Below are 50,582 nucleotides of genomic sequence, written 5' to 3'. Positions count from 1 at the left end.
GAGGTGGACTCGCTGGACGAGGCCGTCACGATGGCGACCGAGTTCGTACAGCTGCATGTCGACCGCTGGCCCGGCTGGGAGGGCGCGTCGGAGATCCGGCAGATCGGGTAGCCCGCTGCTTGCGCCGACGCGGGGGCGCTGCTGAGATCGACCGGTGAGCAGCGCGAACGAGGCCGTCGTGGCGACCTGGCGGGAGCAGTCCGCACGACTCGTCGGTGGGCTGCTCCGCCTGACCCGCGACCTCGACCTGGCGCAGGACCTCGCCCATGACGCCATGGTCGCGGCTCTGGAGCAGTGGCCGGCCACCGGCGTCCCGGACAACCCCGGCGCCTGGCTGATGACCGTCGCCAAACGCCGGGCCGTCGACCATTTCCGCCGCGCGGAGCGCCAGACCCGGATCGACCAGGAGCTGCATACCGTACGAGGGGAGGAGCAGCACATGCCCGACGTGGCGGCCCAGATCGACGTGGTCGAGGACGACACCCTGCGCTTGATGCTGCTGACCTGCCATCCGGCGCTGACCGTCGAGTCCCAGGTCGCCCTCACCCTGCGGCTGGTCGGCGGTCTCACCTCCCGCGAGATCGCCCGGGCGTTCCTCGTCCCCGAGGACACCGTCGTCCGGCGCATCACCCGGGCCAAGTCCACGTTGGCGCAGGTCGCACGCACCGCCACCGGTGACGGGTCGCCGTTCGACGTGCCCGGTCCGGCCGAGCGCCGGCAGCGGCTGCCCGCCGTGCTCAGCGTCGTCTACCTCGTCTTCACCGAGGGATACGCCGCGACCACCGGCGCCGACTGGATGCGCCCGGCGCTGTGCGACGAAGGCGTCCGCCTCGGCCACCTCGTGACGACCGCTTTCCCGGACCAACCGGAGGCGTACGGGCTGCTGGCCCTCATGTGGCTGCAGGCCTCCCGGATGGACGCGCGCACCGACGACACCGGCGCCGCCCTGCTGCTGGAACACCAGGACCGGGGGCGGTACGACCGGTTCGCCATGCGCCGGGGCACCGAGGCGCTCGGGCGCGCCCTGTCCACCGGACCGCCCGGCCCCTACACGCTGCAAGCCGCCATCGCGGCCTGTCACGCCCGGGCGGCCGGCGTGCACGACACCGACTGGGCCACGATCGTCGACCTGTACGACGCTCTCGCCCACCTGAACGCCTCACCCATCGTGCTGCTCAACCGGGCCGTCGCCCACGCCATGCACTCCGGGCCGCAAGCCGGGCTGCACCTCGTGGACGAGCTCGCCACGGCACCGGGCCTGCGCGACCACCACCTGCTGCCCAGTGTGCGCGCCGAGCTGCTGACCCGCCTCGACCGGCACGCCGAGGCCCGCCAGGAGTTCCGGCATGCCGCCGAACTCGCCACCAACACCCGGGAACGGGATCTGTTGCGCAGCCGCGCCGAGGCCCTCGTCCACGTGATCAAGAACGGTCCCACGATCAGCGCCAAGCACGTCGGCACCACCGGCACCCACCGCGACGACAGCGACACCCTGTACCTCACCGGCAAGGCGAACCGCAGCCAGGAAATCACACCGGGTCAGAGCGAACCGCGGCCTGACCCGGTACCGCCCGGGAGGACAGCGGTTCGTCCTCGTCGACGGTTCTCACGGGGCCTCTGAGCTGGAGGTCCTGTAGTAGTGTCGCTGGTCGGACGCCTGCCCCGGTGCGGGTGCCCGAACGGGGGAGGAATCGATGGCTGACGTTACGAAAGTGGATCTGCCCGGCGTGACCAAGGTCGGCACGGCGGTGGACGACGCGGCGAAGGTGCTCGACACCGCGTACACCGACTACACGCCGAAGCTCGCCGGAGCCTCGGCGCTGACCGGGTGGGCGACCGGACCGCAGCTGACCAGCGGCGCGCAGACCTGGACCACCTACCTCGCCGACCTGCGCGGGGACGTGCGTGGTTACGGCGAGGACCTGGTCCAGTCGGCCAAGGACTACCAGGCCACCGACGAGGCCGCGGCCGCCGCGGTGCAGCAGCCGATGTACGGGCCGTGGGTCCCGCGATGAGCGGCATCACCCTGAAACTGCTGATGGACACCGACGTGTCCGGCGTCGAGCAGGCCGCGCAGGCGTGGCTCGGCCTGGCCGAGCAGATCGACGACACCGCCGAGGGCCTGATCCGGGGCACCCGCCCGCTGGAGGACGCCTGGCCGGACGGGACCGCCGGGGCCGCCGCGGTGGACCGGGCCGCGAAACTGCGGGCCGAGGTCTCGAACGCCGAGCCGCCGTGCCGCCGGATCGGCAAGCAGCTGCAGCAGTTCGCCGACGGCATACAGGACCTGCAGGAGCTGTACCTGGTGGTGCAGGGCAGCGCCGCGCAGCAGGGCATCACGATCGACCTCGCCACCGGCACGGTCACCGCGTCGCCGGGCACGGTCGCGTCCGCCGGCCGGCCGGACATGGTCACCTCGCTGGTCAACGACTACGTCACCCAGCTGCAGGACATCCTCGGCCGGGCCGCCGAGCTCGACGCGAGCACGGCCAACCTGATCAGCGTCAACCTGCCGGACACCAGCACCGGGTTCGGCACCGGCAGCATGTCGCCGGTCAGCGAGCAGACGCTGCGTGACCAGGCCGGGCGCACCCCGGCCGAGGTCGCCGCGTGGTGGTCGGCGCTGACCCCGCAGCAGCAGGAAGACGCCATCCAGGACTACCCGGAACTCGTCGGGTGGCTCAACGGCGTGCCCGCCACGGACCGCGACACCGCCAACCGGTTGCGACTGGACAACGATCAGGAAGCTCTGACCGTACGGAAAAATGCGGTTGATGCCCGGATCCTGGAGTTGGCCATGGGTGGTGCGACGAACGGGGTCGCGCCCAGCGCCGACACCCAGGAGCTCGCTGACCTGCTGAAGCGGAGCGAAGAGCTCGAGACGCAGCTCAGCGGCCTGCAGAAGGTGGAGGACAAGCTCGGTTCGCTTGCCGCCGACGGTGACAAGGCGTTCCTGCTCGGCATCGACCCCACCGGTGACGGCAAGGCCATCGTCGCGATCGGCAACCCGGACACCGCCCGGCACACCGCGGTGTGGGTGCCCGGCCTGAACACCGAGCTGACGGATTCCCCCAGCAACATCAACCGGGTCCGGGCCCTGCAGAACGTCGCCGACAGCCGCACGCTCGCCGAGGACGACGTCGCCGGGATCTTCTGGCTCGGGTACGACACCCCGGAGTTGAGCTCCGACACCGAGTACAACACGTCGGTGGCCAACGGTGACCGCTCGAAGCAGGGCGCCGTCGCGCTGGACAGTTTCGTCGACAGCCTGCACGCCACCCACGACGCCGGCCCGTCACACGTCACCGTCGAGGGCCACAGCTACGGCTCGACGGTGGTCGGCGAGGCCGCGCAGACCGGCGACGGGCTCGCCGCGGACGACATCATGACCGCCGGCAGCCCCGGCATGCGCACCGACCGCGCCGAGAACCTCAACATCGACCCGCGCCACGTGTGGGCCGGCGAGGCCAAGGGTGACTGGGTGTCCGGCGGCCCGGCCAGCTGGCTCGGGCACGGCAACGAGCCCGGCGACGAGGACTTCGGCGCCAACCGCTACGTCGTCGACACCGAGGGACACAGCGCCTACTGGAGCTATAACGCGGACGACACGCCCACGACCAGTTTGCTGAACCAGGCCAAAATCATCATCGGCGAGTACGACTCGGTCTCGCTCGAGCACGGACGGGCACCGGCCTCATGATTTTTCCGCGGATCCTTGTCACCGCCGCCCTCGCGTCGACCGTCATGCTCGCCGGGTGTTCCGGCGAAGGAGAGAAGAAACCGATGCAGTCACTCCCGAAGACCGAGGCCATCGCCCAGGTCAACGCGCTGGCCGAGACGGTGCGCCAGGCCGCCACGACCGACGCGTTCAAGACGTCGAAGGCGGCCACCGACGCCTGCGAGAACGCGGCCGGCGAACTGCTGGACGAGGCCGAGGCGTACCGCATCGTCGGCACCTTCCAGCTCCTGGTGCCGGTCGCCGAGCAGCCGCAGGCCCTGGCGAAGGTCCGGGAGCGCCTGGAGGCCGACGGCCTCACCATCACCGACACCCGGACCTACCCCAAGGGCGGCGGCCTGCTCAGCGCCAGCCGGGGCGACGGCTACGGCCTGACCTTCGACAGCGCCGAACCCCCGGCGATGGCCCTGCTCGTCGTGTCACCCTGCTACCGCCCGTCCTGATCCGGTCGTGATCGCCGAATTCCTGCGCTGAGGGCCCGCCGGGGGATTTCCTGGATCGGTGGACAAGCGAACCCTGATGGGTATCCCGCTCCGAGCGCACCTCGTGGTGACGGTCGCGCTCGTGGCGATGGGCATGACGGTGCCGGGCTTCCGCGCGCTCGACCGGCTGCTGACGAGCGTCCACGCGGTCACGGACGAGCAGCGCGATGGCGACCTCCACCTCGACGCCATGCGGACACCTGCGGCGCGGGAAGGCGGTCAGCTAGCTTCGCGTACGGGCGCCGTTATCGTGCCTCCATGGTGGAGACACGGGAGCGGTTCGTGGCATCCGGGCCACTGCGGATCTGGACCGAGCGGGCCGGGGATCCTGGGCTTCCCGCGGTGCTGCTGATCGCGGGGTCCGCTGCTCAGGGCGTGAGCTGGCCGGATGCGCTGGTCGGCCGGCTGGTCGGGCGCGGGGTGCAGGTGATCCGGTTCGATCATCGCGACACCGGGCGGTCCAGCGTCGTCGACTTCGACGCTCATCCGTACACGATCGGGGACATGGCTCGCGACTGCCTGGCCGTACTCGACGGGTATGGGCTGGATTCCGCTCACGTGGCGGGCGCCTCCCTGGGCGGCATGCTCGCGCAGTGGCTGGCGGTGCACGCGCCGGACCGGGTCCGGTCCCTGACCGTCATGTCCAGCTCGCCGATGGGCCATGATCCAGGTCCGGTGTGGGCCCGGGCGCGGGCCGGGGAACCGGCCGACCCGGACGACCTGCCACCACCGTCACCGGCGTTCCTCGCGCATCTGGCCGCCGGGCTGCCGCCGTCGGTGGAGTCCGACGTCGCCCTGTTCCGGGTCTTCAACGGTCCGGTCCGGCCGTTCGACGAACCGGCCGCCCGGGCGATGCTGGAGCTGGCACTATCGCGGGCCACCGACCCGGCCGCCGCGGCCAACCACAGCCGGGCCGTGTGGCTGCCCGACCCCGGCCTGCACGCCCCGCTGTCGTCGATCACCGCACCGGCCTCGATCGTGCACGGCGACCAGGACCCGATCTATCCCCTCGGCCACGGCGCGGCCCTGGCCGCCGCTGTCCCGGGCGCTGACCTGCGGGTCGTGCCCGGGATGGGCCACGTCATGACCTCACCCGGGCTGCCCGAGGAGGTCGCGGACCTGATCCGGTGCTGATGCCCGGGGTTGTGCCGACCTGCTAAAAAGGGCGGTAAATACCAGCGGGAGTGGGTTCATGGAGCGCAATAGTTCGGCCGCCGCGGCGGGCACAACCGGCCGGATCCCGCTGGTTTATCGGGCGGTCATGGCGGCGGCCGGGCCCGTGGTCCGCTGGTGGGGCCGCCTGGAAGTGGTCGGCCTGGACACCCTCCCGACCCAGGGCGCGACGATCGTCCCGGCCAACCATGACAGCGCGTGGGACCCGGTGGTCATCGCGTTCGCCGCGCGCCGGCACCGGCAGATCCAGGCGCTCGCCAAAGCGTCGCTCTGGAAGAATCCGCTGCTGGGGCGCGTGCTCGACGGGATGGGACAGATTCCCGTACGCCGCGGCCAGGCCGACCGGGACGCACTGGATGCCGCGGTGCGATGTCTGTCCGACGGCGGGTGCCTCGGGATCTTCCCGGAAGGCAGCCGTTCGCAGGGGCGGCAGTTGCGGGCCAAGAGCGGTGCCGGGCGCCTCGCGCAGGCCGTGCCGCAGGCCCGGATCGTCTGCGCGGCGGTCTCCGGAACGGTGGACATCGCCCGTTTCCCGCGCCGCCCCCGGCTCAAGGTGACGTTCTTCGAACCGACCCCGGCGCCGCCGTCGGAATCCGCGCAGAACCTGGCCCTGCGGCTGACCGCCGAACTCCGTGCCGTCGCGCCGGTGGCCCCGGCGGGCCAACAGCAGTAGCCGCCCGTCACCCGGTCGCGACCGGGCGGTGGTGGCGCGTATGGTCGGGCGGTGAATCCGGCTGACCTGCAGGGCCTTCGTTCGGGGAACCTCGAGACCCGCGAAGCACATGTGCATCGCCTGATCGAGCGGGCCGGGACGCACGGTGACGAATCGGCCATCGCGGCGCTGCATGCGCTGGTCCGCGACTACCCGGATTATCACCGGTCGCTGTATTCGCGGGCGATGAACCACGCGGCTGTCTTCGCCGACCCCGCGCTGGCGGAGCCACTGCTCGCCGCGCTCGCGGACACCCGTTACAACTGCCAGGCGTGGGCCGCGATGGGCTGCGCCGCGATGGACATCCGGGCCGCGGTGCCGCAGCTCATGACGCTTGTCGATCACCCACAATGGATCGTACGGGGGGAGACGGTCACCGCGCTGGGAGTGCTCGGCGACGCGGCGGCCGTACCCGCGCTGGCGCCTTTGCTCGGTGACCAGGCCGACTGGTTGCGGCAGCGGACGGCGGATGCCCTGGCCCGGATCGGCGGTGCGGCGGCGCTGGAGGCGCTGTGGCACGAGTTCGAACACCGGCGCTTCGCCCGGATCGGCTATCTGGCCAGCACGCTGGCTTTGTTCACGCCGGAGGTGGTGCCGCGGCTGCTGACCGCGGCCGAGAGCACCGATCCGGACCAGCGGTACTGGGCTGCCGTCGCGCTCGGGTCGACCGGCGACGACCGGGCGGTGCCGGCCCTGGAACGGCTGATGGCCGGCGACCGGGGCGTGACCGTGTTCGACGGCGAGGTGCGCACCGCGGCGAAGAAGGCCCTGCGCACGCTGCGCCGCATCCAGGCCGCCATCGCCGAACGGGAGAAAGTAAAAGCTGATATTGAAGTAGACTGATGCGATGCGTCGTCCGGTCCCCGATCCTGGCTCCTCGGCCGCCGCCGAGGCGATGAACCAGCAGGGGCTGGAGGCTGCCGCCCGGGGTGCCCTGGCCGAGGCTGAGCAGCTGTTCCGCAACGCCCAGCGACTGGGCTCCGAGTGGGCCCCGGTCAACCTCGGCACGGTCTACCTGGAGCAACGACGCTGGGCCGAGGCCGAGGCGCTGCTCCGGCCGGCGGCCGACCGGCACATGGCGTACGCCGTCTTCCAGCTGGCCGTGCTCCACCACGCCACCGGCCGGGACGTGGAGGCACTGTTCACGCGCTTCACCGCCGCCGCCGATGTGGCCGCGGTGAAAGAACTCGCCCGGTTCTGCCTCGACACCGGGAACATGGCACTGGCAGAACGCTTTTACCGACTCGCCGCCGACCACGACGATGTCGACGCGATGGTCTCGCTGGCGTCCGTGCTGCACGCCAAGGGGCACGACACCCAGTCGGAGCACTGGTATCAGAAGGCCGTCGACCGCGGACATCCCATCGCGATGAACAACTACGGCAACCTGTTGAGACAACGCGGCCGGGTGGCCGACGCGGTGGCGATGTACCGTCGCGCGGTCGCCGCCGGCAACGACGGTGCCCTGTTCAACCTGGGCGTCGCACTGGAGGACCAGGGCGACCCGGCGGGCGCCGAACAGGCCTACCGCCGCGCGCTGGACACCGGTGACCTGGACGTGCTCACCAACCTCGGCCGGCTGCTGCGCCACCGCGGCGAGGTCCGCGAGGCGGAACGGCTCTACCGCCGGGCCATCGACGCCGGTTACCCCAACGCCCTGCACAACCTGGCGATCCTGCTCGAAGCCGAGGGGCGCCCGGCGGAGGCCCGAGCCCTGCGCCGCCAGGCCGCCGAGGCCGGCACCCTCGACCCGGGCCGCCTGGCCGCCACCCAGCCCGGCTGGCCCCACACCCAGGACGTGACAGCCGACCAGCAGACCGTCGACCCGGAGACCTTCCGCCCCCGCTAGCCGCACCGGGACCGAAAAAACTTCTGGCCGGGTGTCGATCGGGGCCACCGCTCGTTCGACGCGTGGGTGATTCGGCACCCTGAGGTGAGGAGACAGCGATGCGGTTCATGGTGATCACCAAGGCCAGCGCGGACAGTGAGGCCGGTGTGCTGCCCGCCACCGAGGATTTCGACACGATGGGGAAGTTCATCGAGGAACTGGTCGACGACGGCGTGCTGCTGGCCGCCGACGGGCTGCAGCCCAGTGTCAAGGGGGCGCGGATCTACTTCGACGGGGAGACGAAGACCGTGGTGGACGGGCCGTTCACCGAGACCAAGGAGCTCATCGCCGGGTACTGGCTGGTCGAGATGAAGTCGCTCGAGGAGTGCGTGGAGCGGTTCAAGCGCTGCCCGGTGCAGCGTCCCGGGTCGGGGGAGCGGACCAACCTGGAGATCCGGCAGGTGTTCCAGGCCGAGGACTTCGGCGAGGCCTTCACCGCCGAGCAGCAGGAGGCCGTGGAGCAGCGCCGCGCGAAAGCCGCCGGGAACGGGTGACCGGTGTTGCGGATGATCGTGCGGTGGGGTAAACGGAGGTCATGGCCACGGACACCCACCGCGCGATCGAGGCGGTCTGGCGGATCGAGGCGGCGCGGCTCATCGCCGGGTTGACCCGGCTCGTCCTCGACGTCGGCGTGGCCGAGGAACTGGCACAGGACGCGCTGGTCGCCGCGCTGGAGCAGTGGCCGGCCGAGGGTGTGCCGCACAATCCGGGCGCGTGGCTGATGACCACCGCCAAGCGTCGCGGCATCGACCGGATCCGGCGCAACGAGACCTACCGGCGCAAGGTCGAGGAGGTCGGCCGGGGGCTCGAGGAGTCGTCCCCGGACATCGCCACCCTGGTCGCCGACGACGACGGGATCGGCGACGACCTGCTGCGGCTGATGTTCGTGGCCTGCCATCCGGTGCTGTCCGCGGAGGCCCGCGCCGCGCTGACGTTGCGGTTGCTCGGTGGGCTGAGCACCGAGGAGATCGCCCGGGCCTTCCTCGTGCCGGAACCGACCGTGGCCCAACGCATCGTGCGGGCCAAGAAGACACTGGCCAAAGCCCGGGTACCGTTCGAGGTGCCGCAGGGCGACGAGCTGGCCGCCCGGCTCGGCCCGGTGCTCGAGGTCCTCTACCTGATCTTCAACGAGGGCTACGCGGCCACCGCCGGCGACGACTGGATGCGGCCGGCACTGTGCGAGGAAGCGCTGCGGCTCGGCCGCGTGCTGGTCCGGCTCACCCCACGCGAACCCGAGGCGTACGGCCTGGTCGCGCTGATGGAGATGCAGAGTTCGCGGGCCGGCGCCCGTACCGGAGCCGGTGGGGTGCCGATCTTGCTGGCCGACCAGAACCGCGCCCGATGGGACCAGCTGTTGATCCGCCGGGGTCTGGCCGCGCTGGAGCGGGCCGAGGCCCTGGCCGCCGGCGAACCGGGCCCCTACGTGCTGCAGGCGGCCATCGCGGCCTGCCACGCCCGGGCCCGTCATTTCCAGGACACCGACTGGAAGAGCATCGCCCAGCTGTACGAAGACCTGGCCCGGGCGCAGCCGTCCCCGGTGGTCGAACTGAACCGGGCGGTGGCGCTGTCCATGGCGTACGGGCCGGAGACCGGGCTGGCGCTGCTGGACCAGCTGCTGGCCTTCCCCGCCCTGCGCACCTACCACCTGCTGCCCAGCGTGCGCGGCGACCTGCTGGTCAAACTGGGCCGGCGGTCCGAGGCAAAAATGGAGTTCGAGCGGGCGGCGGCGCTGACCCGCAACGAACGGGAACGAACCCTGCTGCTGGACCGCGCCGCCGCCTGCGCCTGATCAGCGTGCCGGGCGTGGGGAATACAGCGCTTCCTGCTCCGCGTCGGCCATGAGCACCCGGACCTCCTGCGCACAGCGGCACCCGGCAGCGAGCTTGGCGGCCCATGCCAGCGCCTCCTCACGGGTGTCCACCTCGATGACCGCGAACCCGCCGATGACTTCTTTGGTCTCCGGGTACGGCCCATCGGTGACCGCCCCATCGGTGTCCACGACGCTCGCCCGCTGGCGTTCCAGCCCGGCCCCGTACACCCAGACGCCGGCGTCCACCGCCTCCCGGAAAACCGCCTGCGAGGACGTGGCCACGTCATCCCAGTCCCCGTCGGCAATATGGTCCATCGCGCCGTCATTGAACGAGATCAGGTACCGGCTCATCCCACAACTCCCTCGTCGCGGCGGCCCGACCCGGCCGCCTCTCACCAGTGCTACGAACGACACGCCCCGGATCCGACGCTACGCCGGAGGAAATTCCCCGGCGCGATCTTCAGGCTGGGTTGCTGCTATCAGCGACGGGTCCTTCGCACTGGGATCGCTCTCAATGCGAGGTCTTCGGCCAGCTGCCCCATGGCGGGCGCAGAGCCGTCATCCCCGCAGCATGGGGGCTTGGTTCGCTTTTCTGATGAGTCCGGCTCGAAGCCCACGATCCGGTACAGCTCGTAGTAGACGTTGAAGTCCACATCGTTGTCGTCATGATCCGCGAGCAAGATGAGCCAGGCCTTGGTCGCTGACTCGAATGTTCGAACGATCTCGGTGGGCATACGACTAGTCGGCGATCCCTAGTTCCCGCTCCAGCTCATCCACGTCAGTCGGGATCCCTTGACCGCTACGCATCTGCCCCAGGCTTTCCTGCAGGTCGTCGCGATCGAGAAGTGCTTGGTCCGAAAGCCGGTGCCAGACCTTGTTCAAAAGGTCCCTGTCGTGCCCGGCCGCGCGCAAGTCCCGCACCAAGGTCGAAACTTCGTGCAGCCGCAGGGCGTCAAGCCCGTTGGCGTGCCCCGTGGCAGTCGTGAGCAGGCCTCGGCGGGTCCAAGCCCTGACGGTTGGCTCACTGATCGTCAGGAGGGCCGCCGCCGTCGAGACGGAGACCGGTCCGATATCGCCGAGGAAGGCGCGCCCTTCCTGCAGTAGTTCGGCGCGGTTCTGGTCGCTCTTGTCGAGACGCCCGGCGATCCGCTCGATGGCACCCACGTGAGCGAGGATGCGCTCGACCTCCGCGCGTTTGAAGCGACGGCTGTTTTTGCGCTGCAGGCGGAGCTTGGCTTTGTTCGCTGAGAAGCTCAACGACCCACCTCTTCCCTCCGGGGACTCTCTCGTGGTTTCGAGTATGCGGCACTTTTTCGAAAGTCGGTAGCCATCATGGCTGGTCCGGATGGGTCTCGCGTTCGGCGGCGGCGACGGCTTCGTTGAGGCGGTCGAAGAAGGCCAGGATGGTGGCTCGGTCGGGGGCTGGGAGGGCGGCGCAGACCTCGTCGATCCGGTGGATCACCGGGGCCCAGGCCTGGACCGAGGCCTGGCGGGCGGCGTCGGTCTCGGTGACCGTCACCCGGCGGCGGTCGACGGTGTCGCGCTTGCGTTCGACGTGGCCGGTGCGTTCCAGGCGGTCGATCATCTGGGTGGCCGAGGCGGTCCGGATGCCGAGGTGGTCGGCCAGCTCGGTGGCGCCCATCGGGCCGTTTTGCACGAGCGCACCGATGGCGGACATGTCGGTGGGGTTCATTTTCATGCGGGCGGCCATCCGGCCCACTAGTTCCCGGGAGTCGCCGATCATGTCGCGGACGGCCAGGGTGACGGGGTCGAGGTCGGCGTACGGCTGGGCCGGATCTTCCTGCATGACTGTATTTCATCACACCTTGCGACTAGGCGATCTAATGACTAGTTTCCCTAGTTAGTTGTCGCTGCGGGAGGGGGTCACGGTGATGGCCGGTGAGGTGGTGCAACAGCATGTCCGGCTGCTGCTGAAGGCGCCGTTCCTCGCCGAGGAGGCCCGGCGCAGGCGCGCCGAGCAGATCGCCCGGACCGGCCGGCGGGTCGTCGTCGCCACCGGCCGGGAGCTGCGCGACTGGTTGACCGGTGCGGTGATCGCCCACCACGACCCGGTCCGGCACTATCCCGCCGACAACCTGTTCACCGACGTCCCGGAACCCGACACCCTCACCCCGGGAATCCCGCCGTCACTGCATCGGGCGATCGAGGAGTGGGTGTTCGATTCGTCCACCCCGGACCGGGAGATCGCCGACTTCGTGGGCTGGCCGGTGGCAAAGGTCCGCGAACACCGCTGAGCCGGATGTCGAATCGGTGGTTGTTCGTTCGACGTGGGGGTGTGCGGGTCGGCTGGCGGCCTTGCCGGAGGAGGGATCGTGATGGCGAAGTACATGCTGATCATGCGGGGGACCGATGCGTCGAACGCGGCCATGATGGCTGACATCGATGCGGTGATGGTGTCGACGCAGCGGTTCATCGGGGAGATGGTCCGGGCCGGGGTGCTGGTGTCGGCGGAGGGGCTGGACGATCCGGGGCTGGGCGCCGTGGTCGACTTCAGCGGGGCGGAGCCGGTGGTCAGCTCTGGGCCGTACGGGAAGACCGAGGACCTGTTCGGGGGTTTCTTCCTGCTCGATGTCGCCTCCCAGGAGGAGGCGGTCGGGTGGGCGAAGCGGGTCCCGGCGGCGCGTGGGGCGAAGATCGAGGTTCGGCGGGTGCCCGGCGGCGAGGAGGTCCCGCAGCAGGTCAGCTCGGCCGGGTGACGACCGCCTGCATGGCCGTGGTCGTCTCGAGGATGATGTCGGCGAGCGGGCGCTCGGTGTCCTCGTCGAGCCACCGGCCGACCGCGACGTCGATGACGGTGGCCGCGAGCTGGGCGGCCAGGGTCGCTTCGAGGTCGTTCAGGCCGCGGTCGCGGAAGCCGGCGGCCCCGGCCTCGGCGATGAGGGAGCGTTTGCGCAGTTCGCGTTCGCGCAGGCCCTCGTCGGAGCGGATCACGCCGCGTAGCAGGCGCAGGTAGTCGCGCAGGCCGTCGAAGCGGGGGGCGACGACGTCGCGCAGGCTGGTGGCGATCACTTCCATCGGGGTCAGGTCCGGTGCCGCCGAGGCGAAGACCTGAGCCATCACGGTGGGTAGCACGCTCTCACCGGTGAACAGCACCTCGCGTTTGTCGGTGAAGTGCCGGAAGAACGTGCGGGTGGTCAGGCCGGCGCGGGCGGTGATCTGCGGGACCGTGATGGCCGCGAAGCCGTGTTCGAGGGCCAGCTCCAGTGCGGCGGTGTGCAGTCTTTCGGCGGCTCCCGGTTCCCAGCGACTCATCCGGCCACTCTAGTTGACGGCACGTCGTGTCATCATGCACAGTGATGACACGACGTGCCGTCATGGGTCGTCGCCGATGGCAGGAGCGCGAGATGCAGCAGGACGATCGACCCGTACTGGTCATGGGTGGCACCGGATTCCTCGGTCGGCGACTCGTGGCCGCTCTGCTCGCGGATGGTCACCGGGTCCGCTGCCTGGTCCGTGACCCCGGCAAGGCCGACGACCGGGTCGAGGTCGTCGTGGGCGACATGCTGGACCCGGCCGCCGTGGCCACGGCCGTCGACTCCGTCCGCGCGGTCTACTTCTGCGTGCACACGCTGTCGAAGCAGGCCGGCCCGCACCGGGGCAGCGACTTCATGGACGTCGAACAGGCCGGGCTCAGCAACGTGATCACCGCCGCCCACGACCATGGCGTACGCCGGGTGGTGTACGTGACCGCGATCGGCACCCATCCGGACGCGGTGAGCAGCTGGTCCCGCGGCCGCGCCCGGGCCGAGGCGATGCTGCTCGGCAGCGGCCTCGACGCCACGGTGCTGCGGCCGGGCATGATCGTCGGGCACGGTGGCGACGGTTTTGGCATGGTCGAACGTGGTGCCCGCAGCTCCGTCGCCGTGCTGCCGGCCAGCCGGACCCAGCGGTTCCGGACCATCGGGGTCGACGACCTCGCGGACATCCTGGTGGCGGTGATGGACGACCCGCGCTCGTTCGGCCGGCACTACGACGTCGGCTCCGACGACGTGCTCACCATCGGCGAGATGATGGACGCGGCCGCGAGTCACCTCGGCCGCCGCCCGCCCATCAAGATCCACCTGCCCCGCCGGGCGATCGCCGCCGTGGCCCCGCTGATCGAACGCCTCGCCGGCATGCCCCGCGGCGCGGTCGGTGGCTTCGTCGGCCCCGGCGCGGACGCCGACCTGATCGGCGACACCAACCCCATCAACCTCCTTCTCGTACGCCCTCCGCGCACCTTCCACGAGACCATGACCGCGGCCCTGGCCGTATGACCGTGGGGTCATGCCCATCGCCTTGCCGAGCGCCGCGGTGGTCACCGCGTTGGTCCCGCCGCGCGGTCGCCTACGTCCTACCGGGGCTGGCGGCCTGACCCGCCGGGACCCGGTTTCAGTGGCCGATCTTGTCGAGGTCGGCCAGGTCGCCGGGGGTGAGGGCCAGGGCCGCGCCGGTGATGTTCTCGCGCAGGTGGGCGACCTTCGATGTGCCGGGGATCAGCAGGATGTTCGGGGAGCGCCGCAGCAGCCAGGCCAGCGCGACCGCCATCGGGGTCGAGTCCAGGCGGGCGGCCACGGCGGAGAGGGCGGTGGACTGCAGCGGGCTGAAACCGCCGAGCGGGAAGAACGGGACGTACGCGATGCCGTCCGCGGCGAGCTTGTCGATCAGCTCGTCGTCCTGGCGGTAGGCGAGGTTGTACATGTTCTGGACGCACACGATCGGAGCTATCGCGCGGGCCTCGGTGATCTGGTCCGGGGTCGCGTTGCTGACGCCGAGGTGGCGGATCAGGCCCTGCCGCTGGAGGTCGGCGAGCGTGCCGAACGCCTCGGCCGCTGATTCCGGCACCGGACCCTCGGCGTTGCCGAGGCGCAGGTTGACTACGTCGAGTGTGTCGAGGCCGAGGTTGTCCAAGTTCTGGTGGACCTGACGGCGCAGGCTCTCCGGGTCGCGGGCGGTGGGCCAGCCGCCCTGCTCGTCACGGTTGGCGCCGACCTTCGTGACGACATGCAGGCCTTCCGGGTACGGGTGCAGCGCTTCACGGATCAGCTGGTTCGTGACGTGTGGTCCGTACGCGTCGCTGGTGTCGATGTGGGTGATGCCCTGGTCGACGGCCTCGCGCAGGACGGCGACGGCGCCCTGGTGGTCGGCGGGCGGTCCGACGACCCAGGGGCCGGCGAGTTGCATGGCCCCGTAGCCGAAGCGGGTGACGGTCAGATCGCCGAGTGTCCAGGTGCCGCCGGGTAGAGAAGTCGAAGTCATGTGCTCCACTATTGGCAGGTAACTTCCTGACGGGAAGTGGGCACTTCCAGGTTCGTAGCGCACCCGCGGGTGAAGGAGACGGTCGATGGCGACGATGACGGCGGCTCAGCAGCGGGCGCAGGCCAAGGCGAAATATGACGCTTTCCTGGCCGGATGTCCCAGTCGTCAGCTGCTCGACCGGATCTCCGACAAGTGGGTGACGCTGGTCCTGGCCGCGCTGCGCAGCGACGGCTCACACCAGTTCGGTGCCGACTGCGCCGGCGAACCCCGGCCGATGCGGTACTCGGAGCTGTCCCGCATGCTCGCCGGCGTCAGCCAGAAGATGCTCACCCAGACGCTGCGCTCACTGGAACGCGACGGCCTGATCACCCGCACGGCCACGCCGACCGTGCCGGTCACGGTGACCTACGAGCTGACCGAGCTCGGCATGTCCCTGCAGCAGCTCGTGCGCGGCCTCAAGATGTGGGCCCAGACGAACATGGACGACGTGCTCGCCAACCGCGCCGCCCACGACGCCGGCATCGGGCGCCCCGTGGGCTCAGGCGATGGTGGCCGGGCGTAGCTCGCATCGGTCGACCGCCATGAGGAACGTCGAGCATCCCGTGTCGCCGCTGACGGCTGATCCCAGCAGTGTCATGACTGCTCCATAGTGATTGCCACCGTTTCGATGTCGGGGTGCAACGCCAGGACCGCTTCCGCCTCGGCCTCGCCGCCGATCTTGAGGCCGTCCAGGTGCAGCGGGTCGAAGAAGACCGCCCCGACATTGAAGTGGAACAGCGCGCCCCGGACCAGACCTTTCTCCAGTTCGGACTCGTCGTTGAGGAACAGCGTGACCGCGCTGCAGCGTACGTCGAAATAGGTGTCCAGGAAGTTGCCGGCCAGGCTCACGAACAGGGAACGGATGTCCTCGGAGCCGTGATCCTCGTACAGCGAAGGCTGGTCCACGCCGCTGAACCGCAGCGACCCGTCGCCCTTCGTGAGGCGCATCATGAGGCAGCCGTCATCCGAGGTGAGGAAGGCGTCCTTCTGGAACAGCACGACGCGCCCGGGATCCTCTTCATGGACGTAGGCCGACACCAGGAGGTCCTGGACGGTCGCGTGCCGGCGGAACAGGGCGACCAGCCACTCCGGCGGTGTCGGGCTCATCCGGGTGATCTTATGCGGGGAGGCAACCACTCGAGGGCATGAGCACGCTGGTCGTCGACGGCGGTCTCACCGTCCGGGGTTCGTTCCCATGAGCGCCCGGGCCCGGGCACGCGGCGATCTTCTCCAGGCCGGGCAGCGCGGCCTCCTGGGCCTCGTCCGCGGCGTCGTGGTCGGCCCGGAAAGCCTTACGGTTCGTAGGCCGTGGCGCTTTTACGTGACAACATGTCGTAATCTTGTCGACAGGTTGTCGTATAAAGGAGCGCTCGTCATGGACCAGAAACTGATCGTCGTCACCGGGGCCTCCACCGGCCTGGGTGCCGCCGCCGCCCGCGAGCTCGCCCGCCGGGGCTTCCACGTCCTGGCCGGGGTGCGCCGCGACGCCGACGCCGACGCCGTCCGGGCCGCCGGGGTCGAGCCCGTCATCCTCGACATCACCGAGCCCGGGCACGTGGCCGCGCTCGCCGCCCGGATCGCCGCCGGCCCGGGCCCGCTGCACGCGCTCGTCAACAATGCCGGCATCCAGGTGAACGGGCCGGTCGAGACGCTGCCGATGGACCGGTGGCGGCAGGTGTTCGAGGTCAACCTGTTCGGTCACGTCGCCGTCACCCAGGCCCTGTTGCCGGCCCTGCTGCGCGGCCGGGGTCGCGTGATCAACATTAGCTCCATCGGCGGCCGGGTCGCCATGCCCACGTACGGCGCGTACGCCGGTGCGAAGTTCGCCCTGGAAGCGGTCAGCGACTCGCTGCGCCGGGAAGTGGAACCGCTGGGCGTACGGGTCGTGGTGGTCGAACCCGGCGGCGTGCGCACCGAGATGGCCGGCCGCGGGGTCGCGACGGCGACCGAACTGGCCGCCGGCATGACCCCGGAGCAGCACGAACGCTACGGCGGCCTGGTCCACGCGATCAACACCCTGATGACCACCGGCACCGCGTCCGGGCTGACCGCCGACGCCGCCGCCCGGGTCGTCGCGAAGGCCGTGACGGCCCGCCGCCCGCGCACCCGGTACACCGCCGGGCGCGACGCCGCCATGCTCATCGGCCTGGCCCGGTTCCTGCCCGACCGGGTCCTCGACCGGGTCAGCGCCGCCAACCTGCGCCGCCACTACCCGCCGGCCGCCGCCGCGTGACCGGTGGGAGAGGATGATCCGATGCCGCGGATCCGGGGAGCCAGCATCGGGGAACACCACGACATGGTGTGGGCCGACCTCGCCGGCGCGATGCGCGAGCTGCTGCTCGAACGCGACTACGACACGATCAACATGGGCCACATCGCGACCCGGGCCGGGCTCGCGCGCAACACCCTCTACAACTACGCCGGCGACAAGAAAGCGCTGGTCATGGCGCTGACCCAGCGGGTGGGCCGGCCCACGGTCGACCGGGTCACCGCGATCGCCGCTCGGGCCGGCGACCCGGCGCCGGCCCGGATCAGCGAGATGATCGAGGCGGTCCTGGAAGCCTTCCAGGACCCGGTGCTGCAGCTGATCTTCCGTACGGGACCAGGTGTGCCCGGCCCGGGAGGCCCGTTCCACGAGGTCGTGGTGGAGGTGCGCACCGTCGTCCGGGCCGGCGTCGCCCGCGCCGAGTTCCACGCCGTCGCCGACGTGGACCTCACGGTGGAACTGCTGTCCGGCGTCATGCGCGCCGGCGCCGAACGCATCGGCCGCGACCCGTCCGCGTTCCCGGCCACCGTCCGGACCGCCCAGCAGATCCTCATCGCGTCCCTCGCCGCCTGAGTCCCGCGACCTCAGCCGGTGCTGACCACCAGTTCGGTGTGCCGATCATGGGCGAGCCGGGCGGGGCCGGCGGCCACCAGGGTGGCCCGGGCCCAGGGTTGTTCGCGGAGCAGGAACGACAGTTCCTCCCGCATCCAGTTCGCCACCTGTTCGCGCTGCTCGGGGGAGTCCCCGTCGCGGGCCGTCAGGAGGCGTTCCTGGTCGTCGAGGTCGCCCTGCAGCCAGATCGAGGCATCCAGCCAGGGGGCGAGTTCGGTGCGGATGACGCCGGTGCCCTCGACCCAGAGGATGTCGGTGCCGGCCGGCACGACGATCGATCCGGGCCGGCCGTGGGTGATCCAGGCGTCCGGGCGGACGTCCACCGCCTCACCCCGGTGCACCGGGCGCATGATCGTTGATCATGGCCCGTTCGGGTAAAAGACCCGACTGTGCCGACGACCCGGCAAGGGTGGCCGGTCATTGCTCCCGCGTTTAGCTGCTGCCATGGTGTGCGAAGTCGCCGCATACGCCCGTTCGGACCTATTGGCGACTCATTCGAACACCATTATCTGTACGGGGACAATTATGCGAAAAATCAAGGCAGCGCTCGCCGCCGCGGTGGTGCTGACCGCCGCCGGGATCGCCGGGTGGGGGCCTCTTTCCCAAGCTCAGGCCGCTGAGACCAGGCAACCGGTCACCATCGCGGTGGTCGGCGACTCCTATGCCGCCGGAAACGGTGCGGGGGCTTACGAAGGGGTTCGGGGCTGTTATCGCAGCAGTCAGAACTGGGCCCGGCGTTACGCTCGTACGCTCAGTGAAAAAGGATTTGCGCCGACCGTGGTGAACCGGGCCTGTTCCGGTAGCGGGATCGCGTCCTTCTCGACCCCGCGGGCTCTCGACCCGTTCCTGGCGCCCGGTGCGGATTGCCCCAAGGCGTTGCCCGGCGAGGTCGTCAAGCGGCTCGACGCGACCCGGTGCCAGAGCACACTGGACGCCCAGGTCGACGCGCTCGGCCCGGACACCGACCTGGTCCTGCTGACGCTCGGTGGCAACGATCTCGGCTTCCCGGCGATCGTCGCGCAGTGTTTCGTGCGCGGGCTGCGGAACCCGGCCGGCTGCCGGGCCACGGTCGGGGCCGCGAGTGCGGGGCTGCCCGCGCTCGGTGCCGGGATCGCCGACACGTTCGCGCGGATGCGGGCGAAGCTGCGCCCGGACGCCAAGGTGGTGCTGGTGGGCTATCCGCAGCTCATCGGCGCCAGTCCGTACGCGCTGGTGAAGGGCTCGGACCGGTTCGACGCCGCTGCGGCCGTACGCAAACTCGGTGTTGACGGCAGCGCGGCCCAGCAGGCCGCCGTCGCCGCCGCGAACGCCGCGGCCGGAGCGCCCTTCATCTCCTACGCCGGGACCGTCATCCCGGCGTTCGCGGGCCACGAGCCGGACGTCGCAGGCGGGTCGAACGCCGGGTCGTGGCTGGTCCCGGCGCTGACCACGCCGCTGATCCCGGAGTGGTACCACCCGAACAGCGCGGGGCAGGCCGCGCTCGCCGGGCTGCTGGCGGGTGACGCCTACGGTGCCGGGCACGCGGTGGATCCGTCGCAGACCGCGCCGTACGCGTGGATCGGGGAGAGCTACCTCGCCGCGGTGGGATATCCGGTCACCTTCGAGGCCACCGGGTCGTTCGATCCGGCCGGCGGCACGCTGAGCTACGGCTGGGACGTCGACAACGACGGCACCATCGACCGGACCACCACGGAACCGTCACTGACCTGGACGTACGCGGCCGCGTACGACGGTCTCGTCAAGCTCACCGTGACCAGTTCCACCTCCGGGCTCGCCGGCTCCGCGACCGCCGCGACCATCGTGGACGAGGACGGCGACAGCGTCCCGGCCGCCGCCGACAACTGCCCCACGCTGCCCAATCCCGACCAGGGAGACCTCGACCACGACGGTACGGGCGACGCGTGCGACCCGGCGTCGGGGCTGCCGGCCACCGAGGCCGAGGGCGTCACGATCGACACGACCGCGGTGAACGCCGTCCCGGTCTCGGCCGACGACGAGTTCACCACCCCGAGGTCGAAGCGGCTCGTGGCCGGCGCCCCCGGTGTGCTCGGCGGCGACACCGACGCGGATCCCGCCGACACCCTGACGGCCGCGCTGAAGACCGGCCCGAGGCACGGCGCGCTGAGGTTGAAGGCGGACGGCTCGTTCACGTACACCCCGCTGGCGTCCTTCGTCGGTGCCGACACCTTCCGGTACGTGGCCGTCGACGAGTCCGGCGCCCGGTCCGCCCCGGCGACCGTCACCATCCGGGTGACGCCGCTGCCGGCCGAGCAGAAACGCCTGGTCTTCAGCGCCTCGGGCACCAGCGGCCTCGCGGTGTCCGGTCCGATCGTCGCCGGCGCTTACAAGATCACCGTCGGCAGGAAGGGCAAGATCACGATTGCGGGTACGGCCACCGTGCGCGACCAGCGCGGCAAACTGACCAAGGTCACCATCGCCGCCCTGGGCACCACCACGTCCGCCACATCCACGGTCACGGTGGTGGTGGGCGGCAAGCGCCGCACGTTCACCGGCGCGGGCTCCCTGGAGAAGACGTCCACCGGGGTCACCGGCACGTTCAAGCGCTTCAGCTTCGAGCTCCTGGACGCCGCCGAGTAGCGCATCCGCCCGGCGGGCAGACTGGAATCATGGCTCAGGTTCACGTCGTCTTCGCGCACCCGGGTGGGCCGAGCTTCACCCCGCCGCGGACGTGTGGGCGTTCGTCTACCCGGTGTGGTGGGCGGACTGCCCGGCGATCCTCAAGGGCTGGTTCGATCGGGTGTGGACGGTGGGGTTCGCGTACAAGCCGCGCCGGGTTCGTCCGGCCCGCCGTGCGCTTGTGCTGTGCACGGCCGGGTACACCGTCGCCGAGCTGGAAGCCTCGGGCGTGTATCCGGCGATGCGGACCACCATGCTGACCGACCGCATCGGTGACCGGGCCGGATCGAGTGAGTTCCTCGTGCTCGGCGGACCCGGCGGAAGGGCACGGCAGCTGCACGAGGTCACCGAGCTCGCGCGGTCGGTCTGACGTGACACCCCGGTTGTCGTACGACTATAGTCATGGAGCATGACAAAGATCGACCTGATGGACTCGATGGAGTTCCGCCGGCGGCTCGGCGGGATCAGCCGGCAGCGGGCGTACCAGATCACCACGCAGGCGAATTTCCCCGCACCGGCCGCCGTGCTGAGCCTGGGCCGGGTGTGGCACACCGCGGAGGTGGAGAAGTGGATCGCCGAGTGGCGACCCGCGGCCGCTCTCGCATCCCTCACATCCCCCGGATCCCTTACATCCGGAAGCCGGCCGGCCCGCGTACCGTTGCGGCAGCCAGCTCCCTGACCCGGGCGGCCGGGACAGGCACGCCGGGCGCAGCCTGCACCCAGGCCACGAAGTCCGGGACGCTGAGGCCGGCCGGCGGCTCACCCACGTACGGCAGCGCGTACAACGGGGTGTTCGGTTCGCTGCGCCAGCTGTCCGCGAGCGTGCCCAGGTCCACGGCGTCGAAGCCGAGCACGTCCAGCAGCTCGGTCACTTCCCGCTTGGCGGCCGCGTCGTCGCCCGAGATCGGCAGCGCGGTGCGGTCCGCGGCGCCGGCCGGGCGGAACAGGTCCAGCAGGTGCTTCGGGCCGATGCTGTGGAACGCCTTCACCACCCGGGCGCCGGTGAGGTGGCGCTGGGCGAATTCGCTTGAGGTCAGCTCGTTGCGGTCGAGCTCCGGAACGTTCGACCCCGGATACACCACGTAGTTCATCGGGTCGATCACGGTCTTGCCGGTGAGTTCCGCGCGGGGCAGCCGATCGAGTGCGGTCAACGGCACGGCCACGACGACCAGATCAGCCACCCGGGCCGTCTCAGCCGGCGTGGCCGCCCGCACCCGTTCTGCCACGCCGGCCCGTTCTGCCGCGCCGGCTCTGGTGTCGAGTTCGGTTACCAGGGCGGCCAGGGATTCTGGGCCGCGGGAGTTGCTCAGGACGACGGTCAGGCCGGCGTCGACGGCGCGGCGGGCGATGCCGGTGCCGACCATGCCGGTGCCGATGATGCCGAGGATCGGTGTGCTCATGGATTCATCACAGTCGGTGTGACCTGCGCGAACAATGACCAGAAACGTTCGGCGGCGATCACATTTTGTGATAGATCAGGGAGGGTGGAACTCAGGGCGCTGCAATATTTTGTGACCGTCGCCGAGGAACTGCACTTCGGCCGCGCGGCGGAACGGCTGCGCATCGTGCAACCCGCGGTGAGTCAGCAGATCAGCCGGCTCGAACGCGACCTCGGCGTCCGCCTGCTCGACCGGACCTCCCGCCGGGTGCGCGTCACCCCGGCCGGGGAACGCGTGCTCGCCGCGGCCCGAGAGACGCTCGCCGCCGCGGCCCGGGTGCGGGTGGTCGCCGGCGAACCGGCCGCGGTCCTGCGCATCGGGGTGGCGTCCTGCGTCACCCACCGCCTCGACCGCGCGCTGGCCCGGATGCGCGACGGCGCACGCCCCGCCGCACCCACGCTGGTCGACCTGCCGGTGACCGCCCGGATCGACGCGGTCCGCGACGGCGACCTGGATCTGGCGCTGGTCCGCGGCGCGGTCACCTCCACGACGACAACCGTGGTGCGCGCCTGGACCGAACCTCTGCACGCGGTGGTGTCCCGCGACCACCGCGCGGCCGGCAAGCCGGTGGTCAGCCTGCACGACCTCGACCCGGCCGGCCTGCGCCTCGCCGCCCGCGACAATGATCCGCCGCTGCACGACGCGATCCTCGCCGTCCTGCCCACGGCACCGGTGCGCCCGCCGGCCGGCGACATGCTCAACGTGCTGTTCGAGGTGAGCCGGGACCCCGAGGGCTGGACCCTGCTGCCGTCCGAGCAGCTCGCGCAGTCCTCCTCCGACCGGATGCGGCAGATCCCGCTCGACCCGCCGGCCACCATCGACGGTCACGTCGTCACGTCGCTCGCCACCCCGGGGACGTGCGTCGCGTCGTACGTGGCCGCTTTCGGCGAGTGACATCCTTGCCGGACCGGCGGAGAATGGGCCCATGACCGATGAGCATGCGCACGAGGTCGACGAAGCTCAGCGCCGCGCCGACCGGTTCGGCAAACTGCCCGCCCGGGTGCATCCCGACGACGCGGTGGCCATGACCGAGACTGATCCGCCCCAGGACCGGACCACCCCCGCCGGCGGCGAGGACCAATGGATGCTCCGAGTGGCGGCCGGCTGAGCAGGGCGGCCTGAGCAGGGCGGCCTGAGCAGGGCGGCCTGAGCAGGGCTGCGGTTCAGGTCAGGTGGTGGCCAGGAGCACCGCGGACTGCATCTCCTGCACCGCCTGGTAGGTCGCCTCGCTCGCCCACGTGCTCGTGCGGAGTTCCTTCAGCCTGTCCCGCACCGGCCCCTTCGGCAGGTCGGCGAAGACCTGCTTGCGCCAGCTCAGCGCGCCGACCAGCGCGATCAGTGCGGCCGTACGCGGCTCGATCGTCAGGCTCGACGTGACCGCGGTCCGCAGCCTGTCCCGCATGGCCGTCTCCACCGGCGGCTCGCCCCCGCCCGGAGCGGGATAGCGGGTGTACGGGATGAGCAGGAACCGGTCCTTCCTGCGTTCCAGCACGCCGGCCGAGACGAGCGCGTCGAGCACGCCCGGTCGCGCCTTGCGGCCCAGTTTGTAGACCCAGTCCTTCGGCTTGCGCGCCTTGTCGCCGGCGATCCGGTCGAGTGCCGCGTCGGCCACCGGGTCGCCGGTCGGGCTCGGATCGGTCACGACGACCTTCTTGCCGGGCGCGTCGATCCGCCCGGCCAGGGCCAGCTCCTGCAGGATCGCCCCGCCGACCCCGTAGTCGAGCACCCCGGTGCCCTGGGCCCGGCCGTCATCGCGGTAGGCGATCAGCACGATCTCTTCAGCGAGTGAGGTGGTCACGGTCCCACGATAGACATTACGGTCACCGGATGGCTGATCACGAGGACCGGGCGGCGATCGCGGAGCTGGTCCGGACGTTCTTCGCCGCCTTCGTCTCCGGTACGGACTCCGCGTCGCGCCTCGACGCCCTGCGCGCGATCCTGCACCCGCGGGCGGTGATCGTCCGGACCTGTGGCGGGGAGCCGGCGGTGTACGCGGTCGACGACTTCATCGCCCCGCGCCGGGAGCTGTTGTCGAGTGGCCGGCTGACCGGCTTCAGCGAGTGGGAGCTGTCCGGGCGCACCGAGGTGTACGGCGACATCGCCCAGCATTTCTGCGGCTACGCCAAATCCGGGGTCCAGGACGGGGTGCCGTTCACCGGGCAGGGCATGAAGACGTTCCAGTTCGTCCGTACCGTGGCAGGCTGGCGCATCATCGCCGCGGCCTGGGACGACGCACCGGAGGACCGCGGGTAGGAAAGGCTCAGGTGCCCGGCGCCCGGAGGATCTGGGCCTTGTGCTGAAAGAGCTCGATCTGGGTCTCGAAGCCGAGCTTGCGCAGCGCCTCGTCCTTGAGCGCCGCGACATCCTTGAGGCTGCAGGAGAACTTGCTCGCGATGTCGACCGCGGACACCCCCTCGAGGATGCAGCGCAGCGTTTCGTGCTCGGAGTTCGTCAGGGTGGAAAGGGGAAGGTTCCGTTGTCCAGCACTGTCAGACATGACAAGCAGCTCCTCGATCCACGCAGAAGTCGGTGACTCAATTTTAGCCGATTTGTCCCAGCTGCTGAGGCGATTCCGGGTTGATCAATGGGTGCCGCGCGGCGCGTACATGATCACGACGACCCCGGCCAGGCAGAGCGCGGCGCCGGCGAGGTCCCACCGGTCGGGGCGGAACTTGTCGACGACCACGCCCCAGGCGAGCGAGCCGGCCACGAACACCCCGCCGTACGCGGCCAGGATCCGGCCGAAATTCGCGTCCGGCTGCAGGGTGGCGACAAAACCGTAGGCGCCCAGCGCGACCACACCGGCGGCGATCCACCACAGGCCCCGGTTCTCCCGCCACCCCTGCCAGACCAGCCACGCGCCACCGATCTCGGCGAACGCGGCCAGCACGAACAACAGCAGGGAACGTATGACGGTCATGGCGCGCAACCTACCCGCCGGCCGTGCCGGGCCGGCGTACTAGCGGGTGATCCGGTCCAGCCAGTCGCCCAGCAGCGCCCGCTCGCTGGGGGTGAGCTCGGTGATCTCGGGCAGTGCGGCCCGCAGCGTGACGGCCGCCGTGGCCGGTGCGGTGGGTTCCGTGCGGGCCGGCTCGGTCAGGATGGCGCCGCAGACCGCGTCCCAGGTGAGGTCCGCCAGGGAGTCGTCCGCGGCGCCGTCGACGAGGGTGAACACGACGCCGGTGCCGGCCGCGTGGATGAGCTGGACGGCGCGCTGCTCGGGCACCCGCAACCGGCCGGCCCGGGCGACGCGGTGCACCCGGCGGCTCAGCACCTCGATGCCGGCGTCGACGGTGGCCTGGCCCTCCGGGGTGCGGGGGGCGGTGTGCATGAGCCGGAACAGCGCGGGGTTGGCCAGGCCGAAACCGATGTGCAGCTCCCAGCCGGCCCGCAGGTCGGCGACCGGGTCGTCACCGGCGTCGGCCGGGGGCTTCTGCGCGAGGTAGGTCGCGAAGCCCTGCTCGGCCACGGCGTCCAACAGCCCGTTCTTGTCGCCGAACAGGCGGTAGATCGTCGGTGCTTGGACGCCGGCGGCGAGCGCGACCGAACGGGTGGTCACCGCGTCGGGGCCCGCGGTGGCGAGCAGGTGCGCGGCCACGTCGACCAGCCGCGAGCGTACGGCCGATCGGGAGGTGTTGTCGTTCACGTTTCCGATGTTATCCGATTCTTGCTATCGCTGAGTTTCCGTTGCTAACGTGTTGAGCAGAACACTGATAACGCCTGAGGAGCTGGACATGATCGTCATCACCGGAGCCACCGGCGCGCTGAACGGCGCGACCGTCGAGCACCTGCTCACCGCGGGTGCGGAGGTCGCCGTCGTCACCCGCGACGTGGCCAAGGCCACGAAGTTCGCCGACCGCGGCGTCGAGGTCCGCCACGGTGACTACGCCGACCCGGCCTCACTGCCCGCCGCGTTCGAGGGCGCCGACCAGCTGCTGCTCGTCTCCTCGAACGACCCGGCCGGCGACGCCGTGCGCCTGCACCGCACCGCGATCGACGCCGCCGTCGCCGCGAAGGCCGGCCGCATCCTCTACACGAGCCACCAGGGTGCCGCACCGGACAGCCCGTTCGTGCCCGCCCGGCACCACGCCGCGACCGAGCGGATGCTCGCCGACTCCGGCGTCGCCTGGACCTCGCTGCGCAACGGCTTCTACGCGCACAGCCTCGCCTGGCTGGCCGGCCCGTGGCGGGAGACCGGCGTCATCTCGGTGCCCGGCGACGGCCCGGTGTCCTGGACCGCCCGCGAGGACGCCGCCGAGGCCGCCGCCGTCATCCTCACCTCCCCGGACGTCCACGACGGGCCCATCACGATCACCGCGAACGCCGCCCCGACGTTCGAGGAGATCGCCGCGATCGCGTCGGAGCTCACCGGCCGCACCATCGGGTACGAGATCGTCGGCGCCGACGAGTGGATCGCGGCCCAGGTCGCCCGGGGCACCCAGGAGCTCATGGCCCGCTTCGTCCTGGGCTTCCACCAGGCCGCCCAGCAGGGCTTCTTCGCCGGCGTCGACCCGCTGCTGGGCACCCTGCTCGGCCGCGAGCCGCAGACCGTCAGAGAGCTGCTGGCCGCCGGCGCGCGATGACGATCGCGCCGGGCACGTCGGCGTCCGGGTCGATCAACAGCTGCGCCTCGACCGTGAAACCGGCGTCCCGCAGCCACGCCGCGACCTGCCCGGGCTGCCGCCGATGCGAGTGCACGCGCATCGGGTGCCCGCCGTACCCCTGGGTCTTCAGCACCGAGGTGTCCCCGACGTGGAACCCGATCAGCACCGGACCGCCGGGCCGCACGACCCGATCGAAGTGCCCGAGCACCGTACGGATCTCCGCGTCCGGCACGTGGATCAACGACCAGAACGCGAGCAGCCCGGCCACGGAGGCGTCCGCCAGCCGCAGGTCCGTCATGGAGCCGACCTCGAACCGCAGCTCCGGATGCTCCCGCCGGGCCACCTCGATCATCGCGGGCGACAGGTCCACCCCGAACGCGTCCACCCCGTGCCCGTGCAGCTCGGCGGTGACGTGCCCGGGCCCGCAGCCCATATCCGCCACCGGCCCACCGCCCGAGGCCCGGACGAGATCGGCGAACAGGGCCAGGGCCGATCGCAGGTACGGCGCCCCGGCCAGCGCTTTCCGGGAGAAGTCCGAATAGCTCGCGGCCACCGTGTCGTACGAGATCCGGGTGTCCGTCAGCCAGTCATCACGGTCGATCACCCCGGCAGGGTAGTCGGCACCGGCCGATTCCACCGCCCGTGGGGGTTGCCGCCCCGGTTGACCGCTTGCGATAGTCGATTGACCCTCGTGCCGCCGGCGTGTGGGGCAACTGAGCAGGGACAGGTGAGCGGGGATGCTATGCCTGGCGATGAGATCGGAAGACTGAGCCGGCTGTTCGACGACAACGCCGTCTTCCAGCGGCAGGCCGGTGCCGCGGCGGCCGCCGCCTCCGAGGCGCGGGGTACGGACGCCACCGGATCGGTGACGGTGACCGTGAGTGCCGAGGGCCGGGTCGCCGCCGTGCGGATCGATGCCGGATGGCGGGCCGCGCTGGAGCCCGGGACGCTCGGGGACGCGGTGCGAGCGGCGGCACAGGAGGCCGCCCTCGCCCGGATCGCGCTGTGGGGGGCGGCTTTCGGGGCGGATACCCGTACCCATGACGTCGCTCTTCTCGATCCTGAGCAGGTGCGGGCGCTGTCGTCCGGGCGGATGTCCGGCGCGGACAGCCGGGCGGCGCTGCTGGAGTTGCTCGCGATGGCCGAGGACCTCGAGCGGGGCATCGACGAGGTCTCGGCCGGGCTGGCGGCGGCGCGGGCCGCGATCCACACGGGACGCAGCGCGGACCAGCGCGTCACGGTCACCGTGACCGGGGCCGGTGAGGTCGGCGAGATCCGGTACGACCGGAGGTGGCTGCGCGACGCGCACGAGTTCGGCATCGGGCGGCAGACGATGGCGGCGTTCACGGCGGCGTATTCGGCGGCGGCCCGCGACGGTGCCGACGCGGTGATCGCCGCCAGCAGGCTGGGTGAGCTGCAGCGGGTCACCCGCGACCCGGCGGAACTGGCCCGCCGGTTGCGCCTCGACGGGGGAGCGGTCCGGTGAGAGCGGCCCTGGACGCACTGCACCACGACGCCGCCTCCTGGGATGAGGTGGCGGACGTGACGAGACGGGCCGCTCGGGACGCGTCCGACCAGGATCTGACCGATCGTGAGCTGTCGTGGGCGGCGGGGCAGACCGCGCTGCTCGGCACCTATCAGGAGATCCAGGCCAAGACCGTACGGCTGCTCACCGAGGCCGCCACGGTCTGTGCCGGGCTGAGCACCGCGCTGGATCAGGTCGCGGTCGCCTACGAGACGAGCGACGGGCGGGCCGCCGCCGCGCTGCGCGGGGTGTGGGACGTCCATGAGTGAGGTGACCGAGGCCGACCTGGTGGCCCGGATCCTGTCCGCGGTGGACCGGATCAACGCCAAGGCCGCCGAGCTGCAGGAGGCTGTCACCGCCCGGACCCACCTGCTGCCCACGGCCCTGCGGGACGCGGTCGTCGCCGGCTGGAACGACTTCTGCGCGCGGCTCACGGCGATCGGCGACGTCTGGTACGACCTGGTGACCCACCTGGGTTCGCCCACCGCGCTGATCGCCACCGCCGACCGGTGGAGCGACCTGGTCGGCGCCCCGGTCAGCGGCAAGGTGCAGGCCGCCGACGCCGGGCTGCTCGACGTCGACGACCACTGGGACGGTGCCGCCGCGGACGCCTACCGCCAGACGCTGCCGGTCCAGCGGTCCGCGCTGGAGAACGTCACGAAGGTCCTGGTCGACGGCATCACCATGGCGCTGGCCGACGTCGCCAAGGGCATCTACCTGTTCTGGGGCATCCTGGTCGGGGCGCTGCTCACGTTCGTCGTCGGCCTGATCACCGCGCTGGCGTCGGCGTCGACCGTGTTCGGCCTGCCCGCCGCCCCGTTCATCGCGGCCGGAGCGGCCGGCCTGGCCTCCGGCATGGTCGTCGGCGCCGGCCTCAACCTCGAGGCGACCTGCGCCGCGGCCTCGACCGCCCTGCGCCGGAGCCTCGCCGACAACACCGGCTTCAGCGACGGTCACTGGCCGCCCGCCGTCCGCGCCTGAGGGGACTTGTATCAACTGGTTGACACAATTGCTCTCCATGATCCATCCTCTTGTGTCAGTTGCTTGATACAAGCGGGGAGTTCGGATGCCGGTACTGCGCTGGGTGGGTCTGATCGCCGGGGCGGTCGTCGCCGTCATCACCGTGCAATGGGGTGGCCTGGGCGAGGGCCTGATGCTGGCCGCGCCGCTGTTCGGGCTGTGCGTCTGCCTCGGTGTCCTGGCCGCGGAGCTCACGGTCCGAGCGCCGAAAGGCCCGACCCGCAGCGCCACCTTGCAGGTCCGGCGCATCCGCGACTACCTGCCCGGCCGTCTCGGCTGGGCCGTCGCCGGCACCGGCGGGCTGCTCCTGGTCGTGGCCACCGCCACCACGTCGGCCGGCAGCGCCGATGACATGGGGCGTCCCGGGCGCTCGCTCACCCGGCAGTGCACGGCCGACCTGTCGCAGAGCCACGGTCCCTGGCCGGGCTGGTACTACACCGGGCGGCTGGCGGTGGTCGTGCTGGTGGGGCTGCTGCTCGCGTACCTGGCCCTGCGCACCATCGTCCAGCGCCCGCGCACCGGCGACGCGACCGCCGACAACGCACTGCGCGGTCACGCCGCCCGCGCGGTCACCGGTGCGGCCGGCATCCTCGTCGCCATCCCGCTCGGTGGCGTCAGCCTCGTCGCGTCCGGCGCGCTGCGCGGCATCGACTGCGCGCCGGCCTGGTGGACGGTCGCATCGTGGGGGCTGAATGTGGTGGTCCTCGGATCGCTGGCCATAGTGACGTGGTGCGTAGCCGCGATCCTGCCCCAGCCTCGATGACGGACCGCCCGGGTCTGACCGTGGTCACCGACGACCCCACCCCGCCGTACGAACAGTTGCGCCGCCAGCTGACCGACCTCATCCGGTACGGCGTGCTGGGCCCCGGCGACCGCCTGCCACCGCTGCGCCAAATCGCCTCCGATCTGGGCCTGGCGGTCGGCACGGTCGCCCGGGCCTACCGCGAGCTTGAGGCGACCGGCCTGGTCGTGTCCCGCCGCGGGGGCGGCACCCGGGTCGCTGCGGTGCCCCCCATCGGCCCCGATCCGGCCGAGGTGCTGCGTTCGCGGGCCGCTGAGTTCGTACGCGAAGCCCGTCTTCTGGGTGTGGACGACGACCGGATCAGGTCCCTGGTCGAGCAGGCCCTGACCCGGACCGATGCTTGAGGATCGCCGGCGCAGGGTAGGCGATGGCCGTGGTCTTCATTGTGGTCGGCGTGCTTCTCGTCCTGGCCGGCCTGGCCGTGATCGTGGTCCGGACCGTCGGCGCCGGTAGCCCGCTGCGCGGGCAGGGCCGGGAGACCAACCGGGCGGTCCGCCGGGCGATCCGGGCGGGTGGCACCGACGACCCGGAGATCGACCGGCTGGCCCGCGAGGTGATCCGCCTGACGCCCCGGCTGCGCTGGGGAAAGTATTTCTACGCCGGCATGCTGGTGCTGTCGCTGGGGTTGCTGGTGATCGACCATGACTCGACCGGCGACATCGTCCGGCACGCGGGGACGTCCGTGCTCTGGGTGGGGCTCATCGTGCTGACCGTGGTGCACGAGCGCCGGCTCGACAATTACGGCACCCGCTAAGAGGCCAGTCGCTCCGGGGCGTGGTGGGCCGTGCTGGGCTCGGGGCGGTTGATCTCGGCCCAGACCGCGTCGAGGGAGAGGCCGAGGACGTCGGCGATCGCGGCGATGGTCGGGAACGCGGGGGTCGCCACCCGGCCCGACTCGATCTTGCGGAGGGTTTCCGGGGAGACGCGGGCCTCGAGTGCGGTCATGAGCATCGAGCGATCGCCCCGGGCGAGACGCAACAGCGAACCGAGGCGCTGCCCGCGTTCGACCTCCGCGGGGGTGAGCGGCATCCTGACCATCCCCCGATTCTAGTACCGGGATAATATGGCCGGGATAGTTATTGGTGGCGTGAGGAAGGCACCGCATGATCGAGATCCTGGAACCCAGCCAGCTGCCCCGGGCCAGGGAGGTGGGCGCCCTGGTCGCGGAGATCCTGCAGTCGCTCAAGAGCCGCAGCGCGGTGGGCGTCAACCTGCTGGACATCGACCGCTGGGCCGAGTCCATGATCAAGGAAGCCGGCGCGCTGTCCTGCTACGTCGACTATGCGCCCTCGTTCGGGCGCGGGCCGTTCGGTCACTACATCTGCACGTCGGTCAACGACGCGGTGCTGCACGGGCTGCCGTTCGACTACGCGATCGCCGACGGGGACCTGGTCTCGCTCGACCTCGCCGTCTCGCTGGGCGGGGTCGTCGCCGACTCCGCGATCAGCTTCGTCGTGGGTGACACGCAGCCCGCCGAGAGCCTGGCGCTGATCACTGCGACCGAGCGCGCGCTGGCCGCCGGGATCGCGGTGGCCGGCCCCGGGGTCCGCATCGGCGACATCTCGCACGCCATCGGCACGACGCTGGCCGAGGCCGGATACACGGTCAACACCGAGTTCGGCGGGCACGGCGTCGGCTCGACGATGCACCAGGACCCGCACATCTCGAACACCGGCCGGCCCGGCCGCGGCTACAAGCTGCGCCCCGGCCTGCTGCTGGCGCTCGAGCCCTGGATCATGGCCGACACCGACAAACTCGTCACCGACGCCGACGGGTGGACGCTGCGCAGCGCGACCGGCAGCCGGACCGCCCACAGCGAGCACACCATCGCCGTGACCAGCGACGGCGTGGAGATCATGACCCTGCCGGAGGTGTGACCGCGTCCCAGGCCCGGCCGTGCTCGTCGATCTCGGACATGTTCTCCTCGGCCCAGTCGCGCAGTGCGGCCAGCGGGCCGTCGAGCGAGTGGCCCAGGGCGGTGACCCGGTAATAGACGCTCGGCGGCACGGTGTCCTCGACCCGCCGGGCGACCAGGCCGTCGCGGGTCAGCCCGCGCAACGTCACCGACAGCATCTTCTGAGAGATCCCCGGCATCCGGCGGCGGAGCTCGGCGAACCGGACCTCGCCGGGAAACGCCTCGGCGAGCACCTTCACCGCCATCGACGTCCACTTGTCGCCGACCCGGTCGAGCAGGTTCCGGGTCGGGCAGGCCGGGCTGAACAGGTCGCCACGTGGTTTCACCGACCTCACCACCTTCCGGGAAAGTGCCTCCTTGGCAACCCACGGGTCCTGCGGTGAGCTGGTAACCAATGGTAACCAACGGCATTCACCTCGACATCCGCACCGCGGGCCACGGCGATCCGGTCGTGCTGCTGCACGGCTGGCCGCACACCCACCGGGTCTGGGACCCGATCGTCGCGGCCCTCGCCGCGGACCACCTCGTCATCACGCCGGACCTGCGCGGCCTCGGCGCGAGCGAGCGCCCGGCGGACGGCTACGACCTGGACACCCTGGCCGGTGACGTCATGGGCGTGCTCGACGGCCTCGGACTGCCGACGGCGAAGATCGTCGGCATCGACCTCGGGGGCCCGATCGCGTTCATGACCGCGCTGCGCGAGCCGCACCGGATCTCCCGGCTGGTGGTCATGGAAGCCCTGATCGGCACGCTGCCCGGCGCCGGGAAGATCTCACCCTGGTGGTTCGGCTTCCACGCCGTGCCCGGCCTCCCCGCCACCGTCCTGGCCGGTCACGAGCGCGAATATCTGGACTTCTTCTACCGCTCGGGAACCCTGGGCCGGGGCATCCCGCCGGAGATCCGCGACGCCTTCGTCGAGGCGTACACCGGGGTCGACGTCTTCCACCACTACCGGGCCATGCCCGGCAACGCGGCCCTGATCAGCGACGCCGTCCAGCGGCACCGGCTCACCGTCCCCACCGCGACGATCGGCGGTGCGACCGTCGGCGACAGCACGTTCCGGCAGCTGGAGCCGATCACCGACACGCTCGAAAGCCACCTCATCCCGGACGGCGGTCACATCCTGCCCCTCGACCGCCCGGACGAGCTCCTGAACATCCTCGTCCCGTTCCTCGGTCACCCCTGAACGGCGGCTCGCCGGCGAGCTGGGCGCTTGCCGGCGAGTTGTGGTCCGTACGGTGGGTCAGGGTGCGAAGCCTTGGATCGTGTTGTCCGTGATCTGGAGCAGCCAGCCGCCGGCCAGGACGGGATAGGTGCTGTCGCCGGTGGACTTCCAGGTGGCGGCCGGTTTTCCGGTGGCGGCGGTGAGGATGGTGCTGCCGGTGTACAGCAGCCCGCCGGCCCGGACCGGCTGGTCGAAGGCGGTCCTGAGGCGGGTGATCCAGAGGCGTGCCCCGGTGCGCGCGTTCAGTGCCTCGACGTTGCTGGAGAAGCTGCGGTACACGCGGGTGCCGTCCGAGGCGATCTCGCCGCCGGTGCCGTTCTTCCACCAGAGTTTCGCCCCGTCGGTCGAGCGGACGCAGAGCACGCCACCGTCACCGTCGGCCAGGTAGTAAGCGTCGCCGGCCGGGCTGGCCGCCAATCCTTCGTACGGCAGCGCCCGGCTCCACAGCTTTGTGCCGGTGGTGATCGACAGGGCCGCGGAGTTCTGGGCCGGTCCACCGGTGACCAGCAGCCGGCCGCCGGCCGAGATGCCGGGGGACCAGTATTCGCCGATGGACCAGAGCTCGCGGCCGTCGCTGACCCGGTAGCCGGACACCTGCGGTTCCGACGACATCGAGGAACCGGCGACCACGACCACTCCCCGGTCGGTCACGAGCGACTCGACGGGTCCGCTGGGGCCACCACTCCATTTTTCCCGGCCGGTGGCGACGTTCAGGGCGACGATGCCGCCGTTCGGGTCGCTCCGGGACTGGCACTCGGTGTAGCCGGCGAGCAGCAGCCCGCCGGAGAGCGCCAGGTGCGGGGTGTTGGTGTCGCCCGGGTCGGACCAGGTGTAGTGCCACAGCCGCCGGCCGGTCGTCTGCTGGTAGGCGCCGATGCCGGTCTGGTCGGTGACGAACACCCGGCCACCGGAGACCAGCGGCTCCGACGGTCCGGTGCACGTCTCCGCCCCGGTGGTCGCCAGCTGTGACGTCCACTTGAGCCGGACCTTGCCGATGCTGGAACCGTTGATGACCGATTCGCGGGGGTTGTAGAAGGAGTTGCCGGGGCCGTAGCCGGGGGCAGTCCACCCCGGATCGACGGCGGCCCGCGCGGGGGTCGCGACGCTGAGCAGTCCGGTGGTCAGAAGGATCGCGGCGAGAAGCCGGGAAGGTGCCATCCGCGACACGCTACGGCGCTTTGACCTGCCCAAATGTGCCATCGGCCGGTTCGTCGCACCAAAGGGTGAAGCTCCGGAGGGAGATGTCGGCGACCTGCTGGAGCTCGTCGCGGGCGGCCCCGCCGGCGGCCTGGACGGCGATGCCGTTGGCCACCGTCATGAGGTACCGGGCGAGCAGCGCCGGGTCGGTCGTCGCGGGCAGGTCGCCCTCGTCGACGGCGCGCCGGAACCGGTCCTGGAGGCGGGCGCGGGCGTCGTCGCGCCACGCGCTGAGCGTGTCCCGGGCGGCGCGCCCGGGTTCGCCGGCGGCCAGTGAGCCCTGCACGCCGAGACAGCCGGTGGGGCAGCCGGGCTGGGTGGTGGCGCGGACCGAGCCGGTGAGGAACGCGGTGGCCACCGCGAGGGCGGTCGGTTCGGCCAGTGCCCGCTCGGCGTACGACGCCGGCCCCTCGGTGTAGCGATCGAGCGCCTTGCGGAACAGGTCCTCCTTGTTGCCGTAGGCGGCGTACAGGCTCGTCTTCGTGATGCCCATGGCGCTGGTCAGGTCGCTGAGGCTGGCGCCCTCGTAGCCCTGCTCCCAGAAGACGACCATGGCCCGTTCGAGTGCCTCGCCGGCGTCGAAGCCCCGCGGCCGGCCGATCGGTGTCGTCATGACGGCGATCCTACCCCTTCGGTACCGATCGGTCTTGAAGTGCTACGGTCGCATTCGGTACCGATCGGTGCCGAAGTCTGGGGAGGTTGTCATGGGCTCGTTGGAAGGCAAGACCGCGGTCGTCACCGGGGGCAGCAGCGGCATCGGCCTGGCCGCCGCGATCCGGCTGGCCGCCGAGGGCGCACACGTGTTCGTCACCGGCCGCCACCGGGACGCGCTGGACGCGGCGGTCGACAAGATCGGCGCGGCGACCGCGGTGCCGGGCGACGTCGCGGACCCCGCCGACCTCGACCGGCTCTACGACGCGGTACGGGCGCGCGGCCGGGGCCTGGACGTGCTGTTCGCCAACGCCGGCGTGGGCGCGTTCGCCACGCTGGAGCAGACCACCGCGGAGCACCTCGACCTGATCCTGGGGCTCAACGTGCGCGGCACGCTGTTCACCGTCCAGAAGGCGTTGCCGCTGCTCAACGACGGTGCCTCGGTGATCCTGAACTCCTCGGTGCGCGCCGACGACGGCCGCGAGGCGTTCGGTGCCTACTCGGCGTCGAAGGCCGCGATCCGGTCCTTCGCCCGGACCTGGGCCAATGAGCTCAAGGGCCGGGGCATCCGGGTCAACGCGATCTCCCCGGGCACGATCGACACCCCGGCCATCGCGGGCATCGTCGGCGAGGAGCGGGCGGCCGCCGTCATGGCCGACTTCGCCACCGCGATCCCGCTCGGCCGGGTGGGCCGCTCGGACGAGGTCGCCGACGCGGTGCTGTTCCTCGCCACCGCGCGGAGCAGCTTCATGCTCGGCGCGAACCTGTACGTCGACGGCGGCGAGAACCAGCTCTAACTCGCGCGCTCTTCGAGGAAGCGGGTCAGGGTGTCGTGCGTGCCGGACAGATGGGCGACGCGCTGGGCGATGTCGTCGCGGATGGTCGTGACGCGCTCGACCACGCCCTGGCAGACGGCCTGGTCGACGTTCGTCCCGTCGGTGCAGGGCAGCACGGTGCGCACGAGGTCGCTCGGGAAACCGAGGTCGTACAGCGAGCGGATGGTGAGGACCGTCACCACCGCGTCGTCGTCGTAGTCGCGGTAGCCGTTGGGCCGGCGGACCGCCGTGATCAGGCCCTGCTGCTCGTAGTAGCGCAGTGAGCGGGCGCTGACACCGGTCTTCGCGCTGAGATCACTGATCTTCACCGGTCACCTCCGACCTCCCCCGGAATCCGAGGCTTGACCTTGACACGATGTCAAAGTTTAACGTCGTCTCCTGGCCACGACGAACGGGAGAATCATGCGCGACAGTGTTGAGGTGGCCGGCCGGACACGGACCTACACCGTGGTGGGGCCGGCCGGCGCGCGGGATCTGGTGCTGGTCTTCCACGGCTCCGGGCAGACCGGGGACAAGCACCGGGAGTTCACCGGCCGGGCCTACGACGCCCTGGCCGAGGACGGTACGGCGGTCGTCGCGTACCTGGACGGCTACAAGAAGAACTGGAACGACGCGCGCAAGGAGAGCTCCTTCCCGGCCCGGAAAGCCGGCATCGACGACGTGGGCTTCAGCCGGGCGGTGATCCGGAAGCTCGCCGGCACCCACGGGATCGATCCGGCGCGGGTCTTCGCCGTCGGCTACTCCAACGGCGGGCAGATGGTGATGCGGCTGATGCACGAGGCACCGGAGTTGATCGCCGGCGGGGCGGTGCTCGCGGCGCTCATGCCCGTACCGGAGAACTTCCTCGTGCCCGCGTCGGAGCCGGCGCCGATGCCGGTGTTGTTGATCCATGGCACGAAGGACCCGATCATCAAGTACGCCGGCGGCGAGATGAGCTGGTGGGTGCGTACGGCGTTCAAGGTCGGCGGCCGCACCCGGTCGATGCCGGACACCGCGCGCTACTTCGCCGAGCGCAACGGCATCACCGCCGCGCCGGTCAGCACCACGCTGCCCCATGCCGGGCCGACCTCGCTGGAACGCACCGAATACCGGCAGGAGGGCCGGCCGCCGGTCGTGCTGTACACCGTGCACGGCGGCGGTCACACCATCCCGGGCCCGCAGAAGGCCCCGGCCCCGATCGGCCGGACCAACCAGGACGTCAGCACCGCCGAGCTGGTCAGGGATCTCTTCGGACTGTCGGCGTAGCGGCCGGGAACTCCTCGACGCCGAGCACCAGCAGCAGCGCCAGCCGCTCGCGGGACTCGGCGTCGGCCGGGGTGAGCACCACCATCTGCTGGCCGAGGTCCGGCGTCACCAGCGTCTCGCAGTCCATCAGCATCGGGCCGACCCGCGGGTGCACGACCGTCTTCTGGTCCGCCCGGCGCACCTTCACCTCGTGGTCGGCCCAGATCCGCCGGAACTCGTCGCTGCCGGCCTGCAGGCGCTCGATCAGCCGGATGACCTCCCGGTCGCCGGCCCGCCGCCCGACGACCGCGCGCAGGTCGGCCACGAGCTGCCGGGACCGGTAGTCGTGCTCCTCGTCGTCAGGGTGGACCGTGCGGTTCTGCGGTTCGGTGAACCAGCGGTAGACGACATAGCGCCGGTCGCCGGTGAAACCGCCCTGGTCGCCGGTCACCAGGATCGAGGCCCGGTTCTGGGCGAGCACCTCGCCGAGGTCGGACAGCACCATGGCCGGGGTGTCGCCGAGCAGGTCGAGCATCCGGATCAGCCCGGCCCGGGCCAGCCGGGCGACCCCGTCGGCGGGCGGCGGCTGATGCCCGGCCAGCCGGAACAGGTGATCGCGTTCGTCGTCGGAGAAGCGCAGCGCCCGGGCCAGCGCGCCGAGCAACTGCGTCGAGGGCTGGCTGCTGCGGCCCTGCTCGAGCCGTACGACGTAGTCGACCGACATCCCGGCCAGCGCGGCGACCTCCTCGCGGCGCAACCCGGCGGTGCGCCGGCGCGGACCGTCGGCGATGCCCACCTCGGCCGGGCGGATCGCCTCGCGGCGGCGGCGCAGGAAGTCGGCGAGCTCGGCACGCTGCATGAGGCCATGCTCCCTCGCGGCCGGCGGGCTCATCCAGGGAGCCGCTCTCCCAGGATGAACGCTCCGCTCCCGCCCGGCCGCGAACCGGCGCACGGTGAGGACATGACCACACGAACTCTGGGCCTCGGTGCCATGGGAATGTCGGACGCCTACGGGCCGAGCGACCGGGCGGAGAGCATCGCCACGGTGCACGCCGCGCTGGACGCCGGTGTCACGCTGATCGACACCGGCGACTTCTACGCCATGGGGCACAACGAGCTGCTGCTCGCCGAGGCATTGAAAGGCCGGGACCGGGACAGTTACCAGCTGAGCGTGAAGTTCGGCGCCCTGCGGGGCCCGGGCCGCGAATTCGGCGGTACGGACGGCCGCCCCGAGGCCGTGAAGAACTTCCTCGCCTACTCGCTCAACCGGCTCGGCACCGACCACATCGACGTGTACCGGCCGGCCCGGCTCGACCCGGCCGTCCCGATCGAGGACACCGTCGGTGCGATCAAGGAGATGATCGACGCCGGATTCGTCCGCCACGTGGGCCTGTCCGAGGTCGACGCCGCGACCGTCCGCCGCGCGCACGCCGTGCACCCGGTCCACGACCTGCAGATCGAGTACTCGCTGATCTCCCGCGCGGTCGAGGACGAGGTGCTGCCCACGCTGCGGGAGCTGGGGATCGGCATGACCGCGTACGGCGTCCTGAGCCGCGGCCTCATCTCCGGTCACTGGAGAGCCGGTGCCGCCGCCCCCGGGGACGCCCGCGCGTTCAGCCCCCGGTTCGCGGCCGGCAACGTGGAACACAACCTCACCCTGGTCGAGGCGCTGCGCCGGGTCGCCGACGCCAAGGGCTGCACGGTCGCCCAGCTCGCCATCGCCTGGGTGGCCGCCCAGGGTGCCGACATCGTGCCGTTGGTGGGCGCGCGGACGCGGACCCGGCTGGCCGAGGCGCTGCCCGCGATGCGGCTGGACCTCACCGCGGACGACCTCGCCGAGATCGAGAAGGCGGTCCCGCCCGGCACCGCCCGGGGCGACCGTTACCCGGCCGCCTTCATGGCGAGCCTCGGCGTCGGCAACTGACGCCTCACCACCCGGCTGGTCGCGGGCACGCCCAGCCGCGCCGGTCAGGCGCCGGCGCCGCCGTCGACCGGGACGATCGCGCCGGTCACCATCGAGGCCCGGTCGCTGAGCAGCCACGCGGCCACCTCGGCGACCTCGCGGGGCTGGGCCATCCGGCCGATCGGGGTGCTCGCGGTGATGGCCGCGACGATGCCCGGGGTCGCCGCCTCCCACGCGTCGATCATCTCGGTCGCGGTGCCGCCGGGGGTGATGGCGTTGACCCGGATCCCCTGCGGCGCCCAGGTCACCGCCGCGGACTCGGTGATGCTGTTCAGCGCCCGCTTCATCGCCCCGTACGCGGGGAGCGCCGGGTTGGCCCGCCGGCTGCCGATGCTCGACGTGTTCACGATCGCCCCGCCGGTGCCTTTGCGCATGAGCGCGGCCTCGGCGTTCATAGCGGTGTAGTGCGCCCGGAAGTTCACCTCGAACTGCTCGTCGAGATCTTCGTCGCTGGTCGTGTCGAGCGGCCCGGGCCGTTGCTGCCCGGCGCCGGCGTTGTTGAACGCGCCGTCGAGGCGTCCGTGCAGCCGCTCGACGCGGTCGACGGCCGCCCGGATGCTCGCCCGGTCGGCGAGGTCCACCGGCACGGCGTCCGCGACCCCGCCGCCGGCGCGGATCTCGGCGACGATCCGGTCCAGGGCGTCGGTGCCGCGGGCGGCCAGCACGACGGCGGCACCCTCCTGGGCGAAGAGCCGGGCGGCGGCCGCCCCGATGCCGCGGCTGGCGCCGGTGATGAGTACGACCTTGCCGGTGAGCAGGCCGATGGGTGCGTTGTCCTCGGTGTTCGTCATGCCGCCAGTCTTCGGCGGATCCGCGAGCGGATGCAGGCACAACTGGTACCAGGCTCCACCGCCGCGCGCCGGGCAGACTGGGGCTATGGACAAGCAGGAACTCGCCGCGTTCCTCCGTACCCGCCGTGAGCGGCTCCGGCCGGAGGACGCCGGCCTGCCCTCGGGGCCCCGCCGGCGCACCCCGGGCCTGCGCCGCGAGGAGGTGGCGGTGCTGGCGCACATCTCCACGGAGTATTACGTCCGCCTGGAACAGGGCCGGGCCCCCCGGCCGTCGGGTGAGGTCCTCGCCGGGATCGCCGGCGCCCTGCGGCTCACCGACGCCGAGTCCGACCACCTGCACGTGCTCGCCGGCACCGCCCCGATCCGTGGCGGCCTGCACCGGCGCGACGTCCGGCCGAGCATCCACGCGCTGCTCGAACGCCTGCCGCAGACCGCCGGTTTTGTCATGTCGGCCGCGTTCGAGGTCCTCGCGTGGAACGACCTCGCGGCCGCGCTCATGACGGATTTCGGCGAGCTCGGCCCACGGGAGCGCAATCTCGCGCGCAAGGCTTTCCTCGCACCGCCGCAGACCGACCCGCCGTTGTTCGGGGTCTCCGACGCGACGGAGTTCCGGCATCATGTCGTCATGGCGCTCCGGCTCACCCTCGCCCGTTATCCGTCCGACCCGGAGGTGACCGGGCTGGTCGACGATCTGCGCACCGGCAGCCCCGAGTTCGCCCGGCTCTGGGAACGCCACGACGTGCAGGCCGCGCCGGTGCTCACGAAGACGTTCCAGCACCCGCTGGTGGGCACGATCGTGGTCGACTGCGACTCGCTCGCGCTCACCGACAGCGACCAGCACCTCGTGCTGTACACCGCCCCGGTGGGGTCGCCCAGCGCCGAGGCCCTGGCCCTGTTGAACGTGCTGGGCCCCGGCGCCCGCACCGCGCCGGCCGCCCGATGACGCTGCTGCCCGACGCCGTCTCCGGTTCGTCGACCGCCGGCGAGCGGGTCGTGACCGCGCAGGGCCCGACTGAGGATTTCCGGATCGCGTCGCTGACCAAGATGTTCACCTCCGCCGCGCTGGTGCTGACGCTGCGCGAACTGGGGATCCCGTTGCACACCCCGGTCGCCGACCTGCTGCCCGGATCCCCCGCCACCCCGGCCCTCACCGTCGAGCGGACCCTCGCCCAGGTCTCCGGGCTGCGCGAATCCGTCGGCGCGGCCGCGGTGGCGCGGCTGGAGCTCGCCGACGCGGCCCGGCTCGTGCTGGAGGCCGGGCACGACCGCGAGCCCGGCACCCGCTGGTCCTACTACAACGGCAACTACTTCCTGGCCGGCGCGATCCTGGCCACCCTCACCGGCCTGCCCTACGAGGAGGCCCTGCGGCGCAGGGTGCTCGACCCCTGGGGCCTGACCCGGACGGGCTGGGACGGTCCGGCGCCGAGCGCCTACCCGCGGGCCCGCCGCCCCAGCGGTGGCCTGTGGTCCTGCGTCCCGGATCTGCTGACCTTCGCCGAGCACCTGCTCGCCGACAAAGCACTGCTGGACGAGACCCGGACCCCCAGAACAAGACCGGACGACCCCATGACGTACGCGCTGGGCTGGGCGATCGGCCCGTCCGGTCAGATGTACCTCAACGGCCGCCTGCCCGGTTACCGGGCGGTGATGCTGCTGGTCCCCGACCGCGACTACGCGAGCGTCGTCCTCACGAACCGGCAGGACGCGCTCCCCGAGGTGGCCCGGACCCTCAGCGACATGCAGTTCCCGCTGACCGGCGACGACCTCACCGCCGCGATCGACGGTTTCGCGGCCTGACCTGAACGGACTTCTACCGCGCGACTTTCACTGACCAGTTGGTGATCTCCTGGACCGAGACGTCCTCGCCGGTGCCGCCGGTGAAGCCGACCAGGGCTTTGCGGTGGCCCAGAGCCGCGGCCAGGTCGACCTTGGTGTCGAGGATCTTGGTCTCGGTGGCGGCGCCCACCGCCCGGACCCTGACCTTGAGGGTCGTGGTCGCGGCGAGGTAGGTGATCCGGACGTGGACCGGCTGGCCGAACATCTGGATCGGCGACGAGGCCACGATCGGCTGGGCCGCGTCCGACGCCCCGCCCCGCACCACCGCGACGTGGTTGTTGTCGACGTCCGCGGGGTTCTTGAACGTGTCGAGCTCCACCGCGACGCTGTGCGTCATGCCGCCGTATCCGAGGCTGCCGCCGTACCCTCCGATGCCCTTGCGTCCGTCGTTCTGCAGCACGAACGCGATGCCGTCGGCGTGCCCGGCGGCGCCGGTCATGGACAGGTCGAACGCGGTTTCGAAGCCCTTGTCCGGGTTGACCTTCACGTGTGCCCAGGCGGCGCCGGCCTGGCGCTTGGTGTCGCTGGTCAGCCGCAGGGCCTTGTCCTGGACGCCGGCGCTGCCGTTCAGGTAGAGGCCCGGGCCCTTGCTGAAGTCGCCGTAACTGATGATCTTTTTGTACCCGGAAGGTGTCGCCTGTGCCGGGGTGGCCATTGTCGTGCCCGCCAGGACGGCGGTCAGGGCGATGGCCGCCGATGGTGTCAAGCGTTTCCGCATTCCGTGTTCCCCTCGTACCGATCGGATGGTTCAAACCACCTTGAACCGGATCAAAGGGTCATGGGAGCGGAATGCGATAACTCGTACTTTCAGTCGTCGACCCGCGCTCGGGCCACGCGGTCCGGTCCGAGCTGGTACGTCGGCATGCTGAGCAGCCCGTCCGGCAGGTGGTGCCGGCCGGTGTCGGCGGGGTCCTCGATCGCGGGCACCGCGCGGGCCTCGTCCATCCAGCGCCGGTGCGGTGTCGGGCGTCCCCACAGCCGCCAGAGCACGAACAGCGTGGCCGCGAAGACGGACCAGAGAGTGACCACGATCGCGGCCAGGGTGAAGTCCATGTATCGACGGTAGGTCGCCGGGGGCGTTGCGGCACCGGGGTGATACCCGCTGCGGGGTAACCATGTCGGTCAGGATTTCGCAGCCGTTTTCTAGGATTCATGGGATCTATCCGGACAGATGGTTACAGATCGGTTTCTCCGGCGCGCGAGGGCGATGATGCGGCAACAATAGGGCTGGTACAAAGCAGTCAATGGGGGCGGAGCAGGCAAATGCTACATCCTCTGATCGAGACCAGCACGGTGCCGGAAACGGACAAAGAACTCAGAAGGGTGGAGCTGGAACTGATTTTCCCGGTGCTCAATGCGGAGGACGGCGTACGCGCATTGCTGGAGGAAGCCGCCGAGGGTCTGAGCACGCTCGACCGTCCCGGCGCCCTGGCCGTCGTCGACCGGGGATCCAGCGACCGCACCATCGAGGTGGTCGACGACTTCGCGGGGGAGTCGCCGATCCCGGTGCGGGTGCTCGGCTGCTCGGCCCCGGGCTGGGGCGCCGGCGCCCTGCGCGGTGTGCGGACCAGCCCGGCCGGCTGGGTCGGCGTCGGCGAACCCGGCGCGTTCACCACCGGCCTCGCCCACGCCGTCCGCCTACTCGCCGGCGGCCAGCACATCGTCTGTCTCGGCGCCGAGGGTAGCCGGGTCACCCTGCTGCACCGCTCGGTCGCCGAGCTGGTGTTCGGCGACGAACCGCCGCCGGACGCCGGTTTCACGCCCCGGCTGCGCGACACCGCCGGGCACTCCGGGATCCGGATGACCGCCCACGGCAGCTCCCGGGTCGTGGCGTGAGGCGCAGATTCCGGGGTACGCCCGGCGAGCACGTGGTCTGGCTCAACTTCAAGGACGCCACCCACCCGCACAGCGGCGGGGCCGAGGAGTACATGCACCAGGTCACCGCGCGGATGGTGGCGGGCGGCCAGCGGGTCACCATCGTCACGTCCCGTCCCCGCCACGCCGCCCGGGCCGCCCGGATCGGGGGCGCGGCCGTGCGCCGGATGGGCAACGCGTACACCGTCTATCCGCTGGCCCTGCTCTGGTTGCTGCGGCACCGGCGGGGCATCGACGCCATCGTCGACACCTGCAACGGCATCCCGTTCCTGTCACCGCTCGCCGTCGGGCGCCGGATCCCGGTCGTGGTCCTCATCCACCACGTCCACCAGGTCATGTTCGGTCAACGTTTCCGCTTCCCGCTGGCCCAGCTGGGCCGGTGGCTCGAGCGGGTGGGGAACCGGCTCGTCTACGGCGTACGGACGATCGCCGTGGTCTCCCCGTCCTCGCGCACCGAGGTCCGCCGGGTCCTGGGCCTGATCGGCCCGGTGTACGTCGCCGCCAACGGCCAGGAACCGATCGTCGTGCCCGGCGCCGGGCGTTGCGAGGCGCCGCGGATCGTCTGCGTCGGCCGCCTCGCCCCGCACAAGCGCTGGGACCTGCTGCTGCGCGCGCTGCCCCGGATCGCCGAACTCGTCCCGGACGTCGAGCTGCACCTGGTCGGCGACGGCCCCTGCCGGTCCGAGCTGGCCGCTCTGATCGACGAGCTCGGGATCGCCGGCCGGGTCACCATGCACGGGCGTCTCGACGACGAGCACCGCAACCGCCTGCTCGCGTCCGGCTGGCTGACCGTGTGCACCTCCGAGGTCGAGGGGTGGGGTCTCGCGGTGACCGAGGCGATGAGTCTCGGCGTACCCGCGGTCGTGCTGGCCTCACCCGGGCTGCGCGACTCGGTGCGCAACCGGCAGACGGGGTGGGTCGTCGCCCGGCCGCAGCACCTCGCCGGGCAGATCACCTCCGCGCTGATCGAGCTCGAGGACCGCGGCGTCGCCGCGCTGTGGGCGGTCCGCTGCCGTGCCTGGGCCGGCCGGTTCACCTGGGCGGCGACCACCGACCGGCTGACCGGGCTGCTCGCCGGCGAGGACGCCCGCCGCGCCGGGCACGACAACCGGCCGATCTGCGACCTGTCCACGGTCGTGGAGCTGCCGACCCACCTCGCCGCCCGGATCGACTTCACCCGGCTGCGCGACGTCGACCAGGTCGACTGGGAGCCGGCCCGGGTCCGCCTGCTGCTCGCCGGATACGACGAGAGCGACGCGACCGCGCTGCTGGACCGCCTCGGCATCACCCTCGACCCGGCCGTCACCCGCGTCGCCGTGGCCCGCCCGGCCGACCTGCTCGGCTGGCAGCGGGCCGCCGGCAGCCGGGCCGGTGACCTGCGGCCCTTCTTCGCGCACGCGGTAAAGGAGAACGCAGCGTGAGACTTGCCGTCCTGGGCGCCAGCAGCGCGGCCGGGCTGGGCGTGCGCGGCCGCTCCTACGCCGTCCTCGTCGCCGAACGCCTTGACGCCGACCTGCTGCAACTCGCCCGTACCACGCAGACCGTGAACGAGATCGGCCCCGACGCCCTGGAGCGGATCCACACGTTCGGCCCGACGCTGGTGATCGTGTCGTTCGGTGCCGCCGAGGGGTTCGTGCATCCGAGCCGGGTGCTGCAGCGGATCCTGGACCGCTGCGCCCCGCGGAGCTGGCGCGGCCCGGCCGGACTGGAACCCCGCCCGTACTACTCCCGGACCCCGGTCCGGCGCTGGCGCCAGCACGCCATGTCGGCGACAAAGGTGCTGCTCAAGCGTTTGATCATTCCGGTCACCGGCGGATTCCAGCGGCTGCCGGAGCCGGCCTACGAGAAGCGGCTGCGCGCACTGCTCGCGGACCTCCCCGCCGGCGTCCCGAAACTGCTCGTCGGGCTGTGGCCGGTCGACGAACGCTCCTTCCCCCGCTCCAACCGGGCGCTGCGCCGCAACGACGAGATCATGCGGGCCGCCGCCGACGAGCGCGCCGACACGGTCTACGTCCCGGCCGCCGACGCGGTCCGGCCCTGGACCGACTACCTCGCCGACCACGCCCACCTCAACGACCAGGGCCACGACCGGGTCGCCGACCTGATCCTGAGCACGATCGATAGGACACCTCATGACCCTCGTCGTCCGCACCCCACCGGCTCAGGCGGTCACGCCTGACCGCCGGACCGGCCCGCTGGTCTACGCCGGGGCCCTGGCCGTGGCCGTCGTCGTGTACCTGGTCAACCTGCAGGCGGCGGTCGACTTCGACCTCGACGAGGTCATGTACACCATCGCCGGGCAGAACACGGTGGTCGCCGACTCGGTCTCCTGGGGGGCCCAGCCCACCGCCGTGCACCCGCCCCTGCACTTCCTGCTGGTCGGCGCATGGACGCTGCTGACCGGCACGGCCCACGGCGACACGCTCGACGCGCTGGCCGCCGCCCGCTACCTCGGTGCGCTGTTCAGCGTGCTGAGCGTCGCGCTGATCGGCCTGCTGGCCCGCCGCTACACCGCGAACCCGTGGCTGGCCGGTGCCGCAATGCTGCTGGCCACGGTCGACGGCTTCCTGGTCCGGTTCGGCCGCACCGCGCTGATCGAGCCCACCGCCGTCTTCTTCGGCGTGATGGTCGTCTACCTGGCGGTCCGGTTCCGGTACGCGGCCAGCCCCGCGTACCTCGGTGTGGTCGGCGTCGTCTCGGGTCTCGCCCTGCTGGTCAAGGAACCACTGCTGTTCACCGTCATGGTGCCGCTGCTCGCCGCCGTCCTGGAACGCGACTGGGCCTACTTCCGCCGCGCCACCGCGGCCGCCGGACTCGGCGCCCTGATCTGGGCCACGTTCCCGCTGTGGGCCGTGCTCAACGGTGCCGGCGGCTGGTGGTGGTCCGAACACGACACCAGCCTCCGCCGGCTCGCCGGCCTGCTGCAGGTCAGCGGCCTGAACCGGACCGGTATCTCGTCCACCGGGGTGATCGGCGACACGCTGCGGATGTACGCCGGCGGCTATCTGATCTTCGCGACCGGGGCGATCGGCCTGCTCGTCCTCGCGTTCCGCGGTGGCCTCTTCCACAAACTGCGGCTGAACACCCGCGACGCGTCCCTCGTGGCGTTCGGCATCCTGAGCTACGGCTTCCTCGGCTACTGCGTGCTGCTCGGCCAGGCCAACGAACAACTCACCGTGTACGCCGTGGCCCCGGCCGTCCTGCTCACCGTGCTCGCCTGGGGCCGGCCGGTCCGCCTCGCCGCGATCATCTGCACGGTCGCGATCCTCGCCGGCGCCGCCTCCTGGGGCGTCAACGTCGCCGCCACCCGCGACGACGGCACCCGGCGGATGGGCGCCTACCTGACCCGCGAGCTGGCCTGTCAGCCTGTCAACGCCACCGGCAACGCGCTGCGCTGGGCCCCGGCGCTGCCCCGCAACCACGTCGAGGCGTTCCCGGACGGCGGTGCCGCGGTGCGCGCCGGCATCCGGCTCTTCCTGCTCTCGCCCAAGGACAGCAGGATGCGGTACGGGAACAGCTCGCCCACCCTCGACACGTTCGTCCGCACGTACGGGACCTGGGTCCAGTCCTTCCCCAGTCACCGTTACGAGCGGCTCGAGCTGTGGTCCGTACCGACCCCGCTGCCGGCCACCCGCGAATGTGGCAACACCCGCCCGCCCGCCTCCCCGCAGGCCCCCGCGCTCAGCTTCCTGATGCTGCTCGGCGCGATGATCGGCACCATCGCGTTCGCCCTGTACCTGTGGCACGCCATCACGATCCGCCGGGAATGGGCCCGCGAATGGGCGAAACGATGACCGACGTCCTCGACACCCCCCGCACCGGGACCACGGCCGGGCACGGCGCGGGCTGGCTCATGCTCGCCACCACCGGCGCCGGCGTCATCAACTACGGGTACGCCCTGGTCCTCACGCACGGCCTGCACCCCGCCCAGTACGCCGCGTTCGCCGCGGGACAGGCCCTGCTCATGGTCCGCGCGGCGATCTCCGGGGCCGGCATCCCGTGGATCCTCGCCCGGGAGATCGGCCGGGCCCCCGGCGACCACCACCGCCACACGGTGGTGACCACGTTCGCGTTCTGGACCAACCTCGCCCTCGGCCTGCTGCTGACCCTGATCATCACCGGCGGGGTGCTGGCCTTCGGCGGCCCGCACGACGCGGTCGCGGTCGCGGCGGCGTCGCTGCTCATGTCGGTCGGCTCCACCGGCATGGGTTTCCTGCAGGGCATCGGCCGGATGGAGGCGATCGCGCTGCTGTTCACGCTCGAAGCCGTGGTGAAGGCCGGTGTCGGGATAGGACTCGTCTTCTTCACCGGCCTCGGCTCGGCCGGGGCACTGGCCGGGTTCGTCGCCGGCAGCCTCGTGCTGCTCGCGCCGCTGCCCACGTTCCGGCACCTGATCGGCCGGCCGGTCTGGGAGCCGGCGCTGCTGCGAGCGGCCCTGCGCCAGACCCGCCTGCAGGCCGCCGTCGCGATCACGGCGGCCGGGGACACCGTCCTCGTGGCGCTGCTCGGGCTGGGGGCGGCCGGCGGTGGTCCGTACCAGGCGGCCTCTGCGCTGGGCCGGGTCCCGCTCTTCGCCTCGAACGCGGTGGCGACGGCGACGTTCCCGCACCTCAGCCGCGACGGCTCAGCGGTGCGGAAGGCGGCGGCCCTGCGGTCGTACCTGATGGTCGCGATCCTGATGACCGGCACCCTGATCACCCTGCCGCCGGCGATCCGCGCCGCCCTGCTCCCGGCGACGTTCGCGTCGGTCGGTCGCTGGCTGCCCTACGCGGCGGTCCTCGGCCTGGCCATCGGCCTGCTCAACCTGTGCGTCACCTTCCTGCAGGCCGACGACCAGCACCGTGCGGCGGGCCTGGTCATCGGCCTGACCGCGGCCTACCTCGGCCTGGTCGCGGCCGCCGGTGCCCTGTTCGGCATCCCCGGCCTGGCCGCGGCCGCCGCCCTCGCGGCCCTGCTGACGGTCGCCACGCTGGCCCTCCTGCCCGCCGTCCGGCCGGGCTGGCGCGCCCTGCGGATCCGCGACGTGGCCGCGGTGCTGGCCGCGACCCTGCTGCTCGCCGTGGTCACCAACCCGGCCCTCTGGCTGGCCATGACCGCCTTGACCGGGCTCGCGGTCCTGGCTGTCAGCTTCCCCGAGTTCACCCCCACAACCGCCCTCACCCGCCTGACCCGCCGCCGTGCCTAACGGCGTCCTTCCGCTGACACGATTGCATCCCCACGGTTCGTGTCGTTACTGGGTGAACGATTCGCTCGTTTGGCTGATTGGCTGTCAATTGATCTTTGCGCAGTCGATCGAGCCGCTTATGCTCACTTCTGTTACTGTCGGTAATTCGACAGATCAATCAAGCGCGATCATACGGCGGGGGTCGGTTGTTGGCACTTCTTAAAAATATTGAATTTTTCAAATTGTAACGATCTGGTCATTTGTAAACTTACGTTACTTCTTGCTTTCTAGCCTAATATTGATCATGGTAGAATTGGTAATAGATAGTAGCATTTCGGGCATTAGCGAGTTGTCAACAAGCAAGCCTTTGATGTGTGACTGGTTCGCCTCGCGTCGCTTGATCGCGATGGTGTCTGTATGGGGCCTTGTTTGACTCCGGTTTGGGGCATGGTTGTGCCTGCATGTTATGCCTCTGCAAGGTGATGTGCTTATCGCCTCGGGTCGAGGATAATGAAGGGGTCATATCATCACAGGATCGGGGTACGACTATGCCCGCCTTGTCCCAGCTGAAGAAGCTCTTTCGCAGTGTGGTGAATTTTTCGATCTTGCTGGTGGGTGCCGCAGCTAGCGTTTCTCAGCTTCTGGGATTGAGTAAAGGGTGGGGTCGGATAATTCTCACCGGTGTCGGAGTTTCATCCCTGTTTTTCCTGGTGATCCGATGGTGGGTTTGGTACTTCGATGGCATGGTCCGCAGGTTGAAGACCGCGCTTGAGGAGCGACGGTCGGGGTTGGCGAGAGTCAAGCGAAAGATCCTGTTTGACCAGGCGCAGATTGCCAAGCTCCAGGTGGGACACCAAGGCTACGTCGAAGCCATCGAGCACGTGGTCGACAAAGGCGAGTCCATGTTCACCGAGCGCCTCGTCATCACGGTGATCGTCGGCGCCGACGACGACGCCGACCGCATCTCGGAGCGGCACGAGACGCAGCCCACCGGGCGCATCACGCAGCGTACGTTCCGCCCGGTCCTGCCCTACAACACCGCGCCACCGATCGGAGTGGACGAGATTGGCCTGCGCGCCACCCTGCTGGAGAACAAAGTCCCGGTGAAAGCGCTGCCCTTGATCAAGGATGGCATCTTCCGGGTCTGGTTGATATTCGATCCGGTGCTGAAAAGTTCGACGGACTGGCAGGTCGACTACCAGACGAAGAGGCTGTGGGCGCCACTGCGCAAAGACGGCACCGACAGTCTCGTCTGGACGGACCGGCCCCCGATCGACAACGGCGGCTCGTCGGTGCTGAGCGAACTCGTGGTCCGCTTCGTGTTCCCCCGGGACAAAGCTGCCCCGGCCGTCACGGAACGCTTCGGCTTCGGGGCTTTTGGTGACCCAGTCCGGATCGACGGGAGTGATGACTGGCTTATCGAGTTCCGCGATTCGGCCCCCGCCGGCCGGACGTACACCTGGGACCTCGCCCAAGAGCCCAGCCCGAATCACTCTTTGCCGGTCGGCTTGTTGAGCAGGGTGTAGAGCTGGGCGATCCGGCCGTCCGCCACGATCATGATGTCCGTCCCGGTGACCACCGGCGGCTGACCGGCCGGGCCGAGCTGCCACCGGAGCAGGACGAGGTCCTGGGCGACCTGCGCCTCGCCGACCGGGCTGAACACGAACGCGGGGGCGTCGTCGAGCAGCTTCTGCGCCTTCTGCCCGAGCGCCTCCCGGCCGACCAGCACGCCCTCGGGATCCGAGAACGTCACCCGCTCGGCGTAGATCTCGTCGACAGTCTTGGCCCGGGCCTGCGGGTCGCGCTCCCCGAACACCCCGAGCAGGTTCCGGTGGGCGAGCTCGATCAATCGATCGTGTTCCGTCGTCATCGGCCAAACTTATCCACGTGACGATCGAACT

At 71.0% G+C, this 50,582-nt stretch carries 67 protein-coding genes and 1 pseudogene (2 of these 68 only partly in view); 43 read left to right on the top strand and 25 right to left on the bottom strand.

The window, feature by feature from the left end; genetic code table 11:
- From ACIA6A_RS06680 to ACIA6A_RS06630, 11 genes are all read left to right on the top strand, one after another.
- A protein-coding gene (locus ACIA6A_RS06680) for a YciI family protein (RefSeq protein ID WP_396096381.1) crosses the window boundary here: on the top strand, positions 1-111 show its final stretch. 228 nt of this gene lie to the left of the window's left edge; only the last 111 of its 339 coding nucleotides appear in the window; the start codon falls outside the window, past its left edge; its stop codon occupies positions 109-111.
- Between the two features lie 43 nt (positions 112-154).
- The gene (locus ACIA6A_RS06675; RefSeq protein ID WP_396096380.1) at positions 155-1,621 is read left to right on the top strand and encodes an RNA polymerase sigma factor; all 1,467 of its coding nucleotides are present in this window, start codon (positions 155-157) and stop codon (positions 1,619-1,621) included.
- A 73-nt stretch (positions 1,622-1,694) separates the two neighbouring features.
- Complete coding sequence (locus tag ACIA6A_RS06670) at positions 1,695-2,015, top strand: hypothetical protein (protein ID WP_396096379.1); 321 nt, start codon at positions 1,695-1,697, stop codon at positions 2,013-2,015.
- Positions 2,012-3,700, top strand: coding sequence for an alpha/beta hydrolase (locus ACIA6A_RS06665; RefSeq protein WP_396096378.1), 1,689 nt, complete (start codon positions 2,012-2,014; stop codon positions 3,698-3,700). The genes ACIA6A_RS06670 and ACIA6A_RS06665 overlap by 4 nt, the downstream gene beginning before the upstream one ends.
- A gap of 83 nt (positions 3,701-3,783) precedes the next feature.
- Positions 3,784-4,179 (top strand): hypothetical protein, encoded by a 396-nt coding sequence (locus tag ACIA6A_RS06660; RefSeq protein ID WP_396096377.1) that lies wholly within the window; start codon positions 3,784-3,786, stop codon positions 4,177-4,179.
- 297 nt (positions 4,180-4,476) lie between these two features.
- Positions 4,477-5,352, top strand: coding sequence for an alpha/beta fold hydrolase (locus ACIA6A_RS06655; RefSeq protein WP_396096376.1), 876 nt, complete (start codon positions 4,477-4,479; stop codon positions 5,350-5,352).
- Positions 5,353-5,410: 58 nt separating this feature from the next.
- Positions 5,411-6,064 carry a lysophospholipid acyltransferase family protein gene (locus ACIA6A_RS06650; RefSeq protein ID WP_396096375.1) on the top strand — a complete coding sequence of 218 codons (654 nt, stop codon included), beginning with the start codon at positions 5,411-5,413 and terminating at the stop codon, positions 6,062-6,064.
- A gap of 51 nt (positions 6,065-6,115) precedes the next feature.
- Positions 6,116-6,946: a HEAT repeat domain-containing protein gene (locus tag ACIA6A_RS06645; protein ID WP_396096374.1), complete on the top strand. Its 831-nt coding sequence runs from the start codon at positions 6,116-6,118 to the stop codon at positions 6,944-6,946.
- Between the two features lie 4 nt (positions 6,947-6,950).
- Complete coding sequence (locus tag ACIA6A_RS06640; RefSeq protein WP_396096373.1) at positions 6,951-7,952, top strand: tetratricopeptide repeat protein; 1,002 nt, start codon at positions 6,951-6,953, stop codon at positions 7,950-7,952.
- A 98-nt stretch (positions 7,953-8,050) separates the two neighbouring features.
- Positions 8,051-8,485 carry a YciI family protein gene (locus ACIA6A_RS06635; protein ID WP_396096371.1) on the top strand — a complete coding sequence of 145 codons (435 nt, stop codon included), beginning with the start codon at positions 8,051-8,053 and terminating at the stop codon, positions 8,483-8,485.
- Positions 8,486-8,526: 41 nt separating this feature from the next.
- On the top strand, positions 8,527-9,780 hold the full coding sequence (locus ACIA6A_RS06630; protein WP_396096370.1) for an RNA polymerase sigma factor: 1,254 nt from the start codon (positions 8,527-8,529) through the stop codon (positions 9,778-9,780).
- On the opposite strand, the gene ACIA6A_RS06625 is transcribed toward ACIA6A_RS06630, so the two are convergent.
- The 4 genes from ACIA6A_RS06625 to ACIA6A_RS06610 form a co-directional block, all read right to left on the bottom strand.
- Positions 9,781-10,152: a YciI family protein gene (locus ACIA6A_RS06625; protein WP_396096369.1), complete on the bottom strand. Its 372-nt coding sequence runs from the start codon at positions 10,150-10,152 to the stop codon at positions 9,781-9,783.
- A gap of 128 nt (positions 10,153-10,280) precedes the next feature.
- The gene (locus ACIA6A_RS06620; RefSeq protein ID WP_396096368.1) at positions 10,281-10,535 is read right to left on the bottom strand and encodes a hypothetical protein; all 255 of its coding nucleotides are present in this window, start codon (positions 10,533-10,535) and stop codon (positions 10,281-10,283) included.
- Between the two features lie 4 nt (positions 10,536-10,539).
- Positions 10,540-11,058 (bottom strand): hypothetical protein, encoded by a 519-nt coding sequence (locus ACIA6A_RS06615; protein ID WP_396096367.1) that lies wholly within the window; start codon positions 11,056-11,058, stop codon positions 10,540-10,542.
- 73 nt (positions 11,059-11,131) lie between these two features.
- Entirely contained in the window at positions 11,132-11,608 is a 477-nt protein-coding gene (locus ACIA6A_RS06610) for a MarR family winged helix-turn-helix transcriptional regulator (RefSeq protein WP_396096366.1), read from the bottom strand.
- Positions 11,609-11,666: 58 nt separating this feature from the next.
- On the opposite strand from ACIA6A_RS06610, the gene ACIA6A_RS06605 reads away from it, so the two are divergent.
- Positions 11,667-12,056, top strand: a complete 390-nt coding sequence (locus tag ACIA6A_RS06605; protein ID WP_396096365.1) for a hypothetical protein — start codon at positions 11,667-11,669, stop codon at positions 12,054-12,056.
- An 81-nt stretch (positions 12,057-12,137) separates the two neighbouring features.
- A complete protein-coding gene (locus ACIA6A_RS06600; protein WP_396096364.1) occupies positions 12,138-12,518 on the top strand; it encodes a YciI family protein in 381 nt (126 codons plus the stop codon).
- Here the strand turns inward: ACIA6A_RS06600 and ACIA6A_RS06595 are convergent.
- The gene (locus ACIA6A_RS06595; RefSeq protein ID WP_396096363.1) at positions 12,502-13,074 is read right to left on the bottom strand and encodes a TetR/AcrR family transcriptional regulator; all 573 of its coding nucleotides are present in this window, start codon (positions 13,072-13,074) and stop codon (positions 12,502-12,504) included. The two genes, ACIA6A_RS06600 and ACIA6A_RS06595, sit on opposite strands and share 17 nt — an antisense overlap.
- Positions 13,075-13,118: 44 nt before the next feature.
- Here ACIA6A_RS06595 and ACIA6A_RS06590 point away from each other — a divergent pair, with 44 nt between their 5' ends.
- Complete coding sequence (locus tag ACIA6A_RS06590) at positions 13,119-14,078, top strand: SDR family oxidoreductase (RefSeq protein WP_396096362.1); 960 nt, start codon at positions 13,119-13,121, stop codon at positions 14,076-14,078.
- A gap of 115 nt (positions 14,079-14,193) precedes the next feature.
- Here ACIA6A_RS06590 and ACIA6A_RS06585 read toward each other — a convergent pair whose 3' ends face one another.
- Complete coding sequence (locus tag ACIA6A_RS06585; RefSeq protein WP_396096361.1) at positions 14,194-15,060, bottom strand: aldo/keto reductase family oxidoreductase; 867 nt, start codon at positions 15,058-15,060, stop codon at positions 14,194-14,196.
- Positions 15,061-15,145: 85 nt separating this feature from the next.
- Here ACIA6A_RS06585 and ACIA6A_RS06580 point away from each other — a divergent pair, with 85 nt between their 5' ends.
- Positions 15,146-15,622 carry a winged helix-turn-helix transcriptional regulator gene (locus ACIA6A_RS06580; RefSeq protein ID WP_396096360.1) on the top strand — a complete coding sequence of 159 codons (477 nt, stop codon included), beginning with the start codon at positions 15,146-15,148 and terminating at the stop codon, positions 15,620-15,622.
- A gap of 71 nt (positions 15,623-15,693) precedes the next feature.
- Here the strand turns inward: ACIA6A_RS06580 and ACIA6A_RS06575 are convergent, their stop codons facing one another.
- Positions 15,694-16,206 carry a hypothetical protein gene (locus ACIA6A_RS06575; protein WP_396096359.1) on the bottom strand — a complete coding sequence of 171 codons (513 nt, stop codon included), beginning with the start codon at positions 16,204-16,206 and terminating at the stop codon, positions 15,694-15,696.
- Between the two features lie 268 nt (positions 16,207-16,474).
- On the opposite strand from ACIA6A_RS06575, the gene ACIA6A_RS06570 reads away from it, so the two are divergent.
- Positions 16,475-17,332 (top strand): SDR family NAD(P)-dependent oxidoreductase, encoded by an 858-nt coding sequence (locus ACIA6A_RS06570; RefSeq protein ID WP_396096358.1) that lies wholly within the window; start codon positions 16,475-16,477, stop codon positions 17,330-17,332.
- Between the two features lie 21 nt (positions 17,333-17,353).
- The gene (locus ACIA6A_RS06565; RefSeq protein WP_396096357.1) at positions 17,354-17,938 is read left to right on the top strand and encodes a TetR/AcrR family transcriptional regulator; all 585 of its coding nucleotides are present in this window, start codon (positions 17,354-17,356) and stop codon (positions 17,936-17,938) included.
- Positions 17,939-17,949: 11 nt separating this feature from the next.
- On the opposite strand, the gene ACIA6A_RS06560 is transcribed toward ACIA6A_RS06565, so the two are convergent.
- The gene (locus tag ACIA6A_RS06560) at positions 17,950-18,327 is read right to left on the bottom strand and encodes a hypothetical protein (protein WP_396096356.1); all 378 of its coding nucleotides are present in this window, start codon (positions 18,325-18,327) and stop codon (positions 17,950-17,952) included.
- A gap of 175 nt (positions 18,328-18,502) precedes the next feature.
- Between ACIA6A_RS06560 and ACIA6A_RS06555 the strand changes: the two genes are divergently transcribed.
- From ACIA6A_RS06555 to ACIA6A_RS06545, 3 genes and pseudogenes are all read left to right on the top strand, one after another.
- Positions 18,503-20,575, top strand: coding sequence for an Ig-like domain-containing protein (locus ACIA6A_RS06555; RefSeq protein WP_396096355.1), 2,073 nt, complete (start codon positions 18,503-18,505; stop codon positions 20,573-20,575).
- An 88-nt stretch (positions 20,576-20,663) separates the two neighbouring features.
- Positions 20,664-20,984, top strand: a pseudogene (locus ACIA6A_RS06550) (NAD(P)H-dependent oxidoreductase); the annotation flags it as partial.
- Between the two features lie 39 nt (positions 20,985-21,023).
- Positions 21,024-21,293 (top strand): hypothetical protein, encoded by a 270-nt coding sequence (locus ACIA6A_RS06545; protein ID WP_396096353.1) that lies wholly within the window; start codon positions 21,024-21,026, stop codon positions 21,291-21,293.
- Here the strand turns inward: ACIA6A_RS06545 and ACIA6A_RS06540 are convergent.
- Positions 21,241-22,014 carry an NADPH-dependent F420 reductase gene (locus ACIA6A_RS06540; RefSeq protein WP_396096352.1) on the bottom strand — a complete coding sequence of 258 codons (774 nt, stop codon included), beginning with the start codon at positions 22,012-22,014 and terminating at the stop codon, positions 21,241-21,243. The two genes, ACIA6A_RS06545 and ACIA6A_RS06540, sit on opposite strands and share 53 nt — an antisense overlap.
- Before the next feature lie 84 nt (positions 22,015-22,098).
- On the opposite strand from ACIA6A_RS06540, the gene ACIA6A_RS06535 reads away from it, so the two are divergent.
- Together ACIA6A_RS06535 and ACIA6A_RS06530 are read left to right on the top strand one after the other, a co-directional pair.
- Positions 22,099-22,947: a LysR family transcriptional regulator gene (locus ACIA6A_RS06535; protein ID WP_396096351.1), complete on the top strand. Its 849-nt coding sequence runs from the start codon at positions 22,099-22,101 to the stop codon at positions 22,945-22,947.
- A 31-nt stretch (positions 22,948-22,978) separates the two neighbouring features.
- Positions 22,979-23,161: a hypothetical protein gene (locus ACIA6A_RS06530; protein WP_396096350.1), complete on the top strand. Its 183-nt coding sequence runs from the start codon at positions 22,979-22,981 to the stop codon at positions 23,159-23,161.
- A 60-nt stretch (positions 23,162-23,221) separates the two neighbouring features.
- Here the strand turns inward: ACIA6A_RS06530 and ACIA6A_RS06525 are convergent, their stop codons facing one another.
- Positions 23,222-23,851: a GPP34 family phosphoprotein gene (locus ACIA6A_RS06525; RefSeq protein WP_396096348.1), complete on the bottom strand. Its 630-nt coding sequence runs from the start codon at positions 23,849-23,851 to the stop codon at positions 23,222-23,224.
- Between the two features lie 29 nt (positions 23,852-23,880).
- On the opposite strand from ACIA6A_RS06525, the gene ACIA6A_RS06520 reads away from it, so the two are divergent.
- Complete coding sequence (locus ACIA6A_RS06520) at positions 23,881-24,306, top strand: DUF4440 domain-containing protein (RefSeq protein ID WP_396096347.1); 426 nt, start codon at positions 23,881-23,883, stop codon at positions 24,304-24,306.
- Between the two features lie 7 nt (positions 24,307-24,313).
- Here the strand turns inward: ACIA6A_RS06520 and ACIA6A_RS06515 are convergent, their stop codons facing one another.
- From ACIA6A_RS06515 to ACIA6A_RS06505, 3 genes are all read right to left on the bottom strand, one after another.
- A complete protein-coding gene (locus tag ACIA6A_RS06515; protein WP_396096346.1) occupies positions 24,314-24,550 on the bottom strand; it encodes a LuxR C-terminal-related transcriptional regulator in 237 nt (78 codons plus the stop codon).
- An 84-nt stretch (positions 24,551-24,634) separates the two neighbouring features.
- A complete protein-coding gene (locus ACIA6A_RS06510; RefSeq protein ID WP_396096345.1) occupies positions 24,635-24,973 on the bottom strand; it encodes a YnfA family protein in 339 nt (112 codons plus the stop codon).
- Between the two features lie 39 nt (positions 24,974-25,012).
- On the bottom strand, positions 25,013-25,699 hold the full coding sequence (locus ACIA6A_RS06505) for a TetR/AcrR family transcriptional regulator (RefSeq protein ID WP_396096344.1): 687 nt from the start codon (positions 25,697-25,699) through the stop codon (positions 25,013-25,015).
- 88 nt (positions 25,700-25,787) lie between these two features.
- On the opposite strand from ACIA6A_RS06505, the gene ACIA6A_RS06500 reads away from it, so the two are divergent.
- Positions 25,788-26,636 (top strand): NmrA family NAD(P)-binding protein, encoded by an 849-nt coding sequence (locus ACIA6A_RS06500; RefSeq protein WP_396096343.1) that lies wholly within the window; start codon positions 25,788-25,790, stop codon positions 26,634-26,636.
- Here the strand turns inward: ACIA6A_RS06500 and ACIA6A_RS06495 are convergent.
- Positions 26,605-27,258: a class I SAM-dependent methyltransferase gene (locus ACIA6A_RS06495; RefSeq protein ID WP_396096477.1), complete on the bottom strand. Its 654-nt coding sequence runs from the start codon at positions 27,256-27,258 to the stop codon at positions 26,605-26,607. The genes ACIA6A_RS06500 and ACIA6A_RS06495 overlap by 32 nt on opposite strands.
- Before the next feature lie 141 nt (positions 27,259-27,399).
- Here ACIA6A_RS06495 and ACIA6A_RS06490 point away from each other — a divergent pair, with 141 nt between their 5' ends.
- The 6 genes from ACIA6A_RS06490 to ACIA6A_RS06465 all read left to right on the top strand — a co-directional run bounded on the left by ACIA6A_RS06490 (position 27,400) and on the right by ACIA6A_RS06465 (position 30,758).
- Positions 27,400-28,143 (top strand): YbaB/EbfC family nucleoid-associated protein, encoded by a 744-nt coding sequence (locus ACIA6A_RS06490; protein WP_396096342.1) that lies wholly within the window; start codon positions 27,400-27,402, stop codon positions 28,141-28,143.
- Complete coding sequence (locus tag ACIA6A_RS06485) at positions 28,140-28,451, top strand: hypothetical protein (RefSeq protein WP_396096341.1); 312 nt, start codon at positions 28,140-28,142, stop codon at positions 28,449-28,451. Before ACIA6A_RS06490 ends, ACIA6A_RS06485 begins: the two co-directional genes overlap by 4 nt.
- Complete coding sequence (locus ACIA6A_RS06480; protein ID WP_396096340.1) at positions 28,444-29,163, top strand: hypothetical protein; 720 nt, start codon at positions 28,444-28,446, stop codon at positions 29,161-29,163. Before ACIA6A_RS06485 ends, ACIA6A_RS06480 begins: the two co-directional genes overlap by 8 nt.
- Positions 29,164-29,248: 85 nt before the next feature.
- Complete coding sequence (locus ACIA6A_RS06475) at positions 29,249-29,965, top strand: hypothetical protein (protein ID WP_396096339.1); 717 nt, start codon at positions 29,249-29,251, stop codon at positions 29,963-29,965.
- Positions 29,962-30,348 carry a GntR family transcriptional regulator gene (locus tag ACIA6A_RS06470; RefSeq protein WP_396096338.1) on the top strand — a complete coding sequence of 129 codons (387 nt, stop codon included), beginning with the start codon at positions 29,962-29,964 and terminating at the stop codon, positions 30,346-30,348. Before ACIA6A_RS06475 ends, ACIA6A_RS06470 begins: the two co-directional genes overlap by 4 nt.
- A 29-nt stretch (positions 30,349-30,377) precedes the next feature.
- Positions 30,378-30,758, top strand: coding sequence for a hypothetical protein (locus tag ACIA6A_RS06465; protein ID WP_396096337.1), 381 nt, complete (start codon positions 30,378-30,380; stop codon positions 30,756-30,758).
- Here the strand turns inward: ACIA6A_RS06465 and ACIA6A_RS06460 are convergent.
- Positions 30,755-31,042, bottom strand: coding sequence for a helix-turn-helix domain-containing protein (locus ACIA6A_RS06460; protein ID WP_396096336.1), 288 nt, complete (start codon positions 31,040-31,042; stop codon positions 30,755-30,757). The genes ACIA6A_RS06465 and ACIA6A_RS06460 overlap by 4 nt on opposite strands.
- Before the next feature lie 65 nt (positions 31,043-31,107).
- On the opposite strand from ACIA6A_RS06460, the gene map reads away from it, so the two are divergent.
- Positions 31,108-31,881 carry a type I methionyl aminopeptidase gene (map, locus tag ACIA6A_RS06455; protein WP_396096334.1) on the top strand — a complete coding sequence of 258 codons (774 nt, stop codon included), beginning with the start codon at positions 31,108-31,110 and terminating at the stop codon, positions 31,879-31,881.
- Here the strand turns inward: map and ACIA6A_RS06450 are convergent.
- On the bottom strand, positions 31,859-32,245 hold the full coding sequence (locus ACIA6A_RS06450; protein ID WP_396096333.1) for a winged helix-turn-helix transcriptional regulator: 387 nt from the start codon (positions 32,243-32,245) through the stop codon (positions 31,859-31,861). The genes map and ACIA6A_RS06450 overlap by 23 nt on opposite strands.
- A 68-nt stretch (positions 32,246-32,313) precedes the next feature.
- On the opposite strand from ACIA6A_RS06450, the gene ACIA6A_RS06445 reads away from it, so the two are divergent.
- Entirely contained in the window at positions 32,314-33,105 is a 792-nt protein-coding gene (locus tag ACIA6A_RS06445; RefSeq protein ID WP_396096332.1) for an alpha/beta fold hydrolase, read from the top strand.
- A gap of 57 nt (positions 33,106-33,162) precedes the next feature.
- Here the strand turns inward: ACIA6A_RS06445 and ACIA6A_RS06440 are convergent, their stop codons facing one another.
- Entirely contained in the window at positions 33,163-34,302 is a 1,140-nt protein-coding gene (locus tag ACIA6A_RS06440; protein WP_396096331.1) for a PQQ-binding-like beta-propeller repeat protein, read from the bottom strand.
- A gap of 10 nt (positions 34,303-34,312) precedes the next feature.
- A complete protein-coding gene (locus tag ACIA6A_RS06435; RefSeq protein ID WP_396096330.1) occupies positions 34,313-34,954 on the bottom strand; it encodes a TetR/AcrR family transcriptional regulator in 642 nt (213 codons plus the stop codon).
- Between the two features lie 91 nt (positions 34,955-35,045).
- On the opposite strand from ACIA6A_RS06435, the gene ACIA6A_RS06430 reads away from it, so the two are divergent.
- Positions 35,046-35,789: an SDR family NAD(P)-dependent oxidoreductase gene (locus ACIA6A_RS06430; protein WP_396096328.1), complete on the top strand. Its 744-nt coding sequence runs from the start codon at positions 35,046-35,048 to the stop codon at positions 35,787-35,789.
- Here the strand turns inward: ACIA6A_RS06430 and ACIA6A_RS06425 are convergent.
- Complete coding sequence (locus tag ACIA6A_RS06425) at positions 35,786-36,136, bottom strand: MerR family transcriptional regulator (protein ID WP_396096327.1); 351 nt, start codon at positions 36,134-36,136, stop codon at positions 35,786-35,788. The two genes, ACIA6A_RS06430 and ACIA6A_RS06425, sit on opposite strands and share 4 nt — an antisense overlap.
- A gap of 94 nt (positions 36,137-36,230) precedes the next feature.
- On the opposite strand from ACIA6A_RS06425, the gene ACIA6A_RS06420 reads away from it, so the two are divergent.
- A complete protein-coding gene (locus ACIA6A_RS06420; protein WP_396096326.1) occupies positions 36,231-37,073 on the top strand; it encodes an alpha/beta hydrolase family esterase in 843 nt (280 codons plus the stop codon).
- On the opposite strand, the gene ACIA6A_RS06415 is transcribed toward ACIA6A_RS06420, so the two are convergent.
- Positions 37,045-37,911 carry a helix-turn-helix transcriptional regulator gene (locus ACIA6A_RS06415; RefSeq protein ID WP_396096325.1) on the bottom strand — a complete coding sequence of 289 codons (867 nt, stop codon included), beginning with the start codon at positions 37,909-37,911 and terminating at the stop codon, positions 37,045-37,047. The genes ACIA6A_RS06420 and ACIA6A_RS06415 overlap by 29 nt on opposite strands.
- Positions 37,912-38,013: 102 nt before the next feature.
- Between ACIA6A_RS06415 and ACIA6A_RS06410 the strand changes: the two genes are divergently transcribed.
- The gene (locus tag ACIA6A_RS06410; protein WP_396096324.1) at positions 38,014-38,976 is read left to right on the top strand and encodes an aldo/keto reductase; all 963 of its coding nucleotides are present in this window, start codon (positions 38,014-38,016) and stop codon (positions 38,974-38,976) included.
- 44 nt (positions 38,977-39,020) lie between these two features.
- Here the strand turns inward: ACIA6A_RS06410 and ACIA6A_RS06405 are convergent, their stop codons facing one another.
- Positions 39,021-39,806 (bottom strand): SDR family NAD(P)-dependent oxidoreductase, encoded by a 786-nt coding sequence (locus tag ACIA6A_RS06405; protein WP_396096323.1) that lies wholly within the window; start codon positions 39,804-39,806, stop codon positions 39,021-39,023.
- An 85-nt stretch (positions 39,807-39,891) separates the two neighbouring features.
- Between ACIA6A_RS06405 and ACIA6A_RS06400 the strand changes: the two genes are divergently transcribed.
- The gene (locus tag ACIA6A_RS06400) at positions 39,892-40,749 is read left to right on the top strand and encodes a helix-turn-helix transcriptional regulator (protein WP_396096322.1); all 858 of its coding nucleotides are present in this window, start codon (positions 39,892-39,894) and stop codon (positions 40,747-40,749) included.
- A complete protein-coding gene (locus ACIA6A_RS06395; protein WP_396096321.1) occupies positions 40,746-41,603 on the top strand; it encodes a serine hydrolase domain-containing protein in 858 nt (285 codons plus the stop codon). Before ACIA6A_RS06400 ends, ACIA6A_RS06395 begins: the two co-directional genes overlap by 4 nt.
- A 13-nt stretch (positions 41,604-41,616) precedes the next feature.
- Here the strand turns inward: ACIA6A_RS06395 and ACIA6A_RS06390 are convergent, their stop codons facing one another.
- Together ACIA6A_RS06390 and ACIA6A_RS06385 are read right to left on the bottom strand one after the other, a co-directional pair.
- Positions 41,617-42,360 (bottom strand): L-type lectin-domain containing protein, encoded by a 744-nt coding sequence (locus ACIA6A_RS06390; protein ID WP_396096320.1) that lies wholly within the window; start codon positions 42,358-42,360, stop codon positions 41,617-41,619.
- Between the two features lie 89 nt (positions 42,361-42,449).
- Positions 42,450-42,695: a hypothetical protein gene (locus ACIA6A_RS06385; protein WP_396096319.1), complete on the bottom strand. Its 246-nt coding sequence runs from the start codon at positions 42,693-42,695 to the stop codon at positions 42,450-42,452.
- A gap of 210 nt (positions 42,696-42,905) precedes the next feature.
- On the opposite strand from ACIA6A_RS06385, the gene ACIA6A_RS06380 reads away from it, so the two are divergent.
- From ACIA6A_RS06380 to ACIA6A_RS06355, 6 genes are all read left to right on the top strand, one after another.
- The gene (locus tag ACIA6A_RS06380; RefSeq protein ID WP_396096318.1) at positions 42,906-43,478 is read left to right on the top strand and encodes a hypothetical protein; all 573 of its coding nucleotides are present in this window, start codon (positions 42,906-42,908) and stop codon (positions 43,476-43,478) included.
- A complete protein-coding gene (locus ACIA6A_RS06375) occupies positions 43,475-44,938 on the top strand; it encodes a glycosyltransferase family 4 protein (protein ID WP_396096317.1) in 1,464 nt (487 codons plus the stop codon). Before ACIA6A_RS06380 ends, ACIA6A_RS06375 begins: the two co-directional genes overlap by 4 nt.
- Positions 44,935-45,696, top strand: coding sequence for an SGNH/GDSL hydrolase family protein (locus tag ACIA6A_RS06370; RefSeq protein WP_396096316.1), 762 nt, complete (start codon positions 44,935-44,937; stop codon positions 45,694-45,696). The genes ACIA6A_RS06375 and ACIA6A_RS06370 overlap by 4 nt, the downstream gene beginning before the upstream one ends.
- Positions 45,650-47,311 carry an ArnT family glycosyltransferase gene (locus ACIA6A_RS06365; protein WP_396096315.1) on the top strand — a complete coding sequence of 554 codons (1,662 nt, stop codon included), beginning with the start codon at positions 45,650-45,652 and terminating at the stop codon, positions 47,309-47,311. Before ACIA6A_RS06370 ends, ACIA6A_RS06365 begins: the two co-directional genes overlap by 47 nt.
- Positions 47,308-48,702, top strand: a complete 1,395-nt coding sequence (locus ACIA6A_RS06360; protein ID WP_396096314.1) for an oligosaccharide flippase family protein — start codon at positions 47,308-47,310, stop codon at positions 48,700-48,702. Before ACIA6A_RS06365 ends, ACIA6A_RS06360 begins: the two co-directional genes overlap by 4 nt.
- 536 nt (positions 48,703-49,238) lie before the next feature.
- Positions 49,239-50,207 (top strand): hypothetical protein, encoded by a 969-nt coding sequence (locus ACIA6A_RS06355; RefSeq protein WP_396096313.1) that lies wholly within the window; start codon positions 49,239-49,241, stop codon positions 50,205-50,207.
- Here ACIA6A_RS06355 and ACIA6A_RS06350 read toward each other — a convergent pair.
- On the bottom strand, positions 50,171-50,551 hold the full coding sequence (locus ACIA6A_RS06350; protein ID WP_396096312.1) for a nuclear transport factor 2 family protein: 381 nt from the start codon (positions 50,549-50,551) through the stop codon (positions 50,171-50,173). The two genes, ACIA6A_RS06355 and ACIA6A_RS06350, sit on opposite strands and share 37 nt — an antisense overlap.
- Positions 50,548-50,582 carry the 3' end of a hypothetical protein gene (locus tag ACIA6A_RS06345; RefSeq protein WP_396096311.1) on the bottom strand. The gene runs 187 nt beyond the window's last position, so 35 of the gene's 222 nt are visible here — the last part of the coding sequence; its start codon lies beyond the right edge, outside the window — the gene reads right to left on this strand; the stop codon is at positions 50,548-50,550. The genes ACIA6A_RS06350 and ACIA6A_RS06345 overlap by 4 nt, the downstream gene beginning before the upstream one ends.

Source organism: Actinoplanes sp. NPDC051494 (genome assembly GCF_044454705.1).
Lineage (GTDB): Bacteria > Actinomycetota > Actinomycetes > Mycobacteriales > Micromonosporaceae > Actinoplanes.
Note: the sequence above shows the minus strand (reverse complement) of the source record. Positions and strands in the feature narration are given on the sequence as shown.

Bases quoted from the DNA above. Each gene is read 5' to 3' on its own strand.
- ACIA6A_RS06670 (WP_396096379.1), top strand. From the start codon at position 1,695: ATGGCTGACGTTACGAAAGTGGATCTGCCCGGCGTGACCAAGGTCGGC.
- ACIA6A_RS06665 (WP_396096378.1), top strand. From the start codon at position 2,012: ATGAGCGGCATCACCCTGAAACTGCTGATGGACACCGACGTGTCCGGC.
- ACIA6A_RS06660 (WP_396096377.1), top strand. From the start codon at position 3,784: ATGCAGTCACTCCCGAAGACCGAGGCCATCGCCCAGGTCAACGCGCTG.
- ACIA6A_RS06655 (WP_396096376.1), top strand. From the start codon at position 4,477: ATGGTGGAGACACGGGAGCGGTTCGTGGCATCCGGGCCACTGCGGATC.
- ACIA6A_RS06650 (WP_396096375.1), top strand. From the start codon at position 5,411: ATGGAGCGCAATAGTTCGGCCGCCGCGGCGGGCACAACCGGCCGGATC.
- ACIA6A_RS06640 (WP_396096373.1), top strand. From the start codon at position 6,951: ATGCGTCGTCCGGTCCCCGATCCTGGCTCCTCGGCCGCCGCCGAGGCG.
- ACIA6A_RS06635 (WP_396096371.1), top strand. From the start codon at position 8,051: ATGCGGTTCATGGTGATCACCAAGGCCAGCGCGGACAGTGAGGCCGGT.
- ACIA6A_RS06630 (WP_396096370.1), top strand. From the start codon at position 8,527: ATGGCCACGGACACCCACCGCGCGATCGAGGCGGTCTGGCGGATCGAG.
- ACIA6A_RS06625 (WP_396096369.1), bottom strand. From the start codon at position 10,152: ATGAGCCGGTACCTGATCTCGTTCAATGACGGCGCGATGGACCATATT.
- ACIA6A_RS06620 (WP_396096368.1), bottom strand. From the start codon at position 10,535: ATGCCCACCGAGATCGTTCGAACATTCGAGTCAGCGACCAAGGCCTGG.
- ACIA6A_RS06610 (WP_396096366.1), bottom strand. From the start codon at position 11,608: ATGCAGGAAGATCCGGCCCAGCCGTACGCCGACCTCGACCCCGTCACC.
- ACIA6A_RS06600 (WP_396096364.1), top strand. From the start codon at position 12,138: ATGGCGAAGTACATGCTGATCATGCGGGGGACCGATGCGTCGAACGCG.
- ACIA6A_RS06595 (WP_396096363.1), bottom strand. From the start codon at position 13,074: ATGAGTCGCTGGGAACCGGGAGCCGCCGAAAGACTGCACACCGCCGCA.
- ACIA6A_RS06590 (WP_396096362.1), top strand. From the start codon at position 13,119: ATGACACGACGTGCCGTCATGGGTCGTCGCCGATGGCAGGAGCGCGAG.
- ACIA6A_RS06585 (WP_396096361.1), bottom strand. From the start codon at position 15,060: ATGACTTCGACTTCTCTACCCGGCGGCACCTGGACACTCGGCGATCTG.
- ACIA6A_RS06580 (WP_396096360.1), top strand. From the start codon at position 15,146: ATGGCGACGATGACGGCGGCTCAGCAGCGGGCGCAGGCCAAGGCGAAA.
- ACIA6A_RS06575 (WP_396096359.1), bottom strand. From the start codon at position 16,206: ATGAGCCCGACACCGCCGGAGTGGCTGGTCGCCCTGTTCCGCCGGCAC.
- ACIA6A_RS06570 (WP_396096358.1), top strand. From the start codon at position 16,475: ATGGACCAGAAACTGATCGTCGTCACCGGGGCCTCCACCGGCCTGGGT.
- ACIA6A_RS06565 (WP_396096357.1), top strand. From the start codon at position 17,354: ATGCCGCGGATCCGGGGAGCCAGCATCGGGGAACACCACGACATGGTG.
- ACIA6A_RS06560 (WP_396096356.1), bottom strand. From the start codon at position 18,327: ATGCGCCCGGTGCACCGGGGTGAGGCGGTGGACGTCCGCCCGGACGCC.
- ACIA6A_RS06555 (WP_396096355.1), top strand. From the start codon at position 18,503: ATGCGAAAAATCAAGGCAGCGCTCGCCGCCGCGGTGGTGCTGACCGCC.
- ACIA6A_RS06545 (WP_396096353.1), top strand. From the start codon at position 21,024: ATGACAAAGATCGACCTGATGGACTCGATGGAGTTCCGCCGGCGGCTC.
- ACIA6A_RS06540 (WP_396096352.1), bottom strand. From the start codon at position 22,014: ATGAGCACACCGATCCTCGGCATCATCGGCACCGGCATGGTCGGCACC.
- ACIA6A_RS06530 (WP_396096350.1), top strand. From the start codon at position 22,979: ATGACCGATGAGCATGCGCACGAGGTCGACGAAGCTCAGCGCCGCGCC.
- ACIA6A_RS06520 (WP_396096347.1), top strand. From the start codon at position 23,881: ATGGCTGATCACGAGGACCGGGCGGCGATCGCGGAGCTGGTCCGGACG.
- ACIA6A_RS06515 (WP_396096346.1), bottom strand. From the start codon at position 24,550: ATGTCTGACAGTGCTGGACAACGGAACCTTCCCCTTTCCACCCTGACG.
- ACIA6A_RS06510 (WP_396096345.1), bottom strand. From the start codon at position 24,973: ATGACCGTCATACGTTCCCTGCTGTTGTTCGTGCTGGCCGCGTTCGCC.
- ACIA6A_RS06500 (WP_396096343.1), top strand. From the start codon at position 25,788: ATGATCGTCATCACCGGAGCCACCGGCGCGCTGAACGGCGCGACCGTC.
- ACIA6A_RS06490 (WP_396096342.1), top strand. From the start codon at position 27,400: ATGCCTGGCGATGAGATCGGAAGACTGAGCCGGCTGTTCGACGACAAC.
- ACIA6A_RS06480 (WP_396096340.1), top strand. From the start codon at position 28,444: ATGAGTGAGGTGACCGAGGCCGACCTGGTGGCCCGGATCCTGTCCGCG.
- ACIA6A_RS06475 (WP_396096339.1), top strand. From the start codon at position 29,249: ATGCCGGTACTGCGCTGGGTGGGTCTGATCGCCGGGGCGGTCGTCGCC.
- ACIA6A_RS06470 (WP_396096338.1), top strand. From the start codon at position 29,962: ATGACGGACCGCCCGGGTCTGACCGTGGTCACCGACGACCCCACCCCG.
- ACIA6A_RS06460 (WP_396096336.1), bottom strand. From the start codon at position 31,042: ATGGTCAGGATGCCGCTCACCCCCGCGGAGGTCGAACGCGGGCAGCGC.
- map (WP_396096334.1), top strand. From the start codon at position 31,108: ATGATCGAGATCCTGGAACCCAGCCAGCTGCCCCGGGCCAGGGAGGTG.
- ACIA6A_RS06445 (WP_396096332.1), top strand. From the start codon at position 32,314: ATGGTAACCAACGGCATTCACCTCGACATCCGCACCGCGGGCCACGGC.
- ACIA6A_RS06440 (WP_396096331.1), bottom strand. From the start codon at position 34,302: ATGGCACCTTCCCGGCTTCTCGCCGCGATCCTTCTGACCACCGGACTG.
- ACIA6A_RS06435 (WP_396096330.1), bottom strand. From the start codon at position 34,954: ATGACGACACCGATCGGCCGGCCGCGGGGCTTCGACGCCGGCGAGGCA.
- ACIA6A_RS06430 (WP_396096328.1), top strand. From the start codon at position 35,046: ATGGGCTCGTTGGAAGGCAAGACCGCGGTCGTCACCGGGGGCAGCAGC.
- ACIA6A_RS06420 (WP_396096326.1), top strand. From the start codon at position 36,231: ATGCGCGACAGTGTTGAGGTGGCCGGCCGGACACGGACCTACACCGTG.
- ACIA6A_RS06415 (WP_396096325.1), bottom strand. From the start codon at position 37,911: ATGCAGCGTGCCGAGCTCGCCGACTTCCTGCGCCGCCGCCGCGAGGCG.
- ACIA6A_RS06410 (WP_396096324.1), top strand. From the start codon at position 38,014: ATGACCACACGAACTCTGGGCCTCGGTGCCATGGGAATGTCGGACGCC.
- ACIA6A_RS06405 (WP_396096323.1), bottom strand. From the start codon at position 39,806: ATGACGAACACCGAGGACAACGCACCCATCGGCCTGCTCACCGGCAAG.
- ACIA6A_RS06400 (WP_396096322.1), top strand. From the start codon at position 39,892: ATGGACAAGCAGGAACTCGCCGCGTTCCTCCGTACCCGCCGTGAGCGG.
- ACIA6A_RS06395 (WP_396096321.1), top strand. From the start codon at position 40,746: ATGACGCTGCTGCCCGACGCCGTCTCCGGTTCGTCGACCGCCGGCGAG.
- ACIA6A_RS06390 (WP_396096320.1), bottom strand. From the start codon at position 42,360: ATGCGGAAACGCTTGACACCATCGGCGGCCATCGCCCTGACCGCCGTC.
- ACIA6A_RS06385 (WP_396096319.1), bottom strand. From the start codon at position 42,695: ATGGACTTCACCCTGGCCGCGATCGTGGTCACTCTCTGGTCCGTCTTC.
- ACIA6A_RS06380 (WP_396096318.1), top strand. From the start codon at position 42,906: ATGCTACATCCTCTGATCGAGACCAGCACGGTGCCGGAAACGGACAAA.
- ACIA6A_RS06365 (WP_396096315.1), top strand. From the start codon at position 45,650: ATGACCCTCGTCGTCCGCACCCCACCGGCTCAGGCGGTCACGCCTGAC.
- ACIA6A_RS06360 (WP_396096314.1), top strand. From the start codon at position 47,308: ATGACCGACGTCCTCGACACCCCCCGCACCGGGACCACGGCCGGGCAC.
- ACIA6A_RS06350 (WP_396096312.1), bottom strand. From the start codon at position 50,551: ATGACGACGGAACACGATCGATTGATCGAGCTCGCCCACCGGAACCTG.